At 49.7% G+C, this 57,671-nt stretch carries 43 protein-coding genes and 20 pseudogenes (1 of these 63 running past the window's edge); 7 read left to right on the forward strand and 56 right to left on the reverse strand.

Translation table 11 applies throughout. The features are described 5' to 3' along the window. Positions 1-96 precede the first annotated feature (96 nt). From JCM17471_RS06720 to gnd, 4 genes and pseudogenes are all read right to left on the reverse strand, one after another. Entirely contained in the window at positions 97-444 is a 348-nt protein-coding gene (locus JCM17471_RS06720) for a hypothetical protein (RefSeq protein ID WP_054777308.1), read from the reverse strand. Between the two features lie 119 nt (positions 445-563). Continuing rightward, positions 564-1,916 carry a gluconate:H+ symporter gene (locus JCM17471_RS06725; protein ID WP_054777309.1) on the reverse strand — a complete coding sequence of 451 codons (1,353 nt, stop codon included), beginning with the start codon at positions 1,914-1,916 and terminating at the stop codon, positions 564-566. Positions 1,917-2,017: 101 nt separating this feature from the next. Then, a pseudogene (gntK, locus tag JCM17471_RS06730) lies at positions 2,018-3,579 on the reverse strand (gluconokinase). A 27-nt stretch (positions 3,580-3,606) separates the two neighbouring features. Beyond that, a pseudogene (gene gnd / locus JCM17471_RS06735) lies at positions 3,607-4,502 on the reverse strand (phosphogluconate dehydrogenase (NAD(+)-dependent, decarboxylating)). Between the two features lie 147 nt (positions 4,503-4,649). On the opposite strand from gnd, the gene JCM17471_RS06740 reads away from it, so the two are divergent. Both JCM17471_RS06740 and JCM17471_RS06745 read left to right on the forward strand, forming a co-directional pair. Continuing rightward, positions 4,650-5,489, forward strand: coding sequence for a MurR/RpiR family transcriptional regulator (locus JCM17471_RS06740; protein ID WP_054777310.1), 840 nt, complete (start codon positions 4,650-4,652; stop codon positions 5,487-5,489). A 123-nt stretch (positions 5,490-5,612) separates the two neighbouring features. After that, complete coding sequence (locus JCM17471_RS06745; RefSeq protein ID WP_263849451.1) at positions 5,613-6,047, forward strand: TMEM175 family protein; 435 nt, start codon at positions 5,613-5,615, stop codon at positions 6,045-6,047. Between the two features lie 558 nt (positions 6,048-6,605). On the opposite strand, the gene JCM17471_RS06750 is transcribed toward JCM17471_RS06745, so the two are convergent. From JCM17471_RS06750 to guaB, 17 genes and pseudogenes are all read right to left on the reverse strand, one after another. Continuing rightward, positions 6,606-7,466: an aldo/keto reductase gene (locus JCM17471_RS06750; RefSeq protein ID WP_054777311.1), complete on the reverse strand. Its 861-nt coding sequence runs from the start codon at positions 7,464-7,466 to the stop codon at positions 6,606-6,608. A gap of 244 nt (positions 7,467-7,710) precedes the next feature. Next, positions 7,711-8,235, reverse strand: a complete 525-nt coding sequence (locus JCM17471_RS06755; RefSeq protein ID WP_054777312.1) for a MarR family winged helix-turn-helix transcriptional regulator — start codon at positions 8,233-8,235, stop codon at positions 7,711-7,713. Positions 8,236-8,390: 155 nt separating this feature from the next. Then, positions 8,391-9,545, reverse strand: coding sequence for an N-acetylglucosamine-6-phosphate deacetylase (gene nagA / locus JCM17471_RS06760; RefSeq protein ID WP_054777313.1), 1,155 nt, complete (start codon positions 9,543-9,545; stop codon positions 8,391-8,393). 69 nt (positions 9,546-9,614) lie between these two features. Then, a pseudogene (locus JCM17471_RS06765) lies at positions 9,615-10,494 on the reverse strand (PTS system mannose/fructose/sorbose family transporter subunit IID). Beyond that, positions 10,484-11,302: a PTS N-acetylgalactosamine transporter subunit IIC gene (gene agaW, locus JCM17471_RS06770; RefSeq protein ID WP_054777314.1), complete on the reverse strand. Its 819-nt coding sequence runs from the start codon at positions 11,300-11,302 to the stop codon at positions 10,484-10,486. The pseudogene JCM17471_RS06765 and the gene agaW overlap by 11 nt, the downstream one beginning before the upstream one ends. Before the next feature lie 41 nt (positions 11,303-11,343). After that, a complete protein-coding gene (gene agaV, locus JCM17471_RS06775; RefSeq protein WP_054777315.1) occupies positions 11,344-11,832 on the reverse strand; it encodes a PTS N-acetylgalactosamine transporter subunit IIB in 489 nt (162 codons plus the stop codon). Between the two features lie 20 nt (positions 11,833-11,852). Then, the gene (locus tag JCM17471_RS06780) at positions 11,853-13,025 is read right to left on the reverse strand and encodes an SIS domain-containing protein (protein WP_054777316.1); all 1,173 of its coding nucleotides are present in this window, start codon (positions 13,023-13,025) and stop codon (positions 11,853-11,855) included. Between the two features lie 20 nt (positions 13,026-13,045). Continuing rightward, on the reverse strand, positions 13,046-13,471 hold the full coding sequence (agaF, locus tag JCM17471_RS06785; RefSeq protein WP_054777317.1) for a PTS galactosamine/N-acetylgalactosamine transporter subunit IIA: 426 nt from the start codon (positions 13,469-13,471) through the stop codon (positions 13,046-13,048). 13 nt (positions 13,472-13,484) lie between these two features. Then, positions 13,485-14,209 (reverse strand): annotated as a pseudogene (locus JCM17471_RS06790) (GntR family transcriptional regulator). 389 nt (positions 14,210-14,598) lie between these two features. Continuing rightward, on the reverse strand, positions 14,599-15,051 hold the full coding sequence (locus JCM17471_RS06795) for a hypothetical protein (protein WP_054777318.1): 453 nt from the start codon (positions 15,049-15,051) through the stop codon (positions 14,599-14,601). An 11-nt stretch (positions 15,052-15,062) separates the two neighbouring features. Then, positions 15,063-15,811, reverse strand: a pseudogene (locus JCM17471_RS06800) (aspartate/glutamate racemase family protein). Between the two features lie 44 nt (positions 15,812-15,855). Continuing rightward, complete coding sequence (locus tag JCM17471_RS06805) at positions 15,856-17,400, reverse strand: UDP-N-acetylmuramoyl-L-alanyl-D-glutamate--2,6-diaminopimelate ligase (protein WP_054777319.1); 1,545 nt, start codon at positions 17,398-17,400, stop codon at positions 15,856-15,858. Positions 17,401-17,577: 177 nt separating this feature from the next. Beyond that, complete coding sequence (locus tag JCM17471_RS06810) at positions 17,578-17,790, reverse strand: hypothetical protein (RefSeq protein WP_054777320.1); 213 nt, start codon at positions 17,788-17,790, stop codon at positions 17,578-17,580. A gap of 73 nt (positions 17,791-17,863) precedes the next feature. Then, entirely contained in the window at positions 17,864-19,111 is a 1,248-nt protein-coding gene (locus JCM17471_RS06815) for a D-alanyl-D-alanine carboxypeptidase family protein (RefSeq protein ID WP_054777357.1), read from the reverse strand. A gap of 40 nt (positions 19,112-19,151) precedes the next feature. Further along, positions 19,152-20,311 (reverse strand): annotated as a pseudogene (locus JCM17471_RS06820) (sensor histidine kinase). Between the two features lie 3 nt (positions 20,312-20,314). Continuing rightward, positions 20,315-21,000, reverse strand: a pseudogene (croR, locus tag JCM17471_RS06825) (response regulator transcription factor CroR). Between the two features lie 597 nt (positions 21,001-21,597). Beyond that, a complete protein-coding gene (guaB, locus tag JCM17471_RS06830) occupies positions 21,598-23,085 on the reverse strand; it encodes an IMP dehydrogenase (RefSeq protein ID WP_054777321.1) in 1,488 nt (495 codons plus the stop codon). A gap of 340 nt (positions 23,086-23,425) precedes the next feature. On the opposite strand from guaB, the pseudogene JCM17471_RS06835 reads away from it, so the two are divergent. After that, positions 23,426-24,198 (forward strand): annotated as a pseudogene (locus tag JCM17471_RS06835) (SDR family NAD(P)-dependent oxidoreductase). 170 nt (positions 24,199-24,368) lie between these two features. Here the strand turns inward: JCM17471_RS06835 and JCM17471_RS06840 are convergent. The 14 genes and pseudogenes from JCM17471_RS06840 to JCM17471_RS06900 form a co-directional block, all read right to left on the reverse strand. Then, entirely contained in the window at positions 24,369-24,902 is a 534-nt protein-coding gene (locus JCM17471_RS06840) for a DUF2705 family protein (protein ID WP_054777322.1), read from the reverse strand. Between the two features lie 114 nt (positions 24,903-25,016). Then, positions 25,017-25,394 (reverse strand): hypothetical protein, encoded by a 378-nt coding sequence (locus JCM17471_RS16510; RefSeq protein ID WP_369395822.1) that lies wholly within the window; start codon positions 25,392-25,394, stop codon positions 25,017-25,019. Next, complete coding sequence (locus JCM17471_RS16515; RefSeq protein ID WP_369395823.1) at positions 25,369-25,878, reverse strand: ABC transporter ATP-binding protein; 510 nt, start codon at positions 25,876-25,878, stop codon at positions 25,369-25,371. Before JCM17471_RS16515 ends, JCM17471_RS16510 begins: the two co-directional genes overlap by 26 nt. Before the next feature lie 403 nt (positions 25,879-26,281). After that, the gene (locus JCM17471_RS15925; protein WP_082395247.1) at positions 26,282-26,662 is read right to left on the reverse strand and encodes a DUF1129 family protein; all 381 of its coding nucleotides are present in this window, start codon (positions 26,660-26,662) and stop codon (positions 26,282-26,284) included. Beyond that, positions 26,655-26,978, reverse strand: a complete 324-nt coding sequence (locus JCM17471_RS15930; RefSeq protein WP_054777324.1) for a DUF1129 family protein — start codon at positions 26,976-26,978, stop codon at positions 26,655-26,657. Before JCM17471_RS15930 ends, JCM17471_RS15925 begins: the two co-directional genes overlap by 8 nt. Positions 26,979-27,024: 46 nt before the next feature. Beyond that, positions 27,025-28,125, reverse strand: a complete 1,101-nt coding sequence (ychF, locus tag JCM17471_RS06860) for a redox-regulated ATPase YchF (protein WP_054777325.1) — start codon at positions 28,123-28,125, stop codon at positions 27,025-27,027. 21 nt (positions 28,126-28,146) lie between these two features. Beyond that, positions 28,147-28,332, reverse strand: a complete 186-nt coding sequence (locus JCM17471_RS06865) for a DUF951 domain-containing protein (protein ID WP_054777326.1) — start codon at positions 28,330-28,332, stop codon at positions 28,147-28,149. A gap of 22 nt (positions 28,333-28,354) precedes the next feature. Continuing rightward, positions 28,355-29,222, reverse strand: a pseudogene (locus tag JCM17471_RS06870) (ParB/RepB/Spo0J family partition protein). Then, positions 29,212-29,978, reverse strand: a pseudogene (locus JCM17471_RS06875) (ParA family protein). Before JCM17471_RS06875 ends, JCM17471_RS06870 begins: the two co-directional pseudogenes overlap by 11 nt. A 12-nt stretch (positions 29,979-29,990) precedes the next feature. Beyond that, a pseudogene (gene noc / locus JCM17471_RS06880) lies at positions 29,991-30,892 on the reverse strand (nucleoid occlusion protein). Beyond that, positions 30,864-31,597, reverse strand: a pseudogene (gene rsmG, locus JCM17471_RS06885) (16S rRNA (guanine(527)-N(7))-methyltransferase RsmG). The pseudogenes noc and rsmG overlap by 29 nt, the downstream one beginning before the upstream one ends. A 297-nt stretch (positions 31,598-31,894) precedes the next feature. Next, positions 31,895-32,882 (reverse strand): annotated as a pseudogene (locus JCM17471_RS06890) (LacI family DNA-binding transcriptional regulator). A gap of 14 nt (positions 32,883-32,896) precedes the next feature. Beyond that, entirely contained in the window at positions 32,897-34,141 is a 1,245-nt protein-coding gene (locus JCM17471_RS06895; protein ID WP_082395248.1) for a sucrose-6-phosphate hydrolase, read from the reverse strand. Then, positions 34,099-34,320, reverse strand: a complete 222-nt coding sequence (locus tag JCM17471_RS06900; RefSeq protein ID WP_054777328.1) for a hypothetical protein — start codon at positions 34,318-34,320, stop codon at positions 34,099-34,101. Before JCM17471_RS06900 ends, JCM17471_RS06895 begins: the two co-directional genes overlap by 43 nt. 174 nt (positions 34,321-34,494) lie before the next feature. On the opposite strand from JCM17471_RS06900, the pseudogene JCM17471_RS06905 reads away from it, so the two are divergent. Further along, positions 34,495-36,458: pseudogene (locus tag JCM17471_RS06905) on the forward strand (sucrose-specific PTS transporter subunit IIBC). A gap of 263 nt (positions 36,459-36,721) precedes the next feature. Then, positions 36,722-37,417, forward strand: coding sequence for a type 1 glutamine amidotransferase (locus tag JCM17471_RS06910; protein WP_414018130.1), 696 nt, complete (start codon positions 36,722-36,724; stop codon positions 37,415-37,417). Positions 37,418-37,496: 79 nt separating this feature from the next. Here JCM17471_RS06910 and JCM17471_RS06915 read toward each other — a convergent pair. The 6 genes and pseudogenes from JCM17471_RS06915 to JCM17471_RS06940 all read right to left on the reverse strand — a co-directional run bounded on the left by JCM17471_RS06915 (position 37,497) and on the right by JCM17471_RS06940 (position 40,145). Beyond that, positions 37,497-37,930: pseudogene (locus JCM17471_RS06915) on the reverse strand (pyridoxamine 5'-phosphate oxidase family protein). A 182-nt stretch (positions 37,931-38,112) separates the two neighbouring features. Next, positions 38,113-38,547, reverse strand: a complete 435-nt coding sequence (locus JCM17471_RS06920) for a pyridoxamine 5'-phosphate oxidase family protein (protein ID WP_054777331.1) — start codon at positions 38,545-38,547, stop codon at positions 38,113-38,115. A 112-nt stretch (positions 38,548-38,659) separates the two neighbouring features. Beyond that, the gene (locus tag JCM17471_RS06925; RefSeq protein WP_054777332.1) at positions 38,660-39,034 is read right to left on the reverse strand and encodes a hypothetical protein; all 375 of its coding nucleotides are present in this window, start codon (positions 39,032-39,034) and stop codon (positions 38,660-38,662) included. Positions 39,035-39,049: 15 nt separating this feature from the next. Further along, complete coding sequence (locus tag JCM17471_RS06930; protein WP_054777333.1) at positions 39,050-39,292, reverse strand: hypothetical protein; 243 nt, start codon at positions 39,290-39,292, stop codon at positions 39,050-39,052. A gap of 29 nt (positions 39,293-39,321) precedes the next feature. Then, positions 39,322-39,786, reverse strand: a complete 465-nt coding sequence (locus JCM17471_RS06935) for a flavodoxin domain-containing protein (RefSeq protein ID WP_054777334.1) — start codon at positions 39,784-39,786, stop codon at positions 39,322-39,324. A gap of 59 nt (positions 39,787-39,845) precedes the next feature. After that, positions 39,846-40,145 carry a hypothetical protein gene (locus tag JCM17471_RS06940; RefSeq protein WP_054777335.1) on the reverse strand — a complete coding sequence of 100 codons (300 nt, stop codon included), beginning with the start codon at positions 40,143-40,145 and terminating at the stop codon, positions 39,846-39,848. Between the two features lie 160 nt (positions 40,146-40,305). Here JCM17471_RS06940 and JCM17471_RS06945 point away from each other — a divergent pair, with 160 nt between their 5' ends. Then, the gene (locus JCM17471_RS06945) at positions 40,306-40,512 is read left to right on the forward strand and encodes an LBP_cg2779 family protein (RefSeq protein WP_054777336.1); all 207 of its coding nucleotides are present in this window, start codon (positions 40,306-40,308) and stop codon (positions 40,510-40,512) included. Positions 40,513-40,708: 196 nt separating this feature from the next. Here JCM17471_RS06945 and purD read toward each other — a convergent pair. The 14 genes and pseudogenes from purD to JCM17471_RS07015 form a co-directional block, all read right to left on the reverse strand. Beyond that, positions 40,709-41,969: pseudogene (gene purD, locus JCM17471_RS06950) on the reverse strand (phosphoribosylamine--glycine ligase). A 10-nt stretch (positions 41,970-41,979) separates the two neighbouring features. Further along, a pseudogene (gene purH / locus JCM17471_RS06955) lies at positions 41,980-43,505 on the reverse strand (bifunctional phosphoribosylaminoimidazolecarboxamide formyltransferase/IMP cyclohydrolase). Beyond that, a pseudogene (gene purN, locus JCM17471_RS06960) lies at positions 43,505-44,075 on the reverse strand (phosphoribosylglycinamide formyltransferase). Before purN ends, purH begins: the two co-directional pseudogenes overlap by 1 nt. Then, positions 44,072-45,082, reverse strand: coding sequence for a phosphoribosylformylglycinamidine cyclo-ligase (gene purM / locus JCM17471_RS06965; protein WP_054777337.1), 1,011 nt, complete (start codon positions 45,080-45,082; stop codon positions 44,072-44,074). Before purM ends, purN begins: the two are co-directional and overlap by 4 nt. Further along, positions 45,079-46,537: pseudogene (gene purF / locus JCM17471_RS06970) on the reverse strand (amidophosphoribosyltransferase). Before purF ends, purM begins: the two are co-directional and overlap by 4 nt. Continuing rightward, positions 46,513-48,738, reverse strand: coding sequence for a phosphoribosylformylglycinamidine synthase subunit PurL (purL, locus tag JCM17471_RS06975; protein WP_054777338.1), 2,226 nt, complete (start codon positions 48,736-48,738; stop codon positions 46,513-46,515). The pseudogene purF and the gene purL overlap by 25 nt, the downstream one beginning before the upstream one ends. Further along, a complete protein-coding gene (purQ, locus tag JCM17471_RS06980; protein WP_054777339.1) occupies positions 48,729-49,403 on the reverse strand; it encodes a phosphoribosylformylglycinamidine synthase subunit PurQ in 675 nt (224 codons plus the stop codon). Before purQ ends, purL begins: the two co-directional genes overlap by 10 nt. Further along, the gene (purS, locus tag JCM17471_RS06985) at positions 49,400-49,663 is read right to left on the reverse strand and encodes a phosphoribosylformylglycinamidine synthase subunit PurS (RefSeq protein WP_054777340.1); all 264 of its coding nucleotides are present in this window, start codon (positions 49,661-49,663) and stop codon (positions 49,400-49,402) included. The genes purQ and purS overlap by 4 nt, the downstream gene beginning before the upstream one ends. A 24-nt stretch (positions 49,664-49,687) precedes the next feature. Beyond that, positions 49,688-50,407 carry a phosphoribosylaminoimidazolesuccinocarboxamide synthase gene (locus JCM17471_RS06990; protein ID WP_054777341.1) on the reverse strand — a complete coding sequence of 240 codons (720 nt, stop codon included), beginning with the start codon at positions 50,405-50,407 and terminating at the stop codon, positions 49,688-49,690. A 1-nt stretch (position 50,408) separates the two neighbouring features. Beyond that, positions 50,409-51,524: a 5-(carboxyamino)imidazole ribonucleotide synthase gene (gene purK / locus JCM17471_RS06995; RefSeq protein ID WP_054777342.1), complete on the reverse strand. Its 1,116-nt coding sequence runs from the start codon at positions 51,522-51,524 to the stop codon at positions 50,409-50,411. After that, positions 51,517-52,005: a 5-(carboxyamino)imidazole ribonucleotide mutase gene (gene purE, locus JCM17471_RS07000; RefSeq protein ID WP_054777358.1), complete on the reverse strand. Its 489-nt coding sequence runs from the start codon at positions 52,003-52,005 to the stop codon at positions 51,517-51,519. The genes purK and purE overlap by 8 nt, the downstream gene beginning before the upstream one ends. Positions 52,006-52,300: 295 nt before the next feature. Continuing rightward, positions 52,301-52,909: a hypothetical protein gene (locus JCM17471_RS07005; protein WP_054777343.1), complete on the reverse strand. Its 609-nt coding sequence runs from the start codon at positions 52,907-52,909 to the stop codon at positions 52,301-52,303. Between the two features lie 151 nt (positions 52,910-53,060). Further along, positions 53,061-53,699 carry an LVIS_2131 family protein gene (locus JCM17471_RS07010; protein WP_054777344.1) on the reverse strand — a complete coding sequence of 213 codons (639 nt, stop codon included), beginning with the start codon at positions 53,697-53,699 and terminating at the stop codon, positions 53,061-53,063. Then, positions 53,683-55,060: pseudogene (locus JCM17471_RS07015) on the reverse strand (FAD-dependent oxidoreductase). The gene JCM17471_RS07010 and the pseudogene JCM17471_RS07015 overlap by 17 nt, the downstream one beginning before the upstream one ends. 151 nt (positions 55,061-55,211) lie before the next feature. On the opposite strand from JCM17471_RS07015, the gene JCM17471_RS07020 reads away from it, so the two are divergent. After that, complete coding sequence (locus JCM17471_RS07020; protein ID WP_054777345.1) at positions 55,212-57,062, forward strand: FAD/NAD(P)-binding protein; 1,851 nt, start codon at positions 55,212-55,214, stop codon at positions 57,060-57,062. A 287-nt stretch (positions 57,063-57,349) separates the two neighbouring features. On the opposite strand, the gene JCM17471_RS07025 is transcribed toward JCM17471_RS07020, so the two are convergent. Next, a protein-coding gene (locus tag JCM17471_RS07025) for a hypothetical protein (RefSeq protein WP_147661032.1) crosses the window boundary here: on the reverse strand, positions 57,350-57,671 show its 3' portion. Its footprint extends 221 nt past the window's final position; only the last 322 of its 543 coding nucleotides appear in the window; its start codon lies beyond the right edge, outside the window — the gene reads right to left on this strand; the stop codon is at positions 57,350-57,352.

Genomic DNA, 57,671 nt, shown 5'->3' on the forward strand with positions numbered 1-57,671 from the left:
CGACAAGCCCCGGGTAGCAATCGAGTACTAACGCAAAAAATCGACCTCAACACCCCCGCATGGGACTGTTAAAGCCGATTTTATACATCGCTATCTTTATTTTTCTTCGCCGATACCATCCAGATTGTTGGCAGCAGAGAAATCGAGGCGCACGGTCTTGGCATTATCCTTCACGATCAGAATGTAGCCATGGCCCAAGAAATCCTTTGGCCCACTGTAAGTAATGGGGAATTCTTGTGCTGGTGCGAGTTGGCCCTGAATGACCATCGCATAGATTTCGTCATCCGTTGAGTCATCTGAAAAAGCAATCGCTACAGGTGAGGTCACAATTTGACCAGCCTTGTTCATGACGTTGATGACGTCAAAAATTGCCTTGCTGACTTCTTCAGGGAATACTTCTGCGACCGCATCACTCACGCGGCGCTTTTTGGTTAATTCGTACATGGAATCGTTCCTCTCTTGTCCGTAATGCAGACAGCATATCACAATTAATAGGCGTTTCACAATCGACGCCATATAAAAATGGGCCGCTATCAGCGACCCATTTTTGTTATTTCAATTGTTTAAACGACCAAGCTGAGCAACAGCACGCCGGCTAAACCAGCCACCGCGATGATGGTTTCGAGCACCGTCCAAGTCATCAATGTTTCCTTAACGGAGAGATCGAAGTATTCCTTGAACATCCAGAACCCGGCATCGTTAACGTGACTTGCGGCCAAGCTCCCGGCACCGATAGCGAGTACCATCAGTGCAGGATCAACACCGGCCGTCTTCATCAGTGGTAAGACTAATCCGGCAGCGGTTAATGCGGACACGGTTGCGGAACCCAGTGCCACACGCAGAATCACAGCAATCAACCAGCCCAGAATCAATGGTGACACATTAGCTGATGCGAACAGATTCTTAACAGAATCTCCAACACCACCATCGATCAGCACTTGCTTGAAGGCACCACCACCACCGATAACCAGCAGCAGCATCGCGATTGACTTCACGGCTTCTTCCAGCGTGTTCATGATTTGTGGTGTTGCGATCCGACGATGATAACCCATGGCCCACATCGCAAACAGCAAGGAGATCAACATCGCGATACTTGGTGACCCGATAAACTCAATCACGTTATCAATCGCGGATGGGTTCTTTGGTGCGACACCGTTATGCACGACTAGTTGATAGATGGTCGTGATCGCCATCAAGATAACTGGGAACAGTGAGGTTAAGACAGACAAACCGAAACTTGGTGTGTCTTCCAACTTGAATTCTTTTTGAGGACCTAATGCCTTGAGGTTACCAGCATGTTCAAAGGCGCTTGGCACATACTTGCGGGCAATCTTGGTGAACAAAATTCCGGCCAAGTAGACCGTTGGAATTGCCACAATAATCCCGTAGAGCAAGACTTTACCCGCATTAGCACCCAGGACTGCGGCAATCGCAGTTGGTGCTGGGTGAGGTGGTAAGAATCCGTGTGTGACAGACAATGCGGCCGCCATTGGAATCCCCAAGCTCAGGATTGGCACGCCGGCTTCAATCGCAATCGCAAAGACGATTGGCACTAACAGCACGATCCCGACTTCAAAGAACAACGCAATCCCGATGATAAAGGATGCCAGAACAACCGCAATCTGCAGCCGTTTACGACCAAACTTATTAATTAAGGTATGCGCAATCCGATAAGCACCACCCGCATCAGCGACCAGGCGACCCAACATCGCCCCGAAACCAAAGACGAGGGCTAATTCCCCTAATTGGCTCCCAATCCCGTTTTGAATACTTGTCGCAATTTTACCTGCTGGCATGCCTAAGCCCAGTGCCACAACCACTGATGTGATAATCAATGACACATAGGTGTTCATCTTGAATTTGATAATCAAGAGTAATAAGAGCGCAATACCCAGTAATAATACCAGTAATTCCATGATTTACTCTCCTCCGCTCCATTTTTGACAATTATGATAGTTGTACCCGGCCTATTCGTCAACCGCTTACATTTATGATTTAAAAAACAAGGGGCTGCCCCCTAGTCTTCTTCCGCTAATTTGGCGCGTGGGTTAGGATGATTGCGTTGGAATTCCGCAATCGAACTGTATTCACCAGAGAGTTCACGTGTTAAGCGAATCCAGATTGGCAACAATTCCCGATATACTTCAAAATTTGCTTCGTTTGGTTTGTGGGTATTGGTGACCCCGACCATGTCTTTGACGACACTGAGATCATCCACGATACCCAGACTCTTCATCCCCAGAACAACGGCGCCTAATGCGGAGCTTTCAAAACTTTCTGGAATATTGACTTCTTGTTCGAAGATGTCAGCTAACATCTGCCGCCACAATTCACTGCGGGCGAATCCGCCCGTTGCTTGAATGGCCTTAGGCTTGCCAGCAACCCCTTCAATCATCAACATGACCATGTAGAGGTTGTAGACGATGCCTTCGAGTGCGGCCCGAACCATGTGGGCCCGTGTGTGTTGTCGTGAAAGCCCAAAGAAGCTCCCGCGGGCATTCGCATCCCAAATTGGTGCCCGTTCACCACCAAGATAAGGGTGGAACAACAGGCCATCAGCACCGGCTGGAATCTTAGAAGCGATATCCGTCAAAATTTCATAGGAATCGACTTGCATCTGTTCCGCGGTAATTTTTCTGGTGCGAACAATTGATCACGCACCCAACGGAAGACAATCCCACCATTATTGACAGGACCACCGACAACCCACTTACCGTCATCCAAGTAGTAAGTGAACAAGCGGCCTTTAGGATCCACGACGGGCTTGTCGACCACGACACGCACCGCACCAGATGTTCCGATAGTAACCGCTAAGACACCTGGGTCAATTGCGTTGACACCCAAGTTACTGAGCGTCCCATCACTCGCACCCATGATGAATGGTGTTGCTGGATCGATGCCTGTCACTGAGGCATATGACGCGGACATACCAGTCAATTGATACTCTGTTGAGACCAATTCTGGCAACTGCTCGCGCTTAACACCGGTTACTTCGAGGGCTTGGTCGTCCCAATCCATGTTGAAAATATTGAACAGCCCTGTGGCATTGGCCAGTGAGTAATCTTGAACATATTTGCCGAATAACCGGTACAAAATATAGTCCTTGATACCAATAAAATGAGCGGTTTGGTTGAACAAGTCAGGTTGTTCAGCCTTGAGCCATAACAACTTAACCATTGGTGACATCGGATGCGTTGGCACACCGGTCTTGGCGAATAATTCAGCACCAACACCACTGGCTTTCAAGTCTTCGGCATACTTAGCCGCACGATTGTCCGCCCAGGTAATCACACGGGTGAGGGGCTTGTTATCCTTATCCATCAAAATCAGACTGTGCATCGCTGCAGAGAAGGAAACACCCTTCAATTCACCCGGTTGCACCTTGCCCTTGCGCATGACCTCGGTTAAACCCGCAATCACCGCTTCAAAAATTTCTTCTGGATCTTCCTCAGCCATATCTGGTGTATCTTGATACAACGGATATGGATTATTCGCATAGGCATGAGACTGCCCTTTCATATCGAATAAAACAACTTTGGTACTGGTTGTGCCTAAGTCAACACCAATCATGTAATCCATTGTGCTCGCCTCCATTTTTGTCACACGCTATTTACGATCAACCGCATGCCCACCGAACTGATTCCGTAAGGCAGCAACCACTTTACCAGTGGTGGTGTCTTCTTCTTCAGAGCGGTAACGCATCATTAATGAGCTGGAAATAACGGGCGTTGGGACGTGTAACCGAATTGCTTCTTCAACCGTCCAAGCACCTTCGCCACTACTATGCATGACACCTTTGATTTCTTCAAGTTTGGGGTCTTCGCTGAAGGCAGATTCTGCTAATTCCATCAGCCAGCCACGAATAACGGACCCGTGACTCCAGACCTTGGCAACTGCTTCGTTGTCATAATCGAATTCACCCTTGGTCAAAACGTCAAAGCCTTCACCGATAGCCTGCATCATGCCGTATTCGATCCCGTTGTGCACCATCTTGAGGTAGTGACCGCTGCCGGCACGTCCTGTATAGAGGTAACCATCCTTTTCGGCAATGGCTTGGAATAATGGTTCGATTTCGTTGAAGACTTCCTTATCGCCACCAATCATGAAGTTTCCATCTTGACGTGCGCCAGACATCCCACCCGATGTCCCAACATCAAAGAAGTGAATGCCTTTTTGGTGCAGCATTTCAGCATGAGCCAGAGAGTCTTTATAGAAAGAATTCCCGCCATCAATCGCAATGTCTTCCGCTTCGAGCAGTGTTGACAGGCTTGTCATCGTTGCATCTGTTGGCTTGCCCGCTGGTACCATGACCCAAACAATCCGTGGTGTGCTTAATTGTGCGACCAAATCTTCCAACTCGATGCCGCCGTGGCACCGGTTGTTGTGACTTCTTGACGCGCTGCTTCATTCAAGTCAAATGCGACAACCTCAATATCGTGGTCGCGCATGTTCTTCACGAGGTTCATACCCATCTTGCCTAATCCGATCATCCCAACTTGCATGTTTGCCTGCCCCATTTCTTAATTGTTGCCCTTATTATATGTAAATTATTTACATATTGCAAGCGTTTACACGAAAATTATTTTCTCAAGCGGTTACAAGTGCTATACTCAAAATAAAGCATCACTTGTGCATAAGGAGGACTTATCATGACGAGTTTCAGAATGCGGCTTCAAGCATATCAAGCAAATCTCAGTGACACAGAACAACGGCTTGCGGACTATTTGAGCGCGCACCAATCTGAAGCCAGTCACCTGACGATTTCGGCGCTCAGCAAAGCCACCCACATTTCAACAGCGACCATTTCGCGCTTCGCTAAGAATTTGGGCTTTCAGAATTTTCAAGCCTTGAAAATGGCATTGGCTCAACCAGACAGTCAGGCCAGCACCTTATTTGTTGAAATCAGTCCACACGATTCACTGACCAAGATGGCCAGCAAGATTTTCCATTCGAATATCGACGCCCTTGAGGCCACCAATGCGGCACTCACAGAAGATCAGCTCGAACAGGCCACCGACTTGATCACCAACGCAGAACACGTCGGCCTATACGGGTTGGGTGCCAGCAATATCGTCGCCCTGGATGGCTATCACAAGTTCCTGCGCACCCCGATTGATGTCTTGTACGCCCAAGACTATCACATGCAATTAATGACGTTAACGCGCCTAGGACCCAATGATGTCGCCATCATCGTGTCACACTCCGGCGAAAATCACGATGCCATCGCACTGGCGCAGCTGGCATGCGATCGCGGTGTGCCCGTCATTGTCATCACCAGCTCGGCGAATGCCACCCTGACCAAGCTAGCCGATGTCACCCTGTTATCAATTGCTGAAGAATCCCAGTACCGCACAGAAGCACTCCATGCGCTGATCGCACAGATGAGTTTGATGGATGCACTCTTCATGTTGACGGCCATCAAGACGGATAGTCAAACCGCGGCGGTGTTCCGCGACATTCGGCAAGAAATTCAAAAAACACGCGAATGAGGTCACTATGAAAAAGGAACGTTTTGAAGCTTTCAGCGATGCCGTTTTGGCCATCGTGTTAACCATTTAGTTTTAGAAATACACCTGCCCAGTGATGACCACTCCCTGCAGGCACTCATTGAAATTGCCCCAGAGTTTCTGGCCTATGTATTCTCCTTCATCTTGATTGCGACCATGTGGGTGAACCACCACTACCTGTTCTCACAGGTCAAGACCATCAATAATCGCATCATCTGGACAAACATTGTCTTGTTGTTCTGGTCGTCGCTACTGCCCGCCACCACCGCCTGGATCGGGACCAATATTCACTCCCAAATTGCGGCGGTCTTATATGCCATCAACATTGTGTTCTACAACATCTCGTTTGCCTTCTTGCGCGAGAGTGTCACCGCCAGCAATACCATTGTCAAACCCAAACGCGTCACAGAATGGGTTTCCTTTGGCATCAACGTGCTCACCTTAATCATCACCTTTTTCTGGCCACCATTTGTCTTTATCGGCCTGATCACTAACGTCTTGCTGTGGGCGATGCCGCATTTGGTCACACAACTGAATTAACAAACACATTATTGATGGCAGTATCAGTTGATTAACACAGTTACATCGTGCTAGAATTAGAGCATACAAAAAGGCACTGTGAGCAACCACAGTGCCTCGGCAAATCGCTTTACGGCGACTAGCATCAACAGTATTTAGTTACATCATAACCGTTTTCAGCCGGCCAGCCGAACGGTTATTATTGGTTTTGTCAGACATGATTGCCACAATCAGCGCACCAAAAGCGATTGTTACACCGCTATAAGACGCCAAAAGTGACAACACTTCGAAAGTGTTCATGCTGGTCATATTCCCAATAAAAATTTTCCATAGGCATCACTCCAATGCATTTGCGTGTTGAAGTTAGCCACCGTTCGATTTGTTGATTTTAAGTTTACCTAAATTGATGGTACCTTGCAACTTGAAAAAAGTGAATCTATACACGGAACAACATGTACACTATCTATTACCACTCAACCTATGGGTCTCATATCCCTCTATTCTCGCTAATAGCACCCGTGTGTATTTTTCACGCAAAAATCCCATAACCATTGTATTGGTTATGGGATTTTTGTATCTCTAGAATGTTGCTGTATCTGGATCCGTTGCTTCGCCCGCCACACCGTGCAATTGATCAATCAATTCCATATCGTGGTGTGACAATTCGAAGTCAAATAATTCAGCGTTCTCGTTAATGCGATCCGCGTGCACAGACTTTGGTAATGGCACAAAGTCGTGTTGCAGTGACCAGCGCAAGACTAACTGGGCAACTGACTTGTTGTAGCGTTCCGCCATCTTTTGTAAAGCAGGCACATCAAAGATTTTCCCTGTGCCCAGTGGACTATAGGCCTCACTGATAATATTGTGTGCTTCATTGTAAGCCACGACTTCTGGCTGTAAATCACTTGGATTCAAGAAGATTTGGTTGACCATTGGCGCCACACTGGCGGTTTTCATCAACGTGTCAAAGTGGTGAACACGGAAATTGGAAACCCCAATGGCACGCGCCTTCCCTGACTTCAAGATTTCTTCCATGGCGCGCCATGTTTCAGCAATTTGATTGTCAAATTGATCACGCAAGGCTGCGGGATTTGGCCAGTGAATCAAGTAAAGGTCCAAATAATCTGTATCCAGTCGCAACAATGATTGGTCGACGGCCTTCAACGCTTCTTGATAGCCGTGATCACTGTTCCAGAGTTTTGTCGTCAAGAAGTAATCGTGCCGGTTCAAACCAGAGGCCTTCAATCCAGCACCCACACTCTCTTCATTGCCATAGGCTGCGGCTGTATCAATGTGGCGATACCCAGCAGCTAAGGCCGCTTCAACACTCGCCTTTGCGACATCACCATCAGGCGTTTGCCAGGTTCCAAAACCCACAATTGGAATTTCGACACCGTTACTCAAAGTTTGAACATCCGTTAACTTGGTTAAATGTGTCATCTGTTTGTTCCCCTTTTCATGTCAATTTCACTTATTAGCTTACCACAACAAAAGAACATAAAAAAAAAGAAGTTGTCACCCTACCCCGTTGGCAGGGTGACAACTTCAATTTTGGGAACGCGTGCTTAGACGCGCTCAACCGCACTGCCTGTTCCGCCTAACCCGACTTGCCATAATTGCCAAAACCGCAATTATCTTGCAAGTCCCGTTAGTGCTCACAGCTAACCCGTGTGGCTTCACGCTCTTAGTGCATCCAAGGACCGCGGCCACGGCCACCACCGAAGTGATGAGGATGTGGCATCCGACCACGCATGTCTTCAAAGTCAGGGGCAACCTTCTTCACGTTCTCAACCAACTTGGTCAAGCTCGTGATCAATTGATCCTGTTCTTCTTCAGAGATACCGTCGAACAAGCCGTCGCGTAATTGTTGGCGATTTGCCTTCATGGTCTCGATGAACTTCTTACCGTCATCGGTCAAATGAATGTGGGTGACACGCTTGTCGTCTTCGGAGGTTTCACGGGTAATGAAGCCATCCTCTTCCAAACGTGCTAAGCCCGCGCTCACAGAGCTAGGACGAATATCGAGTTGTTCAGCGATTTCACTGTTGGTTAAACCGTCATTTTCTTTAATTAAACGAAGAAGCCGCATTGGGCCCCGACCACCTTGGCGTGGGCCTTGGTCGTCGTGATGGCGATGCATGGCCATCATTCCGGGAAAGCCGTTTAACTGGTGCAACAAGTGCATAATGGTTTGCGTTTTATCTGCCATTTTGAGTACTTCCTTTTATTTTATTTAGTTAGTATTTGTATAAACTAACTAATAAGTATAATACTCGCTACCAATCGTTATGTCAACCCCTCAAAAAAGCGAAACAACAGCGTTTACGCCATTTGTTCCGCCTCGCTAAAAATTATTTTGTTATTTTATGCCTGATAACGCTGTTCACCATTCAGGTAAGTCTCGGCTAAGGTCATGTCAGGATTCAAGACCAAGTAATCCGCATCGCGTCCCGGCAGAATGCTCCCACACTTGTCATTGACTTGGCAAGACTTGGCAGCGGTATAGCTCGCCATCTTCACGGCATCTTCTGGTGTGACACCATTCCAGTCGACCACATTCTTGATCGCTTCGTCGAGTTTTAGAATCGAACCCGCCAAGCTGTCACCATCCTTCAACCGTGCCATGCCATCCTTAACGTAGACTGGGAATTCGCCTAAGACATAATCGCCATCGGGCATCATGCCGGCCCGCATGCAGTCAGTAATCAACGCAACGTGTTCCGGTGTCTTTTCACGAATCAAACTCCCAGCGACTTCCGGCCGCACATGATGACCATCACAGATCAGTTCATCATCGACTTGTTGCAGATACATCGCAGCACCGACCATGCCGGGTTGGCGGTGATTCAAGCCGCTCATCCCGTTGAAGGTGTGTGTGAAGACCGTGGCGCCGGCTTCAATCGCGGCCTTGGCTTGTTCAAAGGTTGCGGAGCTGTGGCCCAGTGCAACCACGGTGCCATCCGCTGTGACCTTCTCGGTGAAGTCAACAGCGCCAGCGCGTTCTGGCGCAATCGCGATTTTCTTCAATAGGCCTTTTGCTGATGCTTGCCATGCCTTGTATTCATCGACACTAGGGTCCTTGAAATACTTAGGATTCTGCGCACCCTTATGTTCTGTGGTGAAGTATGGCCCTTCAAAATAAATGCCTTGAATCTTGGCACCGGTCTCTTCACCCGCGTGCGCACCGATTGTCTGACAGACCGCGTTCAATTGATCAAACGAACCGGTCAGTGTTGTTGGCAACCAACTCGTTACCCCAGCCTTTAACAAGCCTTCTGACATTTCCTGAATCGCGGACCAGTCGTTATCCATGACATCATGGCCGAGTAACCCATGGATATGGGTATCGACTAACCCAGGTGCAATCCACTGGTTGCCCTTATCGACAATGCGACCTTCTGGCTTATCAGTTTCAGGATAATAGTTGCCAAACTTGCCCTCATCGGTCACTTCGAGATAACCACCATTTTCGGTATTGGACTTCAAAAAGAATTTTGCTGCGTGAATATAATACGTCATATTACTTTCCTCCATTGAAAGAGGTTGCGACAAACAAGTTCATCGCAACCTCCTTTCTAATCCTTTTGACTAAAGTGCTGCTGGCCATGCGAACAGGCCAAAGAATGAACCGATGAGACCGATCAGTAAGGTAATCCCAATCAGGGTCAGTGGGCTCTTCCCCTTCTTCAACATCCAGTAGCAGAAGAAGGTGTATGCCAGTGGTAACAGCGCTGGCATGATTTTATCGAGAATCCCAGCCTGCAGGTCGATCTTCATCTTGCCGATGGCGAACTTCCCATAAATACCATCCAGACTGAACTTGATGTAGGTTGCGGTTAAGCCACCGACAACAGCCAACCCGATAATGGTTGCCGCACGTGAGATCTTTTGCGTATTCTCACGCATCGAGGCAATCGCTCGCGTCCCGGTGTTATACCCATAATTCATTAACCAGAACAACAGACCAAAGTGAACCGCGTTGAATAAGAGTAAGAACAGGATAGGACCGAAGATGTTCCCCTGTTGTGACAGTGAAACCCCAATCCCACCGGTAATTGGCAGTAAGGTTAACCAGAACAAAGCATCCCCGATACCACCCAGAGGGCCCATCAAGGCAACTTTAATCCCACGAATCGTGGACCGGTTTTCCTTGTTTTCTTCCATCGCGATAATCACCCCTTGAACAAAGGTGACTAAGAATGGGTGCGTGTTGAAGAATTGCATATGATCGAGCAGTGAATAGCCCAAATCCTTTTGTTCTTATGAATCTTGGTCAGGCCAGGAATCAGACTGTATGTCCAGCCCCCACCTTGCATCCGCTCGTAGTTGAAGGACGATTGCAACATCAGCGAACGCCAAACCATTTATGCAAGTCTTTCTTGGTAATGACTTTTTCAACGGATGGATCTTCATAAGTGTCGGGAATTTGTAAGTTCTCAACATCTTTAATCATTTCATCAGATGCCATTGCTGTAATCCTCCTCTTCATCATCATCGTCTAAGCCCGTGTCTGTTGGTGCTGCGGGTTGTGCAGGCGTGTTATTGTTGCGGTTCAAGAAGAAGTCGTAAGCCGCAACGGATGCTGCAAGTAATGCAATCGCCAAAATTGGTAACTTCCCATATGCGGCAGCGATAAACCCAGCCACGAAGAACGGTGCGTATTCGATTTTCCACATAATCTTCAGTAACATTGCGAACCCAACGGCTGGCATCATCCCACCAGCGGCCTGGAAGCCACCCAGAATCCAAACAGGAATGGCCTTAACCGCAGCGGTAACGACACTTTGCCCGAAAATAGCAGGTAAGAATGCCATAATGAAGAACCCAATGAATAAGATGACTGGTTCAATCCACGCCATGCGATCCATTTTCTTGGTATCACCATTAACCGCAGCGAGATCCATGGTGTGCATCAATGGTGCTAAAGCAGTGAACAATAAGGTAATAATGGCTTGAACAGCAACTGAGAATGGCACCGCAACCCCGACGGCCACTTCAGGCTTCAAACCTGACAGCAGTGCAAACAGTGTCCCGATAACCCCACCAATAACAACGTTGGGTGGTTGTGCCCCAGCAAGTGGCACCATCCCAGCCCAAACTAATTCCAGTGTCCCACCAGTGATAATCCCGGTCGTTGGATCGCCAAGAATAATCCCGATGACAGCACCCGTAACGATTGGCCGGTGAATATGCGTCAACCCATTAAATTGGTCAATCGCCGCAATCCCAGCCCACAAACCAACTAGAATGGCTTGTAAAACGGTAACGTCATGCATGTCTATACCTCCTCAAAAGTATGTGTTTATAACAATGGCGTTTATGCCTTTGCTAACAGATCCATTAAATCGGTGGCGCGCTCGTTTGGAATCCCCTGCACTTCAAGTTGAATCCCCATGTTGTGCAATTCATTGAAGGTGTCGATATCGTCTTGGCTCACAGAAACGGTGGCAGATAATTGTTTCTTACCTTCTGCGAAGTGTAAGTTCCCGATATTCAACTTCTTGATTGGCACGCCACCCTTAATCAGGGCTAATGCATCTTGCGGTGTCCGAATCACCAACAGAATTTTCTGCGTTGGGGCCGCTTTGCCAATCACCCGAATCGTCTTTTCAATTGAGAAGAAGCGAATCCCAACCGTATCCGGAATGACCATTTCCATCAAGTTCTGTTGCACGGAATCCTTGGACACATCGTCATTAGCGACCACAATCAGGTTCGCACCAATTGTGTTCACCCAAGTCATCCCAACTTGCCCGTGCACTAATCGATTATCAATCCGTGTTACAAGAATGTTTGGTTCTGTCATCACTAATTCCTCCTTATTGATTAACCTTTGTAGTCGTGTAAAATAACGCCCTTTACCACGCGATTAACGGTCCCTGTTGGTGATGGTGTGTCGGGCAGATTGCCCACCTTAACGGAGCTCAGCAGCGCCACAGTTTGAGCAAACATGATGTCTGGCAGTGCGAGATAAGCTTCAGGTAAGTTCACATCACCGTTAGCAAAGAAGAAGTTCTCACCGCTAAAGTTGTTTGCCGCAGAAATTCCGACCGCAACCACACGCTTAGCAATGTGATCACCATTGATTTCTTCCATCACATCCACGTCGTATTGGCGGGTGTAGTCATTGTTATTCAGGAAGTCAAAGACCAGGGTCTTATCGTTCACGAATGACTTTGGCCCATGCCGGAAGCCCATTGAGGTGTCAAAGACGGTCGCATATTGGCCAGCTGTGAGTTCGAGAACCTTGAGCTGAGCTTCACGGGTTAAACCGCCTAAGCTACCGGAACCCAAGTAGGTGATGCGGGCGAAGTCTTCATTCACGATGTCTTGAATTTCTTCTTCACGCATCACAACTTCGTGACCCATGTCAGAGATTTCTTTGACCCAGGCAGCTTTATCGCTATCACTTGCCGTATCAAAGACCAACAAGGCAGTCAGTGTCATGCAAGAGAAACTGCCCGTCATCGCAAAGCCCTTGTCGTTTGAGCCAGCGGGTTGTAGTAAAACCAGATTGCTTGCTTCGCCTTCAGCGCGCTTGGCGAGTTCCCCGTCTGGTGCGCATGTAATCGTGATTTGATAGAGATGCTTCACCACTTGTTCAGCCAGCTCAACGGTCTTCACACTCTCTGGTGAGTTCCCACTACGCGCAAACGAGACCAAGATTGTTGGTGTATCCGCTTCCAAATTATCGTATGGTGAAGACACGATATCCGTCGTTGGAATGGATTCGAAGCGATACTTGCTGCGATCTCCATGCATGCTCAGATAGGGTTTGATCGTGTCCCCAACGTAAGCGGATGTACCAGCGCCGGTGAAGATGACCCGAACGATACCCGTTGTTTCGTTTTGAACCTTCTCGAGAAAGGCGGCGATATCAGCCTTATGTGCTTCATATAAGTCATGTGCTTCGAGCCACAGTGCGGGTTGCTGCTTGATTTCACTCGTTGTGATATTGGCACCCATCTTGATCAAATCTTCAATACTCTTTTCAAACATTGGTAGTCCTCCTTGTTGGTTTAAATACCGTCTTCATCATCATCAGGGGTTTGACGCTCGGTCTGCTTGAACGCCACCACGCCGGATTGACCGGCTGTAATCGCGGCTTGTTCAAATTGGTCAACATTCAGTTCACGCTGGAAGAGTACTTCCATAATCATTGAGACGTTTGTCCCCGACAGGACAGTGACCGCATCGTGAGCGGTTTTGTACATCACCGCTTGATTGAAGGGTGTTCCACCTGGAATATCGGTGAAGAACGCCAATCCTGTGATCTCCCCCAGGTCGCTCACAGCTGTTTTAAATCGTTCTTGCAGCTGATCCGCTGTCATGCCTTCTTCAAAATCAATGGCGATTAATTTGTCTTGGTCACCACTGAGTAATTTGATTGTGCTTTGAATCCCGGTCGCAAAATGACCGTGACCCGTAATAATAATGCCTATCATGCTATGCCTCCTATCATCCGTTGATATGATGAACCTGATAAACAAATTGATCTGAGCGTGCCACACTCAACGTGTACTCGATCACGTTATGGTGGTCACTGTACGTGGTGCGCTGCACATTGAGGCCCGGTGAATCCGCTGGGACCGCCAGCAAATTGGCATCATTTGCGCCAATCGAGCTGGCAAAAAAGGCTTCGTTGGCTTCCGCAATGGTCACGTGATAATGATCTTTCATCACGCTATAGAGCGCTGTGTTGTTCAGCAGATCAACCGTGAAATCCGGAAAAATCGTGCCTGGCAAGTAAGTGCGTTCAACCATCAGTGGCATGCCATCACCGATTCGGATGCGTTTCAACTTGTAGACTTTCGCACCCAGTGGCAGATTCAAGTTCTCAGCGATGTATTTATTGGCTTCAATCGTGTGGAGATACAATATTTTGGTCTCCGCGGTCTTACCCATCGCCTGCATCTGTTCACTGAAACTATAGGTTGTACTGAGGTCAGTGGCTTCACGTTCCTTATTCAAAACAAACGTGCCACGGCCATGTTGGCGATACACATACCCCATGGTTTCAAGCTCATCCAGCGCAAGTCTCACTGTATTACGACTCACCTGATAGGTTTTTGTGAGCTCGCGTTCAGAGGGCAGTTGCTCATGAGGTTCCATCTTGTTTTCAATTTTTCTCGCAACAGATCCACTAATTGCTCGTGCAATGGCTGTTCGTATTTGCCTGCCATATCTTCTCCTCCAACTGGTACCTACCACAAGACCAGTGTAACCGGATACACGAATTAAGTCAATGTAGCATAAATAATTTTGCAGTTATTTTTCTCGTACCCGATTAAAAATAACAATTTAAAATAATGAATATTCTTATTGATCGCATATGGGCGTATCTGTGAATAATTTTTCAGACAGGACCACTCGTGTCTCGCGCCATCAAAAAAGCGCAATGCCAAACCCACGGGGGGCAGACATCGCGCCTTCTATCTCAATATAAACGTGTTCCAAAAGGCAAAACATTCCGATTAGCTCATCTTTGCCGAAGCCACAAACCGGCTTCTGGCCAAGATATTGCTAATCCTCATGTTTTAAGCACCTTTTGTCGCACTCTAACCGTGTGAGTTTACACGCTGTTATTTTTCTTTGCCTCTTCATCCAAAATGGCTTGTGCTTCCTGCAGCACTTGCGCTTCCGGTGTCACTAAGACGTGATGATCCGCAAACCAAGCCATCAGATCCGCATAGTCCGCATCACTCAAGAATACGCCGAACAACTTTTGATGAACGGTCAGTGGCGCATAGGTTTCATTGAAATCCACACGCCGCTTGCTGGTAAATACGTAGAGCTTACCCAGCTGGAAGGTCGCCTGCTTGGTCGGTGTCTTGAATACAATCACTTGTTTGCCCGATGCAGCCACATAACCACTCCCACTGCGACCATACCAGACCCGGTCGTAATGGTGGGCTGCAGCGTCCTGCTTAGCTCGCTTGGCGCGAAAATGATTGCTCAAATAAACAGCTTCAAACGCTAATAAAACGAGAAACAGAATGACCCCAATCACAATACCCCAAACCATGCGCTCACCTTCTACTTCATCATTTTGTTCAACATTGCCTTGCCCGTTGCTTCGGATTCACGAAAGGCGCGTCCCAAAGCCAACGTCTTATCCACGATGATGCTTTGGGCATCGATGGTGGTGTAAGGATGGTCACCGGCTAATTCCTGCGCCAACGACAATTCTGTACAACCCAAGACAATCACGTTGACTTTGAAGTCATCATGCATGGTCTGCAAAATCTTGTGGAACAATGGACCATCGACGCGATTGTTCTCTTTGATATTCGTGTAAATCAATTCGTTAACCATATCCTGCACGTGGCGGTCCCCTAAGACCACTTCACGTCCCGTAGATTCGATTTCGTTGGTATAGATACCATCCGCAATCGTACCTTCCGTTGCGATCAAGCCAATGCGTTGTTCGTCTGGATATTGATCACACATCGTTTGGATGGCTAAGCGTGGCATGTGCAGCAATGGCACATCCGTTTCCGCTTGCAGTTGATCGTAGAAATAGTGCGCGGTGTTGCAGACAATCACCATAAAATCAGGGTTCAACAAACTCTGTTGGCGAATATCATCCAACAAGGCAGGGTAAAAGCTGGGTTTACTGTGATCCAAAATATAACTGGTGCGATCAGGCACACTGGCATGATTCACCAAGATGTAGTCCATATAATCCTGATCTTTTTGGCGTCTGAGCGCTTGTTGAGCAGCCGCACATAACTCTCAGTGGCGGCTGTGCCCATGCCACCGATGACCGTGAAAAATCGTTGCATGAATTTATTGCCTACTTTCTATATTAACGTGAGCCTCAATCGGGTTACAGTGATTCTGCAATCTCGGTAACAACCACCATATCGGTTGGCCATGGTGTATCGACACCGCGAACCTTTTGATAAGGATCAGCACCCTTACCAGCGACTACCACGATATCATTGCTGCCACTCGCCTTAATCGCCGCTTCAATCGCTTCACGACGGTCGAGAACCTTGTGGACTTCCACCTTATCGTGATCGATGTCGCGATCGATTTCATCGATGATATCGGCAGGATCTTCAAATCCAGGATCATCGGTGGTCAGGTAAGCAACATTAGCGTATTCGGTTAAGACCTTAGCAAACCCTGCGCGACGAGACACACCCTTATCACCGGGGCTACCAACAACCACCAAGATCCGTGGCTTGTTGTATTCCTTTTCGATAAAGCTGAGTAAGGCCTTCATGCTGGCGTAGTTGTGGGCATAGTCCACATAGACGGTCCCGTGTTCAGAAACAGCGAGGCTTTCCATCCGGCCTGGAATCTTGATCTTGGCGATACCAGGAACAGCACTTGCGGCATCAACACCAGCAAGGCCAGCACCGATAATCGCAGCTGTCGCATTGCTTTCGTTGAAGTCACCGATCAGACTCAGTGAGTAGTGGCCGCCGACATTCAATTCAGCCGCCTTATCCGTGACAGGAATCACGGTGAACTTGCTTGTTGCTGTGTCCGCTTCCGTACTTTCAAACCGGAAGTCGATTTGGATATCGTCACGTGCGGGTTCAAAATCGGTTGATGCAAACAAGTAGATGCTATCGGGATAGGTTGTCGTGGTTGCGGCTGCGTAGACTTCATCGAAATGATCCGTCTCGGCATTGATGACCACCTTACGCGCATTCACCAGTAGCTGCATTTTGTTGTGTAAGTAATTGGCAAAATTAGGGTGTTCGTTAGGCCCGATGTGATCAGGCGTGATGTTCAAGAAGAAGCCAATATCATAGGTCAATCCAAAGACCCGGTTACGCAGGTAAGCCTGTGAGGAGACTTCCATGACCAGATGCGTCATCCCGTTATCGACCGCTTCACGCATATCGTGGAACAAGTCCAAGCTCTCCGGAGTGGTCAAGTCAGACTTGAAACGTTGGTCCGGATTAGGGCCCAGAACCCGATCGATGGTGGAGAACAGTGCCACATGCTTAGGATAGGCTTCTTCAAGAATCCCGCGGTTGAAGTAAGCCGCTGTTGTCTTCCCCTTGGTCCCTGTGTACGCCGTGATGACCAGATCGTCTTGAGGGAAATCATAAAACGCGGCACTCAAAATGGCCATCGCTTTTGTGATGTTCGTGACGATCAGTGCGTTTAAACCGTTTCCTTCAACAAAAGGCTTTTCGGCAACATACGTCGTTGCCCCGTTATCCTTTGCCATTGAGAGGTAGATGGGGCGAAAATGTGCGCCCTTGCAGAAGAACAAGGTTGGCCCAGAAACCTTCCGTGAATCGTAGGCAATGCCCGTCATTTCAACTGAAATGTCGCTCTGAACAGCACTACTTTTGAGTAAGTGGTGCTCCTTGAGTAACAGAATACATGCATTCAATGATAATGCCATAGTTTACTCCTATCTAGGCCTGTCGCCTGCTGAAATCTTCTATTATTATAGCATATCGCTCCCGGTTGTAAGGGAACGCGACAGATTAAGTGCTGCCATATCAAAAAGGCCGCAACAAACGTCGCAGCCTTTATTGTTTTTAACTAGTTATCCTCTGACCATGCCCATCGACATGAGTCAGCTATTACTGTCATTTTTACCAAATAGGTGCTGGCCCAACTTATCCCACAAGCGCCAGATAAGCGTCGCAACAATCATAAACGCAACGGCAGCAACGGATCCCTTCACCGAGAACGGATGCCCTGGTGTCGCAAAGAACTGGTTGCCAAGCCAAAATATCACAACATATGACACAAGCGCTTCAATCCACTTACCCGTTTTTGCAGTCATCAGCTTCACCTCATTGTGTTAACCCACGACGTATTGTTGCGTCGAGTATGCCTTGCAAGTCATACAAAGTCAATTAAAAGAGATTGCTGAAAAATTCACCGATACCACGGAAAATCAGAACAAAGAAGTTCGCCTTTTTGACAGTCTTAGTGGTGGTTAGGGTTAGTGGTGCGGCTTGGCTTTGATCCAAGAATTGCAGTGGCTGACCATTAACGGTAACGGCGACACTGCCCACCTTGGTCCCCTTCGTTTCGGGTGCCGTGAGTTGCTTCTTGGTTGCTGTGTAGCGATAAACCACACTCGCATTGCCCGCATCCTTTGGCACATAAGCGGTTAAGGAACGATTGGGCGCGATGGCCACCTTGTCATCGGCACCGTATTTCACGGTAACTGATTTGGCCGTGCTGAGTGGTTGGCCAGCCGTTGCCAACGTCACTGGTTTGAATTCGTCCAGTGCATAGTGCATGAGCTTCGCTGTTTGAACAAAGCGCTTGTTGTCGCCACCCTCGCCGTTAGCATGCATGACAACGGTAATGATACGTCGACCCTCTTTGGCCACAGTCCCGGTGAAGTTCTCACCCGCCAAGTCGGTTGTCCCCGTCTTTAAGCCATCGACTGGTAAGGTGGCATCCGCCGCACTCAACCCCGGCAGCATGTGATTGAAGTTATCCATCACGATTGCATCGCTGGTTCCTGCATGGAATGTCTTCTTGGTGATCTTAGTGGTTTCAAGGACCTGCGGATAATCCGTCAACAGATGTTGCGCCACAATCGCAACGGAGCGCGCGGACATCATGTTTTCGGCATTCTTATCCGTGCCCGGCACAATGGCGGTTCCCAGTGCACTGTTATTGAGCCCCGTGGTATTCACAATGGTGGCATCGTGAATGCCCCATGCCTGCAATTGTTGCTGCATCTTCTGAACAAACTTTGCCTGACTGCCACTGACAATATCACCCAGCAACATCATGGCGGCATTGGCCGAATAAATCAGGGATGCTTCGTAGAGTTCCTTGACGGTATACTTGCCATCTGAGCGCAATGGCACGTTGGATAGTTCATGATTCTGACTGATCTTGTAGGCAACAGGATCTGGCGTAATTTGCTGATCCCACTGTAATTTGCCCGAATGAATGGCATCGAGCACCAGATAAATCCCAATCATCTTGGTCATGGACGCGATGGGCAGCACTGTGTCTGCCTGATTCGCGTACAAAATTTGCCCACTTTTGGCGTCAACCGCCAGCGCTGCCTTCGCATCGACACTGATCGTTGGTGCTGTTGCTGCTTGACTCACGGCAGCCGGTGCGCTGGTGATCATCACCACGCTCAATACACCGTCACCAAATATTTCCAATATTTCACTTCTCCGTACCCCTTTGCGTTAATGTTTGACCGATTTTGAGTGGCAAATGAATGACAAAGCTGGTCAAATCAGCGGATGATTCCGCATAGATGTAACCACCGTGCAGCGTCACAATGCTCTGCGCAATGGCGAGCCCTAACCCTGTCCCACCCGTTTCCTGCGAGCGTGATTCTTCAACCCGATAGAAGCGGTCAAACAATTGATTCAACGCATCGTTTGGAATTGGTGGGCCATCATTTGACACTTTGACCACAACTTCGGAACCCACCTTCGTTGCGTCTAAGAAAATATGTTTCCCGCCATCACCATATTTCAGCGCGTTGACAATCAAGTTATTGAATACCCGGCCCAACTTCTCGGTGTCAGCTTCCATCATGATGACGTCAGGTGTCGTACTGACACTGACTTCCATGCCTTTTTGCCAGCTTCCAGTTCAAAGCTCGCCGCCAATTGTTCCAGCATGGCCGCCATATTGAAGCTGACCACATTGAGTGGTGTCGTCGTTTGGCGCACCTTGGTGTATTCGAAGAGGTCCTCGACTAACACCTTCATCTGTTTGGCCTTCAAATATGCGGTGTGCGTGTACTTGAGTAACTCCTCTTCACTGCGATACTGCTTATCTTCAATTAAGCCTAGATAGCCAATGATTGACGTGAGTGGTGTGCGAATATCGTGCGACACATTCGTGATCAATTCGTCCTTACTCTTTTCGATCTGGCGTTCTTCTTCCATAGAGCGAACCGTTGAATCCACCAGCGCGTTGATACTGGCAATCACTTTTTGCAGATCGGTATTGACCTCAAAACTGATTCGGTGTTCCAAATGGCCTTCCGCGATGTAGTGCAATTCCGCAATGACATGCCGCATCTGCATCTGATGATAGCGGCGAATCAAGCGCCAATAAACGACAATGGCATCACCAATCCCCATCACAGCGATGAACAGATTCTGCCAGCTCCACAAGTGATACGCGTTACCGAGGACAACCCCATTTTTAACGCCCCAGATGGCACTTTCGAGCGAGGGATTGCCCGCAATCATCTGGCGAATCATCATCACCACGGCAAAATTCAGCATCAGTAACAAAATAACCGTGACGATACCTTCGACCAATAATTCAGATTTCTCTTTACCCGTTAGGATAACTTTTTTCATTAATTAAGCCTCAACTTTATAGCCAACGCCCCAAACGGTCTCAATCACTTTCTCGCCACCGGTGGCTTCTTCAATCTTGTCACGCAGATGTGACACATGCACCATCACGGTTTTAGCGGAAACAATACTCTCTTGTTGCCACACCCGTTCAAAGATTTCATCCGCAGAGAAAACACGGTTGGGGTGACTCGCGAGTAAGTATAAAATACCGAATTCTAAGGCGGTCAACTGAATCTGTTTGCCTGCCAACGTCAGAACTTCATGACTATCTTTTTGATGGTCAGTGGTCCCACTTCCAAAATATCGGGTTCATTGTTTGTCACTTCATTGTGAGTGCGGCGCAACAAGCTCTTCACCCGCGCCATCACTTCGAGTGGATTGAATGGCTTGGTCACATAGTCGTCCGCCCCAGTAATCAGGCCCTGAATCTTATCCATATCAGCGGTCTTCGCTGAGACGATAATGATTGGAATTTGGGAATCCTTGCGCACTTGCTTGACCACTTCAATCCCGGACATGTTTGGCATCATCACATCCAGAATCATCAGGGCGATATCAGGCGTGGTTGCGAGCTTGGTGATCGCTTCTTTACCGGTATAAGCCGTCACGGGCTCATAGCCTTCGTTTTTGACATAGATACTGAGCAGTTCAACGATCTCTTTATCATCATCAACAATCAGAATTTTCATGCGAGTCTCCTTCAAAAGTTGACTGCGGCTGTTACTTTCTGGCCACAGTCTAATTGCTACCATTGTACCAGATGCCCCAACGTTTGTTTGGTCACCCCGAATCTTTTAATGATTTGTTTAGAGTGTGACAAGCACCGGGCAGCAATCGAGCACTAACGAACTTTGAGCAACATACCGGGTTGTGGTATGTGCGAAAAGTGGTTAGGCGGAGATTGTTGGTGCTTGGAGCACGTTTATGTTTTGACAAGCACCGGGCAGAGTGTGAAGCCACACGGGTTGGCTGTGAGCACTAACGGGGCTAGCGATAAAAATTGCGGGTTATGCAATTGTCGCTAGCATTGTTAGGCGCAGCAGGCAGTGTGGCTGAACACGTTTATGCCGTGACACTAACAAGAGGCTGTGACATAACCCCTGCGGGTTGTCACAGCCTCTTGTTTTTGCGTACATTATTGACTAATCACGTTCCAAAAGACTGAAAATTCCGGTTAACTTGGATTGATTCAAAGCCTAAGTTCGGGCTTTATCATCAATCCTTGTTAATTCTCATCCTCAAAATGTCTTTGTCGCAGCTTTTGTCGCAGCTTTTGTCACAGCTTCTTATTGCGCTGAGTAGTTTGGTGATTCCTTCGTGATTTGGACATCATGTGGATGGCTTTCACGTAATCCTGCACCAGAAATCTGAATGAATTGGGCATCGTCTTGTAAGTGTTGCAAGTCAGCTGCACCGACATAGCCCATCCCGGAACGTAAGCCACCGGTCATTTGGAACAGGACATCTGCCAAGCTACCCTTATAAGCCACACGCCCTTCAATTCCTTCTGGCACAAGCTTGTTGGCTTCGTTCACGCCACTTTGGAAGTAACGATCGGAACTCCCATGGGCTTGTTCCATGGCACCTAAGCTACCCATGCCGCGGTAGGTCTTGAAACGGCGGCCTTGATAGATTTCAAATTGGCCAGGTGCTTCGTCAGTTCCGGCTAACATGGAACCGAGCATCACGGCATTACCACCAGCAGCTAAGGCCTTCACGATATCACCGGAATACTTAATCCCACCGTCAGCGATGATGGTCTTGCCTAATTCACGCGCCACACTGGCCGCTTCATAAACGGCGGTCAATTGTGGGACACCGACACCAGCAACGATGCGGGTTGTGCAGATTGAACCAGGGCCAATCCCAACCTTAACGACATCGACACCAGCGTCATACAAGGCCCGTGCGCCTTCAGCTGTGGCCACGTTCCCAGCAATTAAGGTTGCCAGTGGGAAGTGTTCGCGAATCTCAGCAATTTTGCGTAAGACGCCAGCGGAATGGCCATGCGCGGTATCGATAACGATGGCATCAACACCAGCATCAAAGAGTGCTTGTGCGCGTTCAAAAGTATCGGAGGTCACACCGACAGCGGCAGCAACTAATAAGCGACCGTGGGCATCCTTTGCGGCATTCGGAAATTCAACCACTTTTTCAATATCCTTGATTGTGATCAAGCCGGACAAGCGTCCATCGGCATCAACCAATGGTAACTTTTCGATTTTGTGTGTCTGTAAAATAGCTTCTGCTTCTGCCAAAGAGGTGCCAGTTGGTGCGGTGACCAGGTTGTCCTTAGTCATCACCGTATCAATCGCAACACTCAGATCATCGACATAACGCAGATCACGGTTGGTGATGATCCCGGTCAAGTGACGCTGGTCTTGATTATCAACGATAGGGACACCAGAAATGCGGTACTTTGTCATCAAGGCATCCGCTTCACTCACAGCATCAGCAGCAGTCAGGAAGAAGGGATCGATAATAACACCATTTTCGGAGCGTTTCACCTTGAGTACTTCGTCAGCTTGCGCCGCGATACTCATATTCTTATGAATCACACCTAAGCCACCTTGGCGAGCCATCGCAATGGCCATATCAGCTTCGGTCACAGTGTCCATCCCAGCGGACATAATTGGGAGATTGAGTTTCAGATTATCGGCGAGACGAACGGACAGATCAACATCATTTGGTAACACATGACTTTCAGCAGGAACCAACAACACATCATCAAAAGTAAAGCCGCGCCGAGCAAATTTCGTTTCCCAATTATTCACGCAAAATTCCTTCTTTCAAAATTTTTTGTTTTTAAACATACCATCGGAATGGAAGAAGGTCAAACCTTTTCAGAAATAAACGGTCAAAAAAGTTTTCAAATGAGATAATGCTCATAATTGCCGAACTTTATTCCCCACAGTGGGGCTCATTTCGGTAAATGTTCGTAAAAATATTCATAAATGTATTATCTCTTTTTGAAATATTCGCTTTGTAAATCGATGAAAATGAGTGTTTGTGAATTGTTTAGTAGAAAATGATATGATACCTATATCTTTACATCGGCGAATAGACGGCGAACGCGTGTCATCCATTCATGGCACACATTTGGGGGAATTTGGAATGAAACAACCAGTAGCAATTGTGACGGGTGGTGCACAAGGCATTGGTGCGGCCATTGTTCAACGACTAGCTCAAGACGGTTTTGCTGTGGGCATTTTGGACATCAACCAGGATGCGGCGCAACAATTAGCCGACCAACTCGCGCGTCAAGATTATCGCGCCATTGCTGAAGCGACGGATGCTGCCAAACAGACCAGTGTGGTCAAGGCCGTCAACAGCGTCGTGCGCGAACTGGGTGATCTTGATGTGTTCATCAATAATGTGGGCCTGGGGATTGCCGCGCCCGTCGATGCCATCACCCAAAAGAATTCGACCAGATTTATCGCGTCAATGTGGCCAGTGTCATCTGGGGCACACAGGCCGCACATCAACACTTCAAACGCCTGAAACACGGTGGCAAAATCATCAATGCGGTGGCCCAAGATGCCGTGTTGGATAATCCCGACTTTGCGCTATACAGTGGTGCCAAGGCTGCGATTCGCGGTATCACCCGCGTGACAGCACAAGAACTGGTGGATGAACACATCACCGTCAATGCTTATGACCCTGGTTTTGTCGCGACCGACCTGATGAAGGGAATCGCACAACAGGTTGCGGACCGCACCGGCAATGATTTGGCATGGGCGCAAGATCAATTGATCTCGCAGACCAAAGATCGCCAACCTTCCAAGCTCGATAGCGTTGTGGATGGTGTTTCATTCTTAGCTGGACCACGCTCCGGCTATCTCACCGGCCAGATTATGTCGGTCGGTAACGGCATGCAATTTGAATAATGACTTGAAAAAGAGACGCTGCACCAAAATCAATTGATTTGGTGCAGCGTCTCTTTTGTTATGACTTTCTTTTTAAACCGCTCGGCGCTTGAACAAAACGAGTCCGAGATACAGGAATATGGCGATGTAGACCAGATTGCCGATAATCAGTCCCGTATTACTCAGCTGCGTCATTTTTCCGAAAGACCACCAGCCAGCTGCATGGGCAGTGTCATCATGTTAAGTGGATTGAACCGCAGCCATGACCAGCGAGCAATGAATAAAGCCAGCAAAGTGGCCATGACGTTGGTCACAAAATAACCGATGATGCCGACCGAAACGGCCACGGCGGAGCTCTTAAAGGCGTTGGTCATCAAGAAGACGACGCTCAGTAACAACCAGGTGGTCAACCATTGCGCGACTAAGTTCTGCACCAGATGCGTCAACAACGTGCTGGTTAGGGCAAACGTTCCGTTGAACAACACGAGTTTGAGAATCAGACTCCAGATAAAGCTCACGACGTACAGAATGATGGAATAGCCTAAAATCACCAGCCACTTGCTGATCAATACTTGCGTGCGTGAGTACTTTCGATACAGCAAAGGCCGAATCATGCCGCTTTGAAATTCCATCATCGTGATATTGCTGGTCGCCGCAATCAGCATGAACACGAGAAAAATCCCGGCCGAATAGAGTCCTTCAAACTGACCCTGGGCATCAAGCAAGTTGGGATAGATTTTTGTGATTGCTGCAAAAAGGCCATGACAGCCGCCAACAGTCCCAGTCCGATTGTGGTACTGCGTTTTTGAACCAGTTTATACACTTCTTGTTGAATCAATTTAAGCATGTGGCACCTCCGTTTGATCAGCGGTCAGCACATTGAGCAGTGTGGTTTCGAGATCGTTGTGCTCATGTGCGACATCATAGATAGCAATATTGGCTGCTGTCAGTTGCGTAATCGCTTGTGCCAGCGTATCTGTGGCTGTCTTGGCGAAGATGACACGTGGATCATTGGCTAAGTCATCGGACTGCACGAGTTGGCTGTCGCGCAGCACCTTCTTAGCCGCCGCATCATCACTTGTCGTTAGAACCAGATAATCCACGGATTCATTACTCAATGTCTGCATGGGTTCATTCCGCACAATGTGCCCCTGATCCAAGATGATAATGTCGTCGATTACCTTTTCCAGTTCACTCAAAATATGACTGGAAATCAACACGGTGGCCCCCGTTTTGACTCATGTTGCGAATCAAGTCACGCACTTGATGCGTTGCCTTGGGGTCAAGTCCGTTCATGGGTTCATCTAGAATCACCAATTCCGGTTGATTCAAAACCGCCAGCGCGATACCAAGCTTTTGTTTCATCCCCAACGAATAATTCTTTGCTTGGCGATCGATGTAATCATTCATGTCAAGCGCCGCAATCACCTCGTCCACGCGGGCTTGACTGGTGTTGTCCGCGGCAAACAGATGCAGGTGCTTCCGCCCACTCAAGAATGGATAGATTGATGGATATTCAATCAGGGCCCCGACCCGATCCAGACTGGCGTGTCGACTCAGTGTAATCTGCTGATCAAACACCGTTACTGTCCCGCTATTAATCGGCAATAATCCAAGAATGGCTTTCATCAGTGTCGACTTACCGGCACCATTTTCCCCCGACCAAGCCGACGATATGTCCTGGTTGTAGGTCCAAATCAATTGATTTCAAGACCTGTTTACTGCCAAATTGCTTGCTCACTTGTTGCATGCGCATTATTGAACTCATTTTGCTACCTCCGTATCGTTTAAGCGTACTTGTTTTAGCATCAAATAGAAAGTAAGTGCACACAAAAAGCGTCAATCCTAACAAAACTGTTAGTTGATTGACGCTTTTTATCGGTTTATTGCCTAAACGCGTTCCACCACACTGACTATTCCGCATAACCCGTGTGGGGGTCGCATTCTCTTCTTTTGAAACGTGCTCCGCCACACTGACTGTTCCGCCTAACCTGCCTTGCGACAATTGCCAAAACCCGCAATTGCTTTGCAAGGCTCGTTAGTGCTCACAGCCAACCCGTGTGGCGTCGCACTCTCTTCTCTGCTACCCGGTGCTTGTCACACTCTAGACTGTAAAGACGCTCTTCAAGTTGTATTGACGCTTCATCAGCCAGTGGGCACCATAAGCTATAACCGCCACAACGGCGTAACCATACCATGGCATTGGGTTCGTGATGGGTGACTTGAGTTGCGCGAGTGCGCTAGACCCAAATGATGCGAGCGTAATGAGCAGGAATGCGGACAGCCCGATAATCCAGCCGGAGCGCCGTTCACCCTTCTTCTGCTTGGTCCAGTTATTGTAGTAGCCAAAGATGACAGCAGCCACAACAGCCATGATCAACATAGGTAACAACCCACCTTGAGGCTGATTCTTAGGATTGATATAGGCGCCGACACCATAAACCAGGGCAAACAGGCTCAAGAAGAACAAGCCCATATCAAGCATGGTCAGCCAAAGCGGTTGGACCTTGACGGGTTTTGGTGCGAATACAATCGCATTTACTTTTCAGTGACAGGGCCATACAGTTGATTAGCTGGCTTCCCTTGTTTTGTGCAGTGATGATTTCTGGTAACAATTCCGCTAACACAGCCTCTTGCTTGGCCTCTGGCACCTTGTGTTCTTCTAGGCCACGGCGCAGCTTGAAAACATAATCATCATTTTTCTTACTCAATTGCGTCATCAGTTCATCAACGGAGGCTTGTGGGCGTTCTTGGCTCACTTGCGCGTTCTTCTCTTCTGGCGTTGTCTTCTCTTCGGTCAATGGGAGACCTCCTCTTTTGATTGCTTAGCGGCGACTGCTGTTGGGCTTAAACGTTGAAGCGGAATTCGATGATATCACCGTCTTGCACTTCGTATTCTTTCCCTTCAGAACGGTAACGGCCCGCTTCCTTCACGGCAGCCACAGAACCGTACTTATCGAGATCATCGAATGCCATCGTTTCGGCACGGATAAAGCCACGTTCAAAGTCGGAGTGAATCACACCAGCCACTTGTGGGGCCTTCATGCCGCGACGGAATGTCCAGGCACGGGTTTCCTTACCACCGGCAGTGAAGAAGGTTGCAAGACCCAACAGGTGGTAACTTGCCTTAATCAGCTTATCCAGACCGGATTCGCTCACACCTTCTGCAGCCAAGAAGTCAGCCTTATCGGCATCATCGAGTTCAGCGATTTCTTCTTCTGTCTTAGCAGAAACGGCAATCACTTCGGCGCCTTCCTTGGCAGCCTGATTTTGAATGATCTTCACGTATGGTTGTGCTTCGGGATCAGCCATATCGTCTTCTGAAATATTAGCCACATACAACACGGGCTTGCTGGTCAATAAGAACAGACCCTTCACAATCTTTTGTTCATCCTTATCAAACTCGATGCTGCGCACAACACCACCGTCTTCAAGGACAGGCTTAATCTTTTGCAGCACAGCAAATTCTGCTTCTGCGTCCTTATCCTTGGTCCGGGCAATCTTTTCAATCCGGGAGTAGCGCTTGTTGACACTCTCGAGATCAGCCAGACTCAATTCGAGGTTGATGGTTTCGATGTCATCGAGTGGGTCAACAGTCCCAGTCACACTGGTGATGTTGTCATCATCAAAGGCACGCACCACATGCACAATCGCATCCACTTGGCGAATGTTTTCAAGGAACTTGTTCCCCAAACCTTCACCCTTTGAAGCACCCTTCACGATCCCCGCGATATCGGTGAATTCAAAAGTCGTTGGAATAATTTTCTTAGCGGGAATCAATTCGTCAATGCGGGCTAACCGCGCATCGGGAACTTCAACCATCCCGACATTAGGATCGATTGTCGCGAACGGATAATTCGCCATTTCGGCGCCCGCCTTAGTGATTGCGTTAAAAAGTGTTGATTTGCCGACGTTGGGTAACCCAACAATCCCTGCTGTTAAAGCCATTAGTTATAGCCACGCTTTCTTTTAGTTTTCGTGATGTTCTAGAATTTTTTTCAAGTGCTTATCAAAGTCACGCCGGGGCATCATGATAATGTGTCCACAGCCCGTGCACTTCAGCTTAATGTCCATGCCCAGCCGAATAATTTCAAATCGGTTGGTGCCACACGCGTGCGGCTTTTTCATCTGAACGAGGTCATGTAACGCGTACATCAATCCTGCCTCCTTATTGTGATTAGTCTAAGTTCACGTCGAGCAGCGCCAGAATCCGATTCAAATCGGTTTCGGAGGCGAAATCAATGGCGATGTGCCCCTGACCCTTCTTGCTCTGTGCGATTTGAACCTTGGTCCCAAAGCGATCCCCCAATTGATTCTCGCTCGCTTGAATGTAAGGCGACTTCTTAACGGGTTTCGCCTTTGCCTTCTTGTCTTCGTGGTTGAGCTGGGTGATCAATTGTTCGAGTTGGCGCACGGTCAGTTGTTCTTTGACGGTGCGTTTGGCCAGTGGTACCAGTTGTTTTTGTCTTTCAGACTCAACAAGGTCCGGGCCAAGCCCATTGAAATATCTTGGGCGTTCAACATCTGTTTGACTTCAGGTGGTAGTGTCAGCAAGCGCAAGTAGTTGGCGATGTATGGCCGACTCTTGCCCAATCGTGTGGAAACTTCTGCCTGGGTGAGATGCAATTTCTTAATCAATGTATCATAGGCTTGCGCTTCATCCAATGGGGTGAGGTCTTCACGTTGCAGATTTTCGAGCACAGCGATTTCCATCATGGCTTCTTCATCGAATTCGCGCACAATGGCAGGAATGGTTGTCTTACCTGCCATCTGGGACGCGCGGAATCGACGTTCACCGGTAATGATCTCATAGCCATTCACACTCTTACGTACGATAATCGGTTGAAAAACACCGGTCTGCTTGATTGAATCACTGAGTTCCGCCAGTGCGTCTTCATCAAATGTCTTACGCGGTTGATACGGATTGGGCCGAATGTCACTCAATTTGAGCTCCTCTACCCGACTCTGTGACACATCCTCAGCTTCAAAATCTTGGAATAGGGCATCAATGCCGCGGCCTAAGCCTTTTTATTCTTATTCACCATCAGCTGCCAGCACCTCCTTGGCCAAATCACGGTACACTTCGGCGCCACGTGAGCGTGGATCATAATCCACAATCGGTTGGCCGTAACTTGGTGCTTCGGCTAACCGTGTGATCCGTGGAATAATCGTGTGATACACTTTCTCACCAAAATGCGCCTGCACTTCTTCAATGACTTGCGCACCCAAATTGGTCCGCGCATCATACATGGTCATCAACACACCCTCAATCGCAAGCGACGGATTGAAGTGTTTCTGAACCAACTTGATCGTATTGAGCAACTGACTCAACCCTTCCAGCGCGTAGTATTCACTCTGCACGGGAATGATGATGGCGTCACTCGCCGTAAAGGCATTGATCGACAGTTGCCCCAGTGAAGGCGGGCAATCGATCAGAATGTAATCGTATTGATCCTTCACGGGATCGAGGCCTAACTTCAGCCGCATCTCGCGCGCCATTTGGTTGGTCAATTCGATTTCGGCACCCGCCAGTTGAATCGTGGCGGGTACAATAGAAACATTGGTGTGTTCCGTGGGCAAAATGGTCTCTTCGATAGGCACTTCATTGACCAGCAAGTCATAGATATCTTTTTCAACTTGTGGCTTGGCAATCCCCACGCCACTGGTGGCATTGCCCTGTGCATCCGCGTCAATAATCAATACTTTTTTGCCTAAATCCGCTAAACAAGCCGCTAAGTTGACGGTCGTCGTGGTTTTACCCACGCCACCTTTTGATTAGCGATTGCAATCACTCGGGTCATGACGGTGCCTCCTTATTTCTTTGGAATTTCAATAGTAATCCTGTAACTGGTTTCGGTTTCTTCTTCTTCAGAAGCAACAGCCATCCCGGAATCTTTCACGAGTTTGAGTGATGCCTTGATGGTGTTCAGTGCCAGACGGGGATCATTGCTGACGGCACGCTTCTTGCGTTTGGTTTGGCGCTTCTTTGCTGGCTTCTTAGTTTCAGTTGTTTCGCTTGTTTCAGCGGGTTGTGGTTCTGGCTCTGGTTCAGGGTTGATGATGGCCTGTACTTCAGCCGCCGTTTCCTTCACGGTTAAGCCTTCTGCCATGATGCGGTGAAGCATCAATTGCTGATGGTAATCATCCAAGTGCAGCAATTCGCGACCGTGCCGTTCCGTGATTTCGTGGTTCAAAATCGCATTTTGTGCTGGGTCGGACAACTTCAACAAGCGCAACTTGTTGGCAACAAAAGACTGACTCTTCCCCATCTGTTGGGCCAAAGCATCTTGGGTCAGCTCATTGAGCTTCATCAATTCCGTGTATGCCCGCGCTTCTTCAATCGCGGTCAGGCCTTCACGCTGCAGGTTTTCAATCAACGCCATTGAGGCTGATTCATGATCGTCCATGGTCTGCACGATGGCTGGTGCCTTATCAAAATCTAATGACTGCATCGCCCTGAAGCGACGTTCACCTGCAATGATTTCGTATTTACCGGTTTCGTATTCACGCAAATAATCGGTTGTAACAAGCCGTGTTCCTTAATGGTTTGGGCGAGGTCGTCGATGGCATCCTTTGCGAACACCTTACGGGGCTGGAAGCGGTTGGGCACAATCGCTGTCAACGGTACTTCTTGAACCACCGCTTTTGATTCGGGCGTTGTCTTTTTACGATTAAAAAAAGTGCCATTATGCTTCTCCTCCCAGTGGTTGTTTATTCGGTGTCCCCGGTTTGCGTGGATACGTCCTGGTGTCTGTTTGATCTTTTCAATCATCAAAATATGGCGTTCGTCGCCGCTTTCGGGCAAGGTCACGAGTTCATCGGCAACCACCCGGCCACCCAATAATTCCAGTGCCGTTTCAGCCTGCGCCAACTCGGTATCCGTCTGAGCCGCCTTCATCGCGACAAAATGGCCGTGTAACTTAGCCAGTGGCAAGCATAATTCGGCCAAAATATTGAGTGGTGCCACAGCGCGTGCCGTCACAAAGTCATATTGGGCGCGGTGTGCGCTCCGCTTGCCACCAAACGTTTCAGCACGGTCATGATAGAGCGCCACACCTTCCAAGTCGAGCTTGGCGACCAAACGATTCAAGAATTCGATTCGCTTGTTCAATGAGTCAACAATTGTAATCTGAAGCTGTGGAAATGCGATTTTGAGCGGAATTGAAGGAAATCCTGCGCCAGAACCCACATCACACAAACTGAGCACATCGGTTTGAAGTGCCGGCACTTCAAAGGCCAGTGTCAACGAATCATAGAAGTGTTTCAGGTAGACCGCATCGCGTTCGGTGATACCAGTCAGATTCATTTTTCGTTCTCTTCAACGAGGTATGTATAGTAGGTGTCAAATTGCGCCACTTGTTGCGTGGTTAGGGTGATACCATGTTGTTTCAGTGCTTCAACAAAACGCTTCAGGGGTCATCAATGAGCCTCCATTTTCTGATCGTCTTGTGGAACAAAGCTGTTTCACGTCACATTCCATTCTAACGTAACGATGTTTTGGTTACAAGGTAATGCGGGTGGATTGTTTCATGTGAAACAGCAGGAGAGTGCGATACAAGACGGGTGAGAATGAGAATTAGCAAAAGCTGCGGTAGAATGCGTGCTATGCATTCGCCGAAGCTGAGCTAACCGCAATTCTCAGTCTTTGGGAACGCATTTAGAGTGCGACAAAAGGCGGTGCGATTGAACAAAGTTTTCAATCGCACCGCCTTTTTAGTTATGCCTCACCTAACAGCGTTGCCGCTGCATGTAGCTGAACGGGTACCACGTATTGCGGATCGAGTGTCGCGTGGTCATCTTCAATGCGCTTTAACAACAGATCAATCATCAATGCGCTGATTGCCTCGATCGGTTGAACAACCGTGGCGAGTTCTGGGTAATAACTGCGTATCATCCGCGTACCGTCATACCCCACGATGCGCATTCGTTCTGGTACCGAGATGCCCAACTGCTTCGCGATTTGAATCGTCATCATCGCAGTCAAGTCGTCACTGGCAAAATCGCATCGGGCACGGCCGTTTCAAGCGCCTGCTTGATTGCCGCCCACTTGAGTTCTGTCGCCATACTGAATGGCAATTCGAGCACATGCGGTTTAAGGCCTTTGTCCTGCATGACATCTTGATAACCGCGCAACCGCTCATTGGTCGGACTGAGTGGTCGATTCGCTCCCGTCAGCATCCACACCGATTCAGCCCCCGTATTAATCAACGCGTTGGTTGCCAACGCCCACCCGCGTAATTATCCGAGCTCACAATCGGAATGGTGTCGCCTAAGTGGCGGTCAAACGCAATCAGCGGTGCACTGATCTGTTGGTACTCGCTCACCGTCAGATTATGCGTGCCGGTGATGATACCATCCACCTGATTCGCCAGCAACATGCGCACGTATTCGCGTTCCTTTTCAGCATCATTGACCGAATTGCAGAGAATCACACGATAGCCGAGCTTAAACAACTGATTTTCGAGTGTCTGCACCAACTCCCCATAAAAAGGATTACTGACACCAGGAAAAATCAACCCGATTAATTGCGTGTGTTTGCCCTGCAGTGACCGCGCCAGGCTGTTAGGCTGATAGTTCAGTTCACGCATCGCCGCATAGACCTTTTGCTTTGTTTTCTCCGACAGTGACCCGTAGTTATTGATCACACGTGATACGGTCGTCACTGAAACACCCGCCAGCGCCGCAACATCCGCTAATTTTGCCATCGTTTATCTCCTCATTACATTGTCTTGAGTCGTTGCCCTGTGACGCGAACTTGTTCAGGTGCTGACACGGTCCACGCTTGTTTCTGACGTGGGAAGATTCGGCCCGATAATACCTGCTGACCGCCATCCACGAAAAGCTCAAACGTGGAATGATCCAGATAGAGCTCAAGCTGATGACTCCCCTTTGACCACGTGATTGTCCGAGTAGTGCCATAAGTCTCGCCAAACGCAATTCCCGCCTGCGTGCGATCGACAGTCAGTGTGTCTGCTGTCCAATTGAGTTGCAGCGCTTCATCCGCATTGCCCAATCGAATCTCGCCTGTTGTGTCCGTCTCCAGATCGAATCTCAGCACCTCTTGTAGCTTCAGTGTATCATGTAGCGGCTCAAAATGATTACCCAGTAACGACTGCACAATCGGCTCTTGATACAATTGATTGTCCTTAATTGTTAAGCGTTTGATCAAGCTGAGGCAACCCTGCCAGCCTTCAGCATCAGTCGGATAGCCAATCTCGGGTAGTCCCATCCAGCTCACCGCATACGCCTGTGCATCCGGCCCATTAACCACTTGAGTCGCATAGCTGTCAAAGCCTGCATCCACTGTCTGCAGTTGTCCTGGGTTCACCAGCCGCCCACTCGTCCAATCAATCGCGTCCGCAATGACATACGTATTTGGATAGATATTCTGATAGTTGAATCGGGATCGTGCTAATCCCTGTGGACAAAACAGGATAACTACCTTGCCATCCACAAAAGCGATATTGGGGCATTCCATCATGTAGCCCAAGTCACCCTGTTGCCAGTCCAGCGGGCCAATCAATGACCATGGGCCCTCGGGTTGTGGTGCTTGGTACACCAAGATTTCGCCAACCAAATCTTGCCGCTGTGCCCCAATCACCGCGTAGTACTGATCATCGACGTGTACAATCTGCGGGTCGCGAAAATGAGCTGTGTAACCAGCTGGTGGTTCAGCAATCAGTGGCTGATCAAGCTCCGTTATCGTGCCGTCCGCTGCCATCCACGCGCCCAATTGGGTACTCTTGCGGGTACCGTCCTCTCCACGCACGTTGCCAGTGTACATCAAAAACAACCGGTCACCAATCGGTAATGCGGAGCCGGAATAAACACCATTTGTCGTGTACGGTGCGTGTGGTTGAAGGGCCAACGATGGTGCTGACCAATGCGTGAGATCTGAACTAGTAACGTGCTGCCAGGATTTCAATCCATGGACCGCACCATAGGGAAAGTTTTGATAGAACAGTTGCCACTTGCCGTTAAAAACGAAAACCCATTGGGATCATTCAGCAAGCCACTTTCCGGTTGAATGTGATAGCTCAGATGATACTGAGACGTCCGTTGCGCCTGAATCAACTGTGTCTGATATTCCTGACTGTAACTGGCATATGGCATATAGCGTTGTTTCGTCGTCCATTCTGGCATGAGCCGCACTCCTATCTAATAAGTCGAAATTCTCTTCAAATTGTCAATCGTTCATCGCAGTCATTATAGCATCAAATATTCACTTTATAAACTATTTTGATAAACGTTTGACATTTTTAAAGAAAGCACTTACAATGATTCTAAAATCAACTCAAACATGAGGAGGAGCTCAACATGGACCACAAACAAGCTGCCATTGATATCTTGAATGAAGTTGGGAAAGATAACATCGTTGCTGCCGCTCATTGTGCCACTCGTTTGCGTTTAGTTGTCAAAGATGAAGATAAAATTGATCAAAAAGGATTGGATGGAAACAGCGCGGTCAAAGGGACATTCCGCGTGAACGGGCAATACCAAATTATCATCGGCCCCGGTGACGTTGATAAGGTCTACGATCAACTCATCGGATTGACCGGATTAAAGGAAGTCACCCCTGACGCACTCAAGGAAGTCGCTGCCAAGGACCAAAAGAAGAATCCATTGATGGATCTGATCAAGGTCCTCTCCGATATCTTTGTCCCATTAATTCCCGCCTTAATTGCCGGTGGTTTGTTGATGGCATTGAACAATGTGCTGGTATCACCAGGCTTATTTGGCCCCAAAGCACTTGTCGGAATGTATCCCGGTATCAAGGGCCTGACCGAAATGATCAATACTTTCGCGTCAGCGCCATTCGCTTTTTGCCTATCCTATTGGGATTCTCGGCCACACGACGCTTTGGGGGTAATGCCTATCTGGGCGCCACAATGGGTATGATTATGGTCATGCCAAGTCTGATCAATGGCTACGGCGTGGCTGATGCACTTGCCAAAGGCACCATGACTTATTGGAATGTCTTTGGCTGGAACATCGCGCAAGCTGGGTATCAAGGCCAAGTCTTGCCAGTTCTCGCTGTTGCTTTCATTCTGGCTAACGTCGAAAAGTGGCTCCACAAAAGATGCCTGCCACACTGGATTTTATTTTCACACCAATGATCACCATCATCTTCACAGCCTTCATCACCTTCGCTTTCGTTGGCCCGGTTCTTCGCATTGCTGGGAACGGCTTAACCGATGGCATCGTTTATCTCTACAATGCTTCAGGCTTCATTGGTTCCACAATCTTCGGGCTTGTGTACTCTCCAATTGTGATCACAGGATTGCACCAAAGCTTCCCTGCTATCGAAACCCAATTACTGGCCAATATCGCCAAAACGGGCGGCGACTTCTTCTTCCCTATCGCCTCAATGGCAAACGCCGCACAAGGCGCCGCATGTCTGGCCATCTTCTTCTTGACCAAGGATAAGAAGGAAAAAGGACTCGCCTCATCATCTGGCTTATCCGCACTCCTTGGTATCACCGAACCCGCAATTTTGGGGTTAACTTAAAGAAACGCTTCCCATTCATTATCGGTATGATTGGGAGTGCCGTCGGTTGCTTCTTTGTTGGTCTGTTTGGCATTCGTTCAAGCGCGCTGGGTGCGGCCGGTATTATCGGCTTCATCTCAATTCCAGTTAAGTTCTACTTACCATTCTTTTTCGCCATTGCCTTAAGCATCGTGGTTGCCTTCACCGGAACCTTGGTTTACGGCAAACGTGTGATGGGCACCACAACTGACGACGACACTGTCGCTGACGATGGCACAACCGCTACAGCCACTCCAGCAGCACTTGCTGACGCAGTTGTAGCAGCACCTGTCGATGGCACTGTAGTCAGTTTAAAGACCGTTGACGACCAAGTCTTTGCTAGCGAAATGATGGGTAAAGGCGCAGCAATCGTCCCGAGCGACGATAACATTTACGCGCCGGTTGCGGGCACGATTACTGTCGCTTATCCAACCAAACACGCTTATGGTCTACTCGCCGATGATGGCGCAGAGGTATTAATTCATCTGGGAATTGATACCGTCAAACTCGACGGCAATCACTTCACCACCACGGTTTCACAAGGACAGCACATTGATGTCGGTGAGGTCCTCGGCACCATGGATCGCACCGCAGTCAAAGCGGCCGGCTATGATACTACTGTCATGATTGTTGTCACTAACACGGCAAGTATGCGAGTGTTGATCGTATCGATAACGACCAAGTGTCGCATGGCGATCCCGTTGTCGCACTCACGGGTCAAACTTCAGACGCACCCGTTGCCGCGAATCTGTAAGCTTCAAAAGCTGTGACAAAAGACGCCTTGAGACTGAGGATTAACAAAGGATTGGTGATAAAGCCTGAACTTAGGCTTTGAATCAATCCAAGTTAACAGGCATTCTCAGTCTTTTGGAACGCGATTAATCTATATTGTTCAGAAATCGAAGAGGGGTAGTGACAAAACCAAGTTTTGTCACTACCCCTCTTCTGTCTTCCCCAAACTAGCCATCAGCCCCCAGCTGTGCTATGATTTTCCCTAAATTAGAAAAAGGAACGGTGATCAATGTGACGGGCGACAACACAATCAAAATTGCTTATCTCTATGAAGACCTCATGAATACCTATGGGGATAGCGGCGACGTCAAAATCCTGCGCTACCTGCTCAACAAGCGTGGGTATGAGGTCACAGTTGATAACGTCAGTCTGGAAAAGCATTTCGATGCTAAGGATTACGATTTTGTTTTCTTTGGCGGCGGCCAAGACTACGAACAAACCGTTGTTGCTAAAGACTTGTTACGTCATCAAAAGACACTTGGCGAATACATCGAAGCCGGTAAGCCCATGCTCGCTATCTGTGGCGGCTACCAATTACTGGGTAGCTACTACAAGATGATTGACGGCACCGTCATCGATGGCCTGGGACTACTGCCACTGCACACTGTCTTCAAGCCCGATAGTCGCATGATTGGCGATACCGAATTCGAAACGGAATTTGGGACCGTCAAGGCATTTGAAAATCACAGCGGCCGGACCTATTTTGACGATGACAAGATGCTCAAGCCACTCGGTAAGATGGTCGAAGGCTACGGAAACAATCCCGATGATGGCGTTGAAGGCATGCGCTATAAGGGCGTGATCGGGAGTTACGCGCACGGCCCCATCCTGCGCAACGAAAATATCGCGACCGCCATTGCTGATATGATTGTGAAGAATCACGAAGCGCGATTAAGAGAACAAAACCCAGTCACTGAATAATGCAAAAAGAGGAAGGAATAAGCCAACGTGGCTCGTTCCTTCCTCTTTTGTGTCTCAAAGTAACCGTTAAACTTACAGATTAATGGGTGAAGACATCCGTTGGCTTTGCTTCACCATCAATTAAATCGCCCGCTTCTGGCGTTGCGTCTAACTTATAGATGCGATCATGGTGATAACCACAGCCGCGATGGCAGGTGGTAAGTGCCGTTCTGCAGCAAATGTCTTCGCGTCCTCAAAGATTTGGTCGTCGGTATGGAATCCTTCAATCGTGCCTTCGAAGCGGAAGCCCTTCAATGCAGGTCGATCGACGACCGCAACGGCTGCTTTGCCGTTCTCATGCAAGTTGTGCCACGCCTGCTTGCCTGTTTCTTCATTGTAAATTAAGTGATGATCATCCAATACGCGCATCGTTCCCTTGGGTCCCACTTGCGGATTGCCTGCTTCATCGACCGTTGATAAAAAGTTCAGTTGTGCTCCAATCATGTCCTTCATGTCTTGCGTTAATGTTGCCATGCTATGATCAGCTCCCTTACTAACTTTTTGTAACCATGTTTAGTATACCATATTAACAAGTTGTAAACCATGTTTAGGCACATTAATTAATGGTATCAATTAATTCGCACGAATAAAAAAGAGGTTGTGACGAACCCTATTGGGTTGTCACAGCCTCTTTAAATGATGCTTAATAGTTAAAATTAGTGTGTGAAGTGATCAGTTGGCTTTGGATCGCCTTCAACAATATCACCTGCATGAGGACCAGCATCTAACATGTAGATACGATCGATTGAGATGACAACCGCTGCGATAACAGCTGGCAAGTGACGTTCTGCCGCATATGCCTTAGCGTCTTCGTAGATTTGGTCGTTATCGTGGAATCCTTCAACAGTACCTTCAAACCGGAAGCCCTTCAATGCAGCATGGTCAACAGTCGCAACGGCAGCCTTGCCGTTTTCGTGAAGATTATGCCAAGCTTGCTTCCCAGTTTGTTCGTTATAGATCAAATGCGTATCGTCGAGCACACGCATTGTTCCCTTAGGCCCCACTTGTGGGTTGCCTGCTTCGTCAACTGTTGATAAGAAACTCAATTGTGCGCCGATCATGTCCTTCATTGCTTGTGTTAATGTTGCCATAAGATCATCAGCTTCCTTCTAAAATTTTTACAAGGTAACTGTAGCACTTTTTGTTCAAACCGGCTAACAACCTGTCTCGCACACCGTTATTAAAGAAAAAACATGTAAACAGTTAGTTCACATGTTTGGGTGTTGTCATCCGCTGGATTGCCGTATTGACTAAGTCATCGGTTTCTTCTTCAGTAATGACAAACTTCCGCATAACCATTTTCTTGGTTTCAGCCTCATCGTGCGTCTTGAGGGCATCCGTTGCAAAGCGGACCACGACTTCTGGGTCCCACACCAGCGGATCCGCGGATTCTTTGGCGGGATCGCGCCAGAAATCGTACACCAATAAGCCGGCCACAGCCCCTAGCGCAACCCCCAGGCCACCGATTGAAAAGGCGTTGGGAATACGCGCTTGGAGTGTGTGAAACAGACTCACACCTAATACGACCAGAATCATGAACAAAACAATTTTCTGGCCGGTAATCTTTGTATTATGCAAAACCTGCCCCCACAACTACAGATGTGCCAAAATCGTATATTTGCCGATTGGCTGTTCCTTGGCAACCGCGCTCACATCGGGTTGGCCTGCAGCTTCATAGAACACCGCAAACTTACCATCCGCGCCCTTGGCTACTACGAGCCCTTCATCGACCGCATGATCCACTTTATAGATTTCCGCACTGCGTCGAGCTTCCTGGTAGTCGAAATCGTTTGCTACCGCGTCGCCCGGATTAAAGAAAATAATTTCATCCATCAGTTCTCGCCCCTTTCGGTATTCACAACCCGTTACTTTGCCTTGACCTCATTGACCTTGGCCACAATTTCTTTGGTGAACGTGGCAAACAAGGGCATGGTCTCTTCCGTGATGCCTTGTTCGATCTTGACGGTTGTGGCCCCCTGAATGGCGCCACTTGCCCGCAAGTTCGCGGTGAACAGTGATGGCGCAGTGTTATAATCATCGCCATAATACGGATCGCCGGTACCGACAACGCCAAAGACCAGTGGCTTCTTGGAGTAATCAGTTGCCGCCATATCCGCATAGAAGTCTTCACTCTCTTCCGGAATGGTGCCCCCTGACCATGTGTAGGTCGCAATGACCACGGCATCATAGTCTTTCAACTTTGCCGCATCGGTCTGTTGCATCTCGCCCATGGTCACCTCCGCGTGCATGTATTCAAAGAATTGTTGCAGCGCTCTGGCCATGCCTTTTGAGTTCCCTGTAATTGATGCATATAGAATCAATACCCGCATACGCTCACCTCGTTTTCTTTTAGTATAGCGAATCGAGGCGGAATGTAAAAGCTTACAGTCTATTCGACGGGTAAATGTGCCTGATATTGCAGCAATAAATGTACCGCTTGTGCGAGTTGCGCTTCACTGAAAAATTGCACATCCGCATCTTGTCCCAAAATATCGACTTCGATAATCGGTGTAAACCCGGAAAAATCGCGCAGTTCTTGTCGCAGCCAAGCGTCCCAGACTTTGGTCATCAAGCCGTGATTCTGATCTTGATTGCGCCGAATAATGACTTGCTTGTTCTCCCAAATCCGAACTCGTGCGCGACCATCAGTTTGTTCCGCGAGTGCAGTTAGATAAGCATATTGTGACATTGAATTCGACCCCTCTCCACATTCGACAAGGTGACATTTCGTTACTTCTATTATACCAAACAAACGTTCGCAAAGGCAAAAGTTTGATCTCGCACTATACGCTTTTACCCAAAGTTGGGTATACTGATATTAGTATCTACCTTAGAGGAGGAAGTTTATTTTGGCCGAAAAAGAACAACTCAGCGCATTTGCACATGAAATCATTGAATTCCAACGCAAAAATAATTTGACCGATACCGAAATGGCGCTCAACAGCCACGTCTCCGTGGAACACATCCACAACATCAAAGCAATGCGTGAAGTGCCCGACACAACCGTCGTTGCCAACTTGCAAAGCTACATGGAACACAAACCAACGGGCAAATAGCAGTGTGCGACAAAAGGCGCTCAAAACTGAGGATTAGCAATATCTTTGAAAGAAGCCGGTTTGTGGCTTCGGCAAAGATGAGCTAACCGGAGTGTTTTGCCTCTTGAAGCATATTTTTAATACCACGCACCAACATAAAAAGACGAACCCATCATTGTTGAAATGATGGGTTCGTCTTTTTTATGTTCAATTGTGCTTAAGCGTGTTCCATGTGAAACGCATGATAGCCAATATCCCGTCGATAAGCCAGCTCACCGGCGTACTGATCCGCGAGCTGCTCTGCCACTAATTGCGCGTCACGTAATGTCGCACCACAGCCGACAACATCCACAACACGCCCACCCGCACTGGTCAACAGATGCGCTTCATCCACATCGACCGCAGCAGGTAACCAGATATCACTGGTCAGGTCTTTGGGTTCAGGAATCTTGACGCGAACTGCCCGATCAGTGGCACCAGGATATTGCGGATGCACCATGACCAACGTGAGATAGTAGCGGCCATTTAGTGTGATGCGGGGCGTTTCGCCCGCCATCAAGGTGGTCAGAACAGTGTACAAGTCCTCTTGAATCTGAGGCAGTAATACCTGCGTCTCTGGGTCTCCCAAGCGCATGTTGTATTCCAGAATCTTGGGGCCAGCTGCCGTGAAAATCAAGCCCATATAAATCACACCACAACCGCGCATATCATCGGTCATCATGCCAGTGACAGTGGCCTGCATCAGGCGTTTGGCTGCAGCCTGTTCTTCGCTGGTAAATTGCGGTGCGGGACTGATAGCGCCCATCCCCCCTGTGTTCGGGCCAGCATCACCACTGAAGCGGCGTTTGTAGTCTTGCGACAGTGGTAGAATCACCAGCCGGTCATCAGCGAAGAAAGCCATCACGGAGGCCTCTTGCCCGACCAAATATTCTTCAAGCACCAGCGGCATCGCACTATCTTCGGCGTACAGCTGATGCAGCCGATCCTGTGCTTGTGTCATTGTTTGGCAGACAAAACGCCTTTACCACCCGCCAGGCCATCGCGCTTGATCACAATCGGTGCCTGCCATTGTTGCAGTTGCGTCTGTGCTTCACGCAGACTTCTGACCACGACAGCAGCCGCGGTTGGCAGTTGATGCCGCGCCATGAACGCCTTAGCAAACTGCTTGCTGGCTTCAAGTTGGGCGAGTTGTTGATTGACGCCAAAATCGCTAATCCAGCGGCCTCAAAGGCATCCACGATACCACCAACCAATGGCGCTTCCGGGCCCACCACCGTCAGATCAATATGGTCTTTCGCAAATGCGATGAGGCCTTCAAAATCATTTTCGGCAATCGGCACACTCGTCAATCCGAGTAACGCCATACCGGGATTGCCTGGCGCAACATAAACCCGATCGACACTGGGGGCATCGCGAAACTTGATGCCAAGCGCGGCTTCACGGCCACCGCGTCCAATAATCAAAACATGCTGTGTCATGGCTCCTCCTCTAATGTCTGAAGTGACGGACGCCCGTTGTCACCATCGCAATGCCGTATTCGTTGGCCTTGTCGATGGAATCCTGATCGCGAATGCTCCCACCCGGTTGAATAATCGCGCGAATCCCGTGCTTGGCGGCATAATCCACGGAGTCCGCCATCGGGAAGAAAGCATCACTGGCTAAGACCGCACCAGCAAAGTTGGCGTTCTGTTGCGCCTGAGCCAACGCAATCTCGACCGACCCCACGCGATTCATCTGCCCGGCGCCAATGCCTAACGTTTGGCCCTGATTGGCAACCACAATCGCATTGCTCTTCACGTGCTTAACCACGCGTTGCGCAAAGAGCATGGCGTCAATCTGTTCCAGTGTCGGTTCAACGGCCGTCACAATCGTCAGATCATCTGCTGTTTCCACGCGCTGATCAACATCTTGAACCAATAATCCACCTTGAACTGAAACCAATTCGTGGGTCGGTTGGCGCGTATGATGATCGACCATCGCCACTGTCATCAAACGCAGATTCTTCTTCTGGGCCAACAAGTCACGGGCGTCGTCATCAAAGTCGGGCGCGATAATGATTTCAAGAAAGAGCTCGTGCATTTTGGTTGCTGTCGCCAGATCCACGGTGCGATTCAGGGCAATGATGCCACCAAAATCGAGACGGAATCAGCGGCATAGGCGCGGTCCCAGGCGGCTTCAATTGTCTCACCCTGACCGACACCACAAGGATTCATGTGCTTCATTGCCACAACGGTGGGTTCACTGAATTCAGCCAGCGTGAGTAAGGCCGCATCCGCATCCTTGATGTTGTTATAGGACAATTCCTTGCCGTGAAGCTGTTTGGCTGCCGCAATCGATGTGGCCTCAGGATAAGGCTCCGCATAGAAGGCCGCGGCTTGATGACTATTTTCACCATAGCGCAATGTCTGCTTGCGCACATAGGTTGGTGTCAGGGTTTCGGGAAATGCCTGTTGGGTCAGATAGGCCGCAATCTGGGCATCATAGGCTGCGGTGGTGCGGAACACCTTGGCAGCGAGCTCGTGCCGCAAGGCCACATCATCGGCATCGATGCCAGCAAGAACAGCGGGATAGTCGGCAGGATTAACGACGGCCCAAACCGCATTACTATTCTTGGCCGCAGCCCGCAGTGCAGATGGCCCACCGATATCAATCTGTTCAATGACTTCTGCCTGACTCACACCGGCGCGGTGACTGGTTTCGGCAAATGGATAGAGATTGACACAGACCAAGTCAACCGGCGTAATCTCGTGCTCTGCCAGCGCGGTCATGTGCGCGTCAGAATCTCGGCGCGCCAAGATACCCGCGTGTAAGCGGGGATGCAGCGTCTTAACGCGGCCATCCAACATTTCAGGAAAGCCGGTCACATCTTCGACACCCATGACCGTTAATCCGGCATCGGCCAACACGGCTTGGGTCCCACCCGTTGAAACCAATTCAAATCCTCGTTCAATCAATCCCTGTGCGAATTCAACCAAACCATTTTTATCGGAAACACTCAACAATGCACGCTTCACTAGATCACTCCTTCTTCGATGAGGTCAGAAACAACTTGTGGTAACAATTGGTGCTCTGCGGCATGAATGGCCGCTTCAAGCGCTGGTAAGGACTGCTTGGGTGCGATGGGCACCGCTTGTTGGGCAATAATCTCGCCAGAATCGATGCCGGCATCCACATAGTGCACGGTCACACCGGTGATGCGCACGCCGTAATTGTAGGCATCAAGAATGCCATTCCGGCCGGGGGAAACTGGGTAACAGCGCGGGATGCAGATTGATGATGCGCTTGGGATAGGCGGCCAGCAAGGTGTCGCCGATGATGCGCATATAGCCGGCCAAAATCACCAGATCAAGCGGTGGCAATTGCGTCACGATGGCACGTTCAGCCGCGGCCTTATCGGGATAGTCGCGATAGTTTATCACGATGACGGGGACGCCATCCGCTTGGGCCCGCGTCAGAACGTACGCATCGACGTGATCACACACTACACAGACAATCTGTGCCGCGAGCTCACCCGCTGCAATGGCCGCCTGTAAGGCCGCATAGTTACTGCCATTCCCGGATGCAAAGACAACTAGGCGTTTCATGCATCCCCCTCCCACTGAACCTCGGGTGCATCGCTGTGGCGTTCAATCACTTGCCCCAAAACTTGGGCGTCCGGTAATGCCGCGAGCACGTCTGGCAGTTGCTTGTCGCCAACAGCCAAAATCATGCCGAAACCGAGGTTAAACGTGCGCCGCATCTCGGCATCTGAGAGTTCTCCAGCTGTCTGCAACCGCGCAAACAGTTCAGGATATGCCCACGACTGTAGTTGCGCCGCCATGCCCGCCGGCAACATGCGCGGCACATTGTCGGTGAAGCCACCACCCGTGATATGGGCGATACCATGAATCAAGTGGCGCTGAATCAATGGCAAGACGGCCGAAACATAAATCCGGGTGGGCGTGAGCGCTGCCTGAGCGATGGTCTGTCCATCGGCTAATGGCTGGGTTCCTAAGTCATCAATCGCTAACAGGCGCCGCACCAGGGAAAAGCCATTGCTATGTAATCCAGAACTCGGTAGGCCAACCAACGTATCACCGATAGCCACTTCTTGTGGCAGCAATTGATCACGCTGCGCCATACCGAGCGCGAAACCGGCCAGATCATAGTGGCCCGCCGGATACATGTCAGGCATCTCCGCGGTTTCGCCACCAATCAGGCTCATGCCCGCCTGCTGACAGCCCGCGACAATACCTTGCATGACGTCCTGCGCCACCTCGGGAACCAAGTGATCTGTTGCCATATAATCCAGGAAAAAGAGCGGTTGCGCGCCGTCCGCGAGCAAATCATTGGCGACCATCGCCACCAAATCGATGCCGATGGTGGTGTGTTGCTGTAATTGATTGGCCAGCAACAACTTGGTTCCGACACCATCAGTCGCTGCCAGCAAGATGGTTTGCGAATCGGTGGACAATTGATACGCCGCCGCGAACCCATTTTGATGTGGCAACACATTGCGGTCATGCGTGGTTTTCGCTAGGGGCGCATAGGATCGAGCTACCGCATTGCCGACATCGACGTTCACGCCTGCTGTGGTGTAATCAATACTCACGCGGACACCTCCTCGAGATTGATGGGACGCAGCGCGAGCTCCGCCTGATAACTGGTCTCATAATCACCCAGTTCGGTCGGATAATCGCCCGTAAAATAAGCGGTGCACAAGCCGTGATGCGGGGCGTCACTGCGCAAGCCGATGCCCTCCTCCAATCCTGTGACCGAAAGAAAACCCAGCGTATCGACATCCAGCCGGTCGCGCATCTCACTGACTGTGTATTGCGCGGCCATCAATTGATCCATGGTCTGAATATCGATGCCATAAAAACATGGAAAGCGCAGCGGTGGACTGCTGATGCGCAGGTGAACCGATTTGGCGCCCGCCGCCCGCAATAATTTCACGATCTGAATCGCGGTGGTGCCACGCACAATCGAGTCATCCACCAATACCACGTTCTTACCCGCCACGACTTCGGGAATCGCGCTGAGCTTCATGCGCACACTCTTTTCACGCAGGGCTTGGGTGGGTTGAATGAAGGTGCGCGCGATGTATTGGCTCTTCACTAAGCCCATCTCATAAGGCAGACCACTTTCACGCGCATACCCGATTGCGGCCGACAGGGATGAGTTCGGTACCCCGCACACGATATCGCCATCAGGTGTCGGTTGTTCACGCGCGAGCTGTTCGCCCAAGCGCACGCGAGCCTGATGCACGTTCACCCCATGAATCGTGGAATCCGGCCGGGCAAAATAGATAAACTCCATCGCACACACCGCAAGCTGGGTACGCTTGGTGTAGGCGTGACTGTGCATGCCGGTGTTATCAACGCGAATCACCTCACCGGGTTGCACATCGCGAACAAATTGTGCCCCCGACCGCGGTCAGTGCGGCCGTCTCGCTGCAGATCACCACCGCGCCATTAGCCAAGCGGCCGATGACGAGTGGCCGAAAGCCATTGGGATCACTCGCGGCGTATAAGGCGTGCTCCGTCAACAACATGAAGGCAAATCCGCCCTGAACGGTGTTGAGTGCCTGGTCGAGTTGCGCGTCAAAGCCGATTTTGTCGCTGCGCCGAATCAGGTGCATCAAGACCTCGGTGTCTGATGTTGACTGAAAAATCGCACCTTGCGCCTCGAGCTGGCGCCGCAAGCTCTGTGCGTTGGTCAAATTACCGTTGTGTGCGAGGGCAATGCTCTGATCACTGAAACGAAACAACAGCGGTTGAATGTTCTCTAAAATACGCCCCCCTGCTGTGGCATAGCGCACATGGCCCAAAGATGCGCGGCCATACAATTCACGCAACTGATCGGGTTGTGCGAAGACCTCACTGAGTAAGCCGAGACCGCGGTGCCGCCGTACACCCATGGGCGTCAAGCTGACGATGCCGGCCCCTTCTTGGCCGCGATGTTGCAAAGTATGTAATCCCAAGTAGGTCAGTTCAGCGGCATCTTCACTCCCCCAAATACCAAACACGCCACACTCTTCATTTAAGCTTTTGACTTCATTCGGCATGGAATTCCTCCCTCATAAGCATCACGCAACTGCGCCAGTGGCAGTGTGAGCGTGGTGTCGGTCAGCTGTAGGTCCAATCGAGCGGTATCCGTGACCACACCCAGTGTCGTGAACGGTACAGCGTGGCCCTGCATCAAGGTTTGCCATTCTGGCATCTTGTCGGGCGCAATCGTTAGTACGAAGCGGCCCGGTGTTTCCGCAAAAAGGCGTTCAGTAGATTGTTTCCATGTGATGTCTGCCCCCAAATCACCAGCGAGCATCATTTCGCTCAAGCCGCTGACCAAGCCACCCACACTCAAATCATGTGCCGCAGTGACGAGACCGGCCTGAATCGCCGCGGTCACAGCATGTTGTTGCTGAACTTCGCGGTCGAGATCGAGATCAAAGAGTTGACCCGCAATCGTCCCCGTCATCATCTGTTGCAGTTCAGTACCGTTATAGTCATCGTCGGTCGCACCGACCAAGACAATCACATCACCCGCTTGCTTGAGGTGATTGGTGGTGATGTCTTCGAGCCGTTCAATCAAGCCCACCATGCCCAACATAGGGGTTGGATAAATAGCCTGGCCATTGGTTTCATTGTAGAGGGAGACATTCCCCGAAATCACCGGTGTGTTCAAGGCGCGACAGGCTTCTGTGATGCCCTGCGCGGATTGTTCCAGTTCATAGAACACTTCTGGCTTGGTGGGATCACCGTAATTCAAGCAATCCGTGATCCCCAATGGCACAGCACCACTCGCGACCAGATTGCGCGCCGCTTCGGCTGCCACCATCGCACCACCGCGTTTGGGATCGAGATACAGATAACGCCCGTTGCTGTCAGTTGTCGCTGCAATGGCCGATTGGGTGCCACGCACGCGGATCACCCCCGCGTCACTGCCCGGTTTGACCACCGTATTGGTTTTGACTTGGGCATCGTAGCGCCGATAGAGGCTCTTCTTGCTCGCAATCGTTGGCTGTTGCAATAGCGCCAACCAGGTTGCCTCGAGATCTGTGATGTGGGGTTCAAAATCTTCGGCAGGTTGTTGCAATCGTGCAGGCATCACACCCACCTGGTAATAGATTGGCGCATCCGTTGTCAGCAGGGCCACCGGTACGTCACACACGACCGTTTCTTGATGCGTCAACACGTAGCGCTGATCATCCGTCACCCGGCCAATCACCACCGCATCGAGCCCGTATTGTTCAAAAACAGCAATGATGCCTTGTTCAGCACCAGCACGCACACACAACAGCATCCGCTCCTGCGATTCCGACAACATGATTTCAAACGGCAACATGTCCGCCTCACGCTGTGGTACCAGATCCAGATTCAGTTGCATGCCGTAGCCCGCTTTTTCGGCCATCTCTACACTCGAGCTGACCAAACCCGCGGCCCCCATATCCTGCATGCCCACCAATGCGTCACGATGTTCGCGCGTCACCTCGAGGCAGGCGTCCATCAAGAGTTTCTCCATGAATGGATCACCGACTTGAACCGCCGCACGATCGGCAGGGGCATCATCTGAGAATTCCGCTGAGGCAAAGCTCGCGCCATTGATGCCATCGCGCCCCGTTTTGGCACCCACATAGATGATGGCGTTACCGACACCCGCAGCACGTCCGCGTTGAATATCGGCCTCATCCATCACACCAATACACATCGCATTGACCAGCGGGTTGTTGGTGTAGACATCGTCAAAATTGGTTTCGCCACCGATTGTGGGAATCCCAATCGCATTGCCGTAACCACCGATACCGGCCACGACTTGGTCGACTAAGTGTTGCGTGTGCGGTTGGTCGAGATTACCAAAGGCGAGTGAATCGAGCAGTGCGACGGGTTCGGCACCCATCGAGAAAATATCGCGGATGATGCCACCGACACCCGTTGCGGCCCCCTCGTAGGGTTCAACCGCGCTGGGATGGTTGTGACTCTCAGCTTTGAAGACCACCGCTTTGCCGTTGCCAATGCGGATGACGCCGGCACCTTCACCGGGGCCCATCAACACGCGCTCGTTGTGCGTCCAAAATTGTTTGAGCACGGGTTTGCTGTACTTGTAGGCACAGTGTTCACTCCACATGCCACTGACAAGTCCGATTTCGGTGTAATTTGGTAGCCGATCTAACAGGCTCACCACGCGCTGATATTCGTCTTCACTCACACCCCAATCCAGATAAGGGCGCTGTTCTCGAATCGCCTCAGGGGCCAATGCTACCCGCATGTCGTTGCTCCTTTCACTTGTTCAATCGATGCAAAAATCCCTAACCCATCAGTTCCCCCAAGTAACGCTTCCACCGCGCGTTCAGGGTGCGGCATCATGCCCAACACATTGCCGGCCCGATTGGTGAGACCAGCAATATCATTCATGCTGCCATTGGGATTGTCCACGTAGCGAAAAATCACCTGCTGATGCGCCTCAATTGCGGCTAGTTCCTCGGGACTCGCGTAGTAATTGCCTTCCCCATGGGCAATCGGCAGACTGAGTCGTTCGCCAATAGTATAGGCGCCACTGAAGGCACTGATATTGGCCACTTCTAGCGGTGTATCGTCACAGATGAAAGCCAAATCGCGATTCCACTGCAGGGCACCCGGCAGCAACCCCGCTTCACACAGAATCTGGAAGCCATTGCAGATCCCGATTACCAAACCACCGGCCGCCGCATAATCTTTGAGCGCGGTCATGACGGGTGAAAAACGGGCGAGTGCCCCACTGCGCAGGTAATCGCCATACGAGAAACCACCGGGCACACAGACCAAGTCATAGCCGGACAGATCTGTCGCACTGGCTGGGACCAGCGTGGCATCCTGATGGCGAATCTCGCGCAATGCGTACAGCAAGTCCTGATCACAGTTAGAACCCGGGAAGCTCAACACCGCCGCTCTCATGCCTGCACCTCATCGATGGCACTGACCGTATAGCGATATTGCTCCATGTTGATGTTGGCCAACAATTGGTCGCAGATGGCATCCACTTGTTGCTCGGCAGCAAGTTGGCTATCGGCGGTTAAGCGCAATTCAAAATACTTTCCGACCATCAAATCCTGCACATTGTTAATCGAAGCGCGGGTGAGTGCGGTCTTAATCGCTTCCGCCTTGGGGTCGAGCACAGAATCTTTGTAATTGACGTAGACTTTTGCTTGATACATGAGGGCCTCCTTTGAGTCGCTTGGTTAAACAATTTGATCGAGGCGCTTGGCCACTTCTCGATAGATGGCAACCAAGTCCCCGGTTTCCTGCCGAAAGACATCTTTGTCGAGGGAGTCACCAGTGGCCGCGTCCACCAGACGCATATTGTCCGGTGACAGTTCATCGGCAACCACCAGTGTGCCGTCACTGAGATAGCCGAATTCGAGCTTAAAATCGACCAGCGTGATGGCAATATTTTCAAAATACGCGCGTAACACCGCATTGACGCGGTCGCTGAGCTGGCGCATGTGCGTCAGCGTGCGCGCATCGGTAATCTTGAGGGTCAGTACCTGATCGTCGTTGATGAAGGGATCGTCCAGCGCATCATCCTTGTAGTAAAGCTCGTGAATGGCTGGTTCCAACGCCTGCATCGGTGCGACATGAAACTTGCTGACGAAGTGTCCCGAAGCAAAATTGCGGACCACCACTTCAAGCGGCAACATCGCCGCCCGCTGACACAGCATGCTCGTGGCATCGAGTGTCCGCACATAATGGGTGGGAATGGCCGCTTCCGCTAGGACCTGAAAGAGGCGTTGCGAAATATGTAAGTTGAGCGCACCTTTGCCATCGATGGCTTCCTTGCGCTTACCGTTCAGCGCCGTTGCCTGGTCTTTATAGCTGATCCAGAGCTGTTCCGGGTCCGTCGTGGCATAGACGGCTTTGGCCTTTCCTTGATAGAGCAAATCCAATTTTTGAATCGTCATCCTATTCCTCCTTGAAAGCGACCTGCGTCATCAATGTCGACACATCATCGCCGGTCACAGTGAGATGGCCCATTTTGCGACCAGGTCGAGCGGCAGCCTTCCCGTAATCGTGCACGTGCCACTCAGGGTGGTCTTGCCATTCGTGCTGCGCCTGCTTCAACTCATCTCCGAGTAGATTGCGCATCACAGCCTGTTGCCGCAGTTGAATGGGAGGTATCGGCAGCCCAACAATGCTGCGAATGTGCGCCTCAAACTGTGAGATGCTGCAAGCTTCAATGCTGTAGTGCCCGGAATTATGCGGCCGCGGCGCCAGCTCATTGACCACAATCCCTGCTTCGGTTTCAAAGCATTCAATACCCAAAACCCCACGCAATTGAATGGCATTCGCAATCGTTGTCGCAAGCTGTGTTAGTTGTTCCTGAAGTCGGGCATCACGGGCTGGCGCTGGGGCCACTGTGAGTTGCAGGATGTGATTGCGATGTCGATTCTCAACGACTGGAAATGGGCGAACAACACCCGCCGCATCGCGTGTCACCATGAGTGACAGTTCGCGCTTAAATGTCTGCCGCTGTTCTAAGATACAGGGACCTTGCGCCAATAACGCCTGTGCCGCCACCACATCACTGGACTGATTGAGATCCTGTTGCCCATGACCATCGTAGCCACCCGTGGTTGTCTTCAAAATGGCGGGGTAGCCAATTGTTGCCAGTGCTGCGTCTAGTTCAGCGGCTGTGGTCACTGAAGCAAACGGCGTAACGGGAATCTGGTGCTCGCGCAGGAAGGTTTTTTCACGTAAGCGATCACGACTGATGGCCAGCAGCTCGGTGCCTTGAGGTAACGCCGCCAGCGCACTCGCTGCTTCAAGAGTGCTCAAATCAACATTCTCAAACTCATAGGTCAGGACATCACTGCGCTCGGCCAGCGCCATCAGTGCTGCTTCATCATCATAATCAGCCATAATTTGAAAATCAGCTACTTGGCCCGCCGGTGAATCTGGCGTCGGTTCCAAGATGCCCACGCGGTAGCCCATCGGTTTGGCAGCTAAAGCAAGCATCCGCCCCAACTGGCCGCCACCGACAATGCCAATCGTGGCTGGTGGTAACAGCACCTCACTCATGAAGCGCCTCCCCACTCGCTAATGCGCGTTCAGTTTGTGCAGTGCGATAATCGGCGAGCCGTTCGGCCAACTCGGCATCATTAACGGCTAGAATGGCCGCAGCATACAAGGCCGCATTGCTGGCGCCGGCGTCTCCGATGGCCACCGTCCCAACGGGCACACCGCTGGGCATCTGAACAATGGATAAAAGTGAATCGATTCCGGATAATGTTCGTGTTTTAATCGGAACACCGATCACTGGCAACGTGGTGCTTGCCGCAATCATGCCGGGCAAATGAGCCGCACCGCCTGCCCCCGCAATAATCACTGATAAGCCATTGTTGCGTGCATTCTCCGCAAAATCGAGTAGTTGCTTCGGCATGCGATGTGCTGATATCACGCGTTTTTCGTATGTAATTCCCAGTTGATCGAGCTGTGTTGTTGTCAGCTGCATCGTCGGCCAATCAGAGGTCGATCCCATAATCACTGCCACTTTTGTCATCGCCATCTCCCCTTCAACTTGTTGATCAAAGTCTACCACGTCAAAAATCACAATCAACGCTTTTCTTAACATTTATGATATTTATTTATTTATTGTTCGTGTTTATCAATGGCAAAAAAGTGCTGTGCCAAAACAGATTAGTTTTGGCACAGCACTTTTAGAAACAGGATTAATTAGTCGCGTCCAAAAGACTGAGAATTCCGGTTAACTTAGATTGACTCAAAGCCTAAGTTCAGGCTTTATCATCAATCCTTGTTAATCCTCATTCTCAAAGCGTCTTTTGTCACAGCCTTTTTTAATTGTACGCCATGTTGTCACGATCGATTTGGCCGCGATTAGGTTGCACTTCAACGCGGTACAGCACCGTTTCGATAGGACTCACACCATCTAAGTAAACCTCGCGATGTTGATTGGGATCAACGCGCACCAGTTCACGGGCTTCGATGCCCTTTTGTAATCGTGTCAGGGCCTCTTGCCGTTGTGCATTGGTCCCCGCCGTTTGAATTTCAACGCCTTCAGCGAGTTGTTCAAACGCAATCGGCAGTGTCGAGTTCAGTTGCTTGATAGCCGCATCAAATATCTTTTGATTGATAAACAGCGGTTGCTTGAGCCAGAGTTTGAAATGCGTTTGTGTTGCCGCATCTGAACCACCGGACCAGACTGCTTGAACTGGATATGGATGATAAGCCTTGAACCCACCAATCTCAATCCCGTGTTCTGGTCCTTGACTAATGAGCGTTGCCAGCTGTTCAAGCGCTTGTGCTGCACCCAAGAAAGCCGAATCCGCTGTTTGCTCGGGTGCGTCACCGCTGACCGTGAGATAACTCCGCGTGGTTAAGTTAACAAAACTAAGCTGTGCATCGCGCGAATATTCTTCTGCTTCATTTACCCGCCAATCAAACATCCTATTACCTCCTATAACGATTTTGGGTCAAGCATACGAGCATTTGACCCAATTGCCAAGGATTTTGTCTTGTCACCATGACTTTCAGTCGTGAAGACCAGACCTAAAAAAGAGGCCGCAGAATTCTGCAGCCTCTTTTTAACGTTCTTGTTTAATCTTGATCCTCAACCGGATTGACCTGAACGAAGGTTTCGTTTGGAATCCGAATTAAGGAGAAGTGGTCGGCGGTCTTGCCCGCATGCATGCCCAACCCATTGAGGAACGTATCCTTATACGTTGCTGTCATGGTGGCCACGTAGGCTTTTTCCGTAATCTTATCCATCTTAGTCAATGTCTTCTTGGACCATGGATAAGCTGATGCGCTCATCGTCAATGGATCGACGCCATCCGCAATCGTCGCGTTTAGACTCGAAATCTGATACCGCGCACCCTCGGTCCAGTACGTGTAGTAGCGGATTGGGTGTTTCCCGTTACCTGAACGCACTGATACGAAGTAAGAATGGGTATCACCGGTTTTTAACACCAGATTATTATAGCTATGCTTGATGGTCACACTACTTTTATCGGTAAAATCAACTGGACGCAACCAGGTCACCCAGACCATGCCCCACACAGCGACAAACAGTACGATGACTTCCGCAATATCGATCAGCGTTGTCTTCAGCGACCGCGTCTTGTGTTCTTGCACCACCATTTTGAGGTGCCGCTGGCGAATGTTGATGATGATAAAAATCAGATAAGCGAGTAGCACTACCCAGGCAATTAACCCAATGCTATTCCAAAGATTCATGATCGTCCTCCTGTGTTTGGCTATCGGCTTGTTCAACCGCTTCTTGACCCAGTAGATTCAGATAATTCCATGGATAGTCGTAATGCGGATTAAATAACATATCCACATACGCCAAATCATCGATGGTATTGCGATTCTGAATCATCACTGAAATCAGATTGGCAGATTGGGCGATATCGTATTGACTATAAAGCTGTGCCCCTAGAATCTGCCGGTTAGCTTTATCATACACTAAACTCATGGTAATCGGGACGGTCGATGGCATAAATGTCGGCCGATAATTCACGGTCATCGTGACAGCTGCCGCGTTGAAGCCACTGGTTTTTGCCCGAACCAATGTCAGTCCCGTTGCGGCCAATGTCTTATCGTATAAAGTGAGGGCGCTCGTTGCCTGTGTCCCCATATACTTCACACGCTTACCGAACAGGTTGCGACCCACGAGTTACCTTGGCGCACCGCGTTTGTAGCCAGCGGCGCATAGGCATCTTTGCCGGTCGGATTGAAGTGAACAGCGACTGCATCGCCAGCCGCGAAATATCGGGATCACTGGTCTGCATGTAGTCATCCACGTGAATCGAACCATCCGCATTCATCGCGACTTGATCACGCAAGAGTTCTGTTTGGGGCTGAAACCCGACACAAACCACAGCGAGATCCGCATAACGCTCGCCCTTTGAGGTTTGAATAAAGACCCGTTCGCCGTCATTATCGAACTTCATTGCCACTTCATCGAGCAGCATCTGTACGCCATGCGATTCAAGATCTAAGCGCACCAGATTAGCCAACGAGGCATCCACATAATGACTGAGTAATGGCCGCACGCCGTTGATCAGACTCACCTCGTGGCCAGTGTGACTATACGCTTCAGCGAGTTCGACCCCAATATAACCACCGCCGACAATCATAATAGAGTGAGCGGTTTTTGCCGTTTCATAGATGCGTTGCGCATCATTATAGTCTTTACACATCAAGACTCCAGGCAGACTTACACCTTGAATGGGGGGCACAACAGGAAAACTGCCTGCGGTGTAGATTAACTTGTCATATTTATCTGTTGTAATCCGACCGCTTCCGAGGTCTTGAACAGAGATTTCGTGAGTTTTAGCATCGATGTCGAGCACGTCATGTTCGAGTTCAAACTTGACGTTAGCACCGAATGCTTCAAGGGTCTTAACATTTGTCGTGAATAATTCATCGAGCTGAGTCACTGTGCCGTTGAGATACAACGCAATCCCACAAGACAAGAAGGCAATATCGGGGCGGCGTTCATAGACCACCACTTCAGCTTCGGGATGATGCGTTATAATTTCTTGGACAGCGGCTGTGCCAGCATGTGTACAACCAACAACAATTACTTTCATTTTTCCACCTTAAATAACGATTCCACAACTGAAATATATCACTGGCATCATTATCTCACGAACATCCGGGAAAGCAAAAGCATATCGTTCGAATGTTCATAATTTTAAGGTTATACTTAAAGCAATTGATTCAAGGAGGCTAAAAAATAACATGAAACTTGCAATTGTTGGGGCCGGTCCACGCGGCCTGCTGATTCTTGAACGCCTCATTGCGTGGCAACAGAATCACTACCCGCTCACATCAGTTGATATCACCCTCTACGATCCCTTTCCCATCGGTGGTCGCGTTTGGGTGACCGATCAACCGCATGAGCTAATTATGAATACAGCATCACAACAAATCACGCTTTTTTATGATAACTCCGTCGAAACTAACGGGCCACTGGCGCCCGGCCCAAGTTTGGCCGAATGGGCACAACGCTATGCCGTCGATTACATCCAAACCATCGACGTGCCTCATGCCCAAAGCTTCATCGATGAAGCCAAGCACCTAGGACCAAACGACTACGCGTCACGGCCACTCTACGGCATCTATATCCAATGGGTGTACGAAGAATTGTTGCGCCGTAAATCAGCCAACGTCAGTGTCGATTTCGTTCAGACCCCGGTCGACAGTATCGAACGTCACGGTGATAAGTACACCGTCACCACAAACGCTGGCAGCAGTGTTGTCGATTTTGCGGTCATGGCACTGGGTAACATTGAAAACACGCCAACTCGAGACCAGTTGAACCTGATGGAATACGCGCAAGCTAACCACCGGCTCTACATGCAACCAGGTTTCCCCGGTGAAGGTGATCTCAGCGGCTTAACCAAGGATGATACCGTTGTTCTGCGCGGACTTGGGCTCAGCTTCTTTGACTTCATGGCACGCTTAACTCAGGGTCGCGGCGGCACATTCACTGAGAATGACGACCAGACCTTGACCTACCATGCCACTGGCAAAGAGCCCAAGATTGTAGCAGGCTCACGCCGCGGAATGCCATATCGCGCTAAGGGTCGCAACCAAAAGGGGCCCGGCGAAGAATGGCAACCGCACTTCTTGACCGATTCACAGATCAAACGGTTCAAAGCGAGCGGTCACATCACAGGTCAAGATTTCTGGACACTGCTACAACATGAAGTGGAATACATCTATTACACCTTATTGATTGAGGCAGACTATCCAGACGTGCCACTCGATCAATTCCAACTAGATTTCTTAGCGGATCCAGACAACAGTTTGACACAATATCCGATTAAGCAAGAAGACCGCCTCGATTGGTCCTACTTGGCTAATCCCGCGGGCGATGATGTGACTGACTTCACGGCGTTCTTTGTCGATTATCTGAAGACAGATGCGGTCGAAGCCGAAAAGGGCTCAAAGACCGGTCCACTGACTAGTGCACTGGAAGTCTTGCGCGATATGCGTGATCCGATTCGCCAAATCGTGGAAAATGAACTGCTCGCAGACGATCAGTATCTCGACTTCTTCTTACGTTGGTTCAATCCTCTCAATGACTTTCTTTCCATCGGACCACCTGCAATCCGAATTCAACAATTACAAGCGCTGGTCAAAGCGGGTATCGTGACCCTCTTGCCACCTGGCATGACCGTCACGGGCGACCACGGATTCTTTGATACCAGCAGTACCACTCAGCCGGATCAGGTCTATCACGGAACAGCGTTAATCGAAGCGCGTGTGCCTGCCGTCAACGCTCCAACGGCCCGTAATCCACTGCTGCAACAATTATTGACCGACAAGTACGCCAGCCTGTATGAACTGCAGCTGCAGACAGAGAAACGATTCCAGTCCGGTGCGATTGCGGTTGATCGTCAAACCAACCAATTGCTCGACCCAAGTGGCCACATGCAACGTGGGCTCTACCTCTGGGGCGTCCCAACGGAAGGTGTTCACTGGCTCACAACGGCCAGCCCACGCCCATACGTCAATGACGTTAGCCTCAAGACCGCCGATACCATGGTTGAAAACATGTGGCAGGAATTCGGGGACAGAGTGTGACAAGGACCGCTTAGCAAGCGTAGGCTAACGGGCTTTAAACGTGGTGCCAGTTATGGCACGAGTGCAAAGTTGTTAGACGGAGATTGTTGGTCCTTGGAGCACGTTTAGAGTGTGACAAAAGACGGGTTGAAAATGAGGATTAGCAAAATCTTCGGTGAAATCCGGTTTGGGATTTGCCGGAGATGCGCTAACCGGAATTTTCAGTCTTTTGGAGCACGTTTAAATCTAACTGCATATCAAAAGCGCTGTGACGACTCTCCATTGAGAGCTGTCACAGCGCTTTTTTGTTAGTCTTTTGCAAGTAGTTGCAAGACCACCTGTCGCATCTGTCTTTCGTGGGGTACCTGTTTCACTGTAAAAACAATTTGCTGTTTGAGGCCTAATTTTTGTAGGGCAGGCACCTGATTAACCTTGATGCCAATGGCCTGGCCATCTTGATTCAATAGCAATTTAGATTGATATTGTTTTGTCTGAGCAGCGGTGAGTGGCAGTCCTGCCACACCGTTTTGTTTCTGCATCACCTTAAATTGAATCGGATCGGTAATCAACAAATCGAGTTTGTTAGCAGTGAGGACCGCACTCATCTGTTCACTCGCGCGACTGTTGGCG

This window comes from Lacticaseibacillus saniviri JCM 17471 = DSM 24301, from assembly GCF_001311785.1.
In the GTDB taxonomy this organism is placed as follows: Bacteria; Bacillota; Bacilli; order Lactobacillales; family Lactobacillaceae; genus Lacticaseibacillus; species Lacticaseibacillus saniviri.

Bases quoted from the DNA above. Each gene is read 5' to 3' on its own strand.
- JCM17471_RS07020 (WP_054777345.1), top strand. From the start codon at position 55,212: ATGAAACTTGCAATTGTTGGGGCCGGTCCACGCGGCCTGCTGATTCTT.
- purS (WP_054777340.1), bottom strand. From the start codon at position 49,663: ATGTATCAAGCAAAAGTCTACGTCAATTACAAAGATTCTGTGCTCGAC.
- JCM17471_RS06920 (WP_054777331.1), bottom strand. From the start codon at position 38,547: ATGGCAACATTAACACAAGCAATGAAGGACATGATCGGCGCACAATTG.
- JCM17471_RS07005 (WP_054777343.1), bottom strand. From the start codon at position 52,909: ATGTTTGATTGGCGGGTAAATGAAGCAGAAGAATATTCGCGCGATGCA.
- JCM17471_RS06805 (WP_054777319.1), bottom strand. From the start codon at position 17,400: ATGGCATTATCATTGAATGCATGTATTCTGTTACTCAAGGAGCACCAC.
- nagA (WP_054777313.1), bottom strand. From the start codon at position 9,545: ATGACGTATTATATTCACGCAGCAAAATTCTTTTTGAAGTCCAATACC.
- JCM17471_RS15925 (WP_082395247.1), bottom strand. From the start codon at position 26,662: ATGCTTGATATGGGCTTGTTCTTCTTGAGCCTGTTTGCCCTGGTTTAT.
- JCM17471_RS06720 (WP_054777308.1), bottom strand. From the start codon at position 444: ATGTACGAATTAACCAAAAAGCGCCGCGTGAGTGATGCGGTCGCAGAA.
- purL (WP_054777338.1), bottom strand. From the start codon at position 48,738: ATGCGGGTAGCATTGGCCCCTGAGGCGATTCGAGAACAGCGCCCTTAT.
- JCM17471_RS06795 (WP_054777318.1), bottom strand. From the start codon at position 15,051: ATGGTTTGGGGTATTGTGATTGGGGTCATTCTGTTTCTCGTTTTATTA.
- ychF (WP_054777325.1), bottom strand. From the start codon at position 28,125: ATGGCTTTAACAGCAGGGATTGTTGGGTTACCCAACGTCGGCAAATCA.
- JCM17471_RS06865 (WP_054777326.1), bottom strand. From the start codon at position 28,332: ATGTACGCGTTACATGACCTCGTTCAGATGAAAAAGCCGCACGCGTGT.
- JCM17471_RS06815 (WP_054777357.1), bottom strand. From the start codon at position 19,111: ATGATCACCAGCGCACCGGCTGCCGTGAGTCAAGCAGCAACAGCACCA.
- JCM17471_RS06740 (WP_054777310.1), top strand. From the start codon at position 4,650: ATGACGAGTTTCAGAATGCGGCTTCAAGCATATCAAGCAAATCTCAGT.
- JCM17471_RS06935 (WP_054777334.1), bottom strand. From the start codon at position 39,786: ATGCGGGTATTGATTCTATATGCATCAATTACAGGGAACTCAAAAGGC.
- JCM17471_RS06755 (WP_054777312.1), bottom strand. From the start codon at position 8,235: ATGGCAGATAAAACGCAAACCATTATGCACTTGTTGCACCAGTTAAAC.
- agaV (WP_054777315.1), bottom strand. From the start codon at position 11,832: ATGACAGAACCAAACATTCTTGTAACACGGATTGATAATCGATTAGTG.
- purE (WP_054777358.1), bottom strand. From the start codon at position 52,005: ATGACAAAAGTGGCAGTGATTATGGGATCGACCTCTGATTGGCCGACG.
- JCM17471_RS06990 (WP_054777341.1), bottom strand. From the start codon at position 50,407: ATGACGATTCAAAAATTGGATTTGCTCTATCAAGGAAAGGCCAAAGCC.
- agaF (WP_054777317.1), bottom strand. From the start codon at position 13,471: ATGATAGGCATTATTATTACGGGTCACGGTCATTTTGCGACCGGGATT.
- JCM17471_RS06750 (WP_054777311.1), bottom strand. From the start codon at position 7,466: ATGACACATTTAACCAAGTTAACGGATGTTCAAACTTTGAGTAACGGT.
- JCM17471_RS06940 (WP_054777335.1), bottom strand. From the start codon at position 40,145: ATGTCACAATATGCTTATCTAACTGCACTCGCGGAACAAACTGATGGT.
- JCM17471_RS07010 (WP_054777344.1), bottom strand. From the start codon at position 53,699: ATGAATCTTTGGAATAGCATTGGGTTAATTGCCTGGGTAGTGCTACTC.
- purQ (WP_054777339.1), bottom strand. From the start codon at position 49,403: ATGAGAGCGGCGGTGTTGAGCTTCCCGGGTTCTAACTGTGATCAGGAC.
- JCM17471_RS06810 (WP_054777320.1), bottom strand. From the start codon at position 17,790: ATGACTGCAAAAACGGGTAAGTGGATTGAAGCGCTTGTGTCATATGTT.
- JCM17471_RS06725 (WP_054777309.1), bottom strand. From the start codon at position 1,916: ATGGAATTACTGGTATTATTACTGGGTATTGCGCTCTTATTACTCTTG.
- agaW (WP_054777314.1), bottom strand. From the start codon at position 11,302: ATGCATGACGTTACCGTTTTACAAGCCATTCTAGTTGGTTTGTGGGCT.
- JCM17471_RS06780 (WP_054777316.1), bottom strand. From the start codon at position 13,025: ATGTTTGAAAAGAGTATTGAAGATTTGATCAAGATGGGTGCCAATATC.
- purK (WP_054777342.1), bottom strand. From the start codon at position 51,524: ATGAGTGAGGTGCTGTTACCACCAGCCACGATTGGCATTGTCGGTGGC.
- JCM17471_RS06900 (WP_054777328.1), bottom strand. From the start codon at position 34,320: ATGCCAGAATGGACGACGAAACAACGCTATATGCCATATGCCAGTTAC.